This window comes from Arthrobacter pascens (genome assembly GCF_017052465.1).
Classification (GTDB): Bacteria; Actinomycetota; Actinomycetes; order Actinomycetales; family Micrococcaceae; genus Arthrobacter; species Arthrobacter pascens.
This window is the reverse complement of sequence record NZ_JAFHKT010000143.1, coordinates 112,932-170,602: the sequence shown is the minus strand read 5'-3', so window position 1 is coordinate 170,602 and position 57,671 is coordinate 112,932. Positions and strand designations below refer to the sequence as shown.

The window sequence follows — 57,671 nt, the reverse complement described above, 5'->3', positions numbered from 1 at the left end:
CCTCGGCGCCTCCGGGCGCCGCTGCAGCCACCGGGTGTCACTGACCACTCCGGCGTCCCGGACCAGCAGCGTGCCGGCGTCGCGGTCGGTCATCGCCTGGGCATAGGCCACGTCGTCATCCACGGCGCCGGAAGGCCCGAGCCCGATGTGGCAGTGCGCGTCCACGAAGCCGGGCAGCACCCAGCCGTCGAGGACCAGGTCCGGGCTCCGGCCCGGTCGGTGAAAGGTCAGCTTGCCGTCCACGGCCCACAGGCCGGTCCGTTCCTGGTCCGGGCCGGTGAGCACCGTCCCGGTGAATTCGATGATGCGCGCCATGGATCCAGCCTGTCACATCAGGCGTGGGCGGGCACCGGCAGGCCGCCCTGTGGTAGCTTCGTCTACGACCACACGGGTGCCCCTGCAGGGGCTGAGATCGGGCTAGCGCAGCCTGCGACCGTTGAACCTGTCCGGGTAATGCCGGCGAAGGAAGTGAGCAGTAAATGAGCACCCAGAAAAAACAGCTGATCCCTGCCCAAAACGAAACTGCCCGGAACGAGGCAGCCCAAGGCGGGACCGGCGAGGACACCACCCAATCGCTGAAGTCGCATTCACTGGCATACATCGAGGGAGACGGCCTCCGCGTTCCGGTCACGGAAATAGCCCTGGAACCGTCACCCAGCGGAGAACAGAACGAGCCGTTCCGGGTCTACCGGACCGCCGGCCCGGGCAGCGACCCCGTCGTGGGCCTCGCGCCGTTCCGCGCGGAATGGATTGCAGCCCGGGGCGACACCGAGCCCTACAGCGGCCGGGAAAGGAACCTGCTCGACGACGGCCGGTCGGCCGTGCGCCGCGGCGCAGCGTCCGCGGAGTGGAAGGGCGCGCAGCCGGTGCCCCGCCGCGCCGTCGGCGGTAAGACGGTAACCCAAATGCACTATGCCCGGCAGGGCGTCATCACCCCGGAGATGCGGTTCGTGGCGCTCCGGGAGAACTGCGACGTTGAACTGGTCCGCAGCGAAGTGGCGGCAGGGCGCGCCATTATCCCGAACAACATCAACCACCCCGAGTCCGAGCCCATGATCATCGGCAAGGCCTTCCTGGTGAAGATCAACGCCAACATCGGCAACTCGGCCGTAACGAGCTCCATTGCCGAAGAGGTGGACAAGCTGCAGTGGGCCACCCAGTGGGGCGCGGACACCGTGATGGACCTCTCCACCGGCGATGACATCCACACCACCCGCGAATGGCTGATCCGCAACTCGCCGGTCCCCATCGGCACCGTTCCCATCTACCAGGCGCTGGAAAAGGTCAACGGCGAAGCCAACGCGCTGACGTGGGAGATCTTCCGCGACACCGTGATCGAGCAGTGCGAGCAGGGCGTGGACTACATGACCATCCACGCCGGGGTCCTGCTGCGCTACGTCCCCCTGACGGCCAACCGGGTGACCGGCATCGTGTCCCGCGGCGGCTCGATCATGGCGGGCTGGTGCCTCGCACACCACCAGGAGAACTTCCTGTACACCCACTTCGACGAGCTGTGCGAGATCTTCGCGAAGTACGACGTCGCCTTCTCCCTCGGTGACGGCCTGCGGCCCGGGGCCACCGCGGACGCCAACGACGCCGCCCAGTTCGCCGAGCTGGACACCCTGGCCGAGCTGACCCAGCGGGCCTGGGAGTACGACGTGCAGGTCATGGTCGAAGGGCCCGGCCACGTCCCGTTCCACCTGGTGCGGGAGAACGTGGAGCGCCAGCAGGAACTGTGCAAGGGCGCCCCGTTCTACACCCTGGGCCCGCTCGTGACGGACATAGCACCCGGCTACGACCACATCACCTCCGCCATCGGCGCCACGGAAATCGCCCGCTACGGCACGGCGATGCTCTGCTACGTGACGCCCAAGGAACACCTGGGCCTGCCGAACAAGGACGACGTCAAGACCGGCGTGATCACATACAAGATCGCCGCCCACGCCGCGGACCTCGCCAAAGGCCACCCTGGAGCCAACGAGAGGGACGATGCCCTGTCCAAGGCGCGCTTCGAGTTCCGCTGGCGGGACCAGTTCGCCCTGTCCCTGGACCCGGTGACCGCCGAGGCATTCCACGACGAGACGCTGCCGGCCGAACCGGCCAAGACCGCGCACTTCTGCTCGATGTGCGGACCCAAGTTCTGCTCCATGCGCATCAGCCAGGACATCCGCAACGAGTACGGCTCCGCGGAAGCACAGGCTGCTCTGGCCGAGATGGCCGAAGGGATGCGGGAGAAGAGCCAGGAGTTCCTGGCCGCCGGCGGGAAAGTTTATCTGCCGGAGCTGAAGCTTCCCGAGACAGCCCGCCAGTAAGGGCCTTTTCGGGCCCCGTCCGGCAGGCATTGGGGGCCGGCCGGACGCGGGCCCGGGCGGGACGCTGCCCTGCGCGGGCGTGGGGGGTGAGGGTCAGGATGCCTGCGGCTGCTGCCGCCGGCTGACCTCTGCAATGAAGGACCGGATAAGACGGTCGCCCTCCGCGGAGTCCTGAGGCCGGTGCCCTCCCGCAGCAGTGCGGTGCAGGGCACCGGTCTCCCGCAGGTAACCGGCGATTTCCTCATAGAGGGGCTCCCAGCCCCCCGTGAGAACCAGAGTGGGAACGCCCGGAACAATCTGCAGCGGCGCCTGCCAGGGCGGTGCCTGCAGCCGCAGCCGCCTCGCCGCGCGCTGGGCCTCCGGGGTACTCGGAGCGTGGCCTTCCGCGGCAAAGGCACGGCGCAGAAACTCCCGCTCGTAGTCGTCGTCGCCGAGCTGGTGCCGGACCTCGAAGAGCGGCTCCATCAGCGCCCGGTGGGCCGCCGTGGCGGGCAGTTCGGCAGTCAGCGACAGGCAGGCCGGCTCCACGAGCGTCAGCGAGAACACGAGGTCGGGCCGTTCGACCGCAGCCATCATCGCGGCGATCGCGCCCTGGGCATGGGCCACGATGTGGCCGCCGGCCCCGCCCCGGCCATCGTCTGCCAGCGACCGCAGCACGATCCGGGCGTCCTCGGCGAAATCCGTTTCCAGCGGCTCTGCTTCGGCATCGAACCCGTGCCGCCGTAGGAAGAGCGCGTCGTACTGCAGGGCCATGCCGTGCTGGCGCGGCCAAGCGGCGGAGCCGAAGCTTCCGGCGCCGTGGACGAACACTACCCGCTGCTTAAACATGACCCAACCTTATGGCAGCGGTCCGACATCCGGGCAGACAGGCATGGCCGCGCCTACTTGCCGAGGAACTTGTCGAAGCCCTTGGGAAGGTTCATCTGGGACGGATCGAAGTCGCCGCCCTGCTGGCCGAAGGACGCGCCGGTGGGCAGCGCCTTGGCTGCGCTGGCGCGCCGGGCCTCCGCATCACGGAGTTCCTGGGCTGCCTTGGCGGGGTTGCCCGAACGGGCTTTCTTCTTCGGTGCGCTCTTGGCGCCCTTGCGTGCGCCACCGCCGCCGCCCATGCCCGGCATCCCGGGCATTCCCGGCATGCCGCCGCCCTGCGCCATCTTCTTCATCATCTTCTGGGCCTGGCCAAAGCGCTCGAGCAGGCCGTTGACCTCGGAGACGTGCACGCCGGAGCCCCTGGCGATGCGGGCGCGGCGTGAGCCGTTGATGATCTTGGGGGCGAGCCGCTCGTGCGGGGTCATGGAACGGACGATCGCCTCGACGCGGTCGATCTCGCGCTCGTCGAACTGCTCCAGCTGCTGGCGGATGTTCTGGGCGCCGGGCATCATCATGAGCATTTTCTTCATGGAGCCCATGTTGCGGATCTGCTGCATCTGGGCGAGGAAGTCATCCAGCGTGAAGTCTTCCTGGTCGGCGAATTTCTTCGCCATCCGGGCAGCTTCGTCCTTGTCCCAGGACTTCTCAGCCTGCTCGATCAGGGTGAGGACATCGCCCATGTCGAGGATCCGGGACGCCATGCGGTCCGGGTGGAACATTTCGAAGTCGTCCACGCCTTCGCCGGTGGACGCGAACATCACAGGCTTTCCGGTGACCGACGCAACGGACAGCGCGGCACCGCCACGCGCGTCGCCGTCGAGCTTTGACAGCACCACGCCGGTGAAGTTGACGCCTTCATCGAAGGCCATCGCCGTGTTCACGGCGTCCTGGCCGATCATGGCATCGATCACGAAGAGGACTTCGTTGGGGACGATGGCCCGGCGGATCTGCCGCGCCTGTTCCATCATGTCGGCGTCGACGCCGAGGCGTCCGGCCGTGTCAACGATGACGACGTCGTGCAGCTTCTGGCGGGCCTCTTCCACGCCGGCCCGGGCGACGGCGACCGGGTCGCCTGCCGGGTGCTCCAGCTCGGAGGTCGCGCCGGGGTGCGGGGCGAAGACGGGGACGCCGGCGCGCTGGCCGACGACCTGCAGCTGGGTCACGGCGTTGGGGCGCTGGAGGTCGCAGGCCACCAGGATGGGGCTGTGGCCCTGACCCTTCAGCCACTTGGCGAGCTTGCCCGCGAGGGTGGTCTTGCCCGCGCCCTGGAGGCCCGCGAGCATGATGATGGTGGGTCCGGTCTTGGCCTTGCGGATGCGGCGGGTCTCGCCGCCGAGGATCTCCACGAGCTCCTCGTTGACGATCTTCACAATCTGCTGGCTGGGGTTCAGCGCCCCGGACACCTCGGCGCCGAGGGCGCGTTCACGGACCTGGCCGGTGAATTCACGGACCACGGGCACGGCAACGTCGGCGTCCAGCAGGGCCCGCCGGATCTCACGGACTGTGGCGTCGACATCTGCCTCGGTGAGGCGGCCCTTGCCACGGAGATTCTTGAAGGTTGCTGTCAACCGGTCAGAGAGTGAATTGAACACGCGCCGTGCACTTCTTTCAGTGGATGTACGGATGGCGGCCCTGCGGCACACCAGCGTCTCGGCTGCTGTTGCCAGCTGCGTCGACGACGGGACTCGACTATCTAGGGTACCAAGACGGGCATGCAAGATGGCATGCTGGCACAGTGACGAGCCAAACTACTGTAAAAACCCTGCTCATCCTCGGTGCTTCCGGCGACCTGACAGGACGGCTCCTGCTTCCGGGATTGGCCCGCCTGGTGGCCACCGGCCGCGCGGGCGGGCTTCGGCTCGTAGGTGCAGGCTCCGATCCGTGGCCGCAGGAGCAGTGGCAGGACCGCGTCCATACGGCCTTCGCCGACGCAGCCGGTACGGCCGATGACGCCGGGAAGCAGGCCCTCGCGGCGCTCGAGGAAGCTACGGCCTACCGCCAGCTGGACGTCACCGCCGACGGCCCCCTGGCCTCCCTGCTGGCTGAACTCGAGGTCCCCGTGGCCGTCTACTTCGCGTTGCCGCCCCATGTGAGCCAGAAAGCCTGCGAAATCCTGCAGCCCGGCCAGGTCCCGGCCGGCACCCGCCTGGTCATGGAAAAGCCCTTCGGCTCGGGCGAAGAGTCGGCGCGCGAACTGAACCGCACGCTCCTGACCCTCGTCCCGGAAGACCACATCCACCGCGTGGACCATTTCCTGGGCAAAGCCACCGTCCTGAACATCCTCGGCCTCCGCTTTGCCAACAACTTCCTGGAGCCCGTCTGGAACCGTGGGCACATCGCAAAGGTGGAGATCATCTTCGACGAGGACCTGGCCCTCGAGGGCCGGGCCCGCTATTACGACGGCGCCGGAGCGCTGCGGGACATGATCCAAAGCCACCTCCTGCAGATCATGGCGCTCATGGCCATCGAACCTCCGGCCACGATCGGCGAGCGCGACCTCCGCGACGCCGTGGCCGCCGTGCTTCGCGCCAGCAGCATCAAGGCTCCGTACCAGGCCAGCACGCGGCGTGCCCGCTACACCGCCGGCAGCCTGGACGGCAGGACGGTCCCGGACTACGTCAAGGAACAGGGCGTGGATCCGGGCCGAAACACGGAAACGCTCGCTGAGGTCCGGGTGGACATCGACAATTGGCGCTGGAAGGACGTGCCCTTCATATTGCGTTCGGGCAAGGCGCTCGGGGAAAAGCGGAAGGAAGCCGTGGTGACGTTCCGGCCGGTCCCCCACCTGCCCGAGGGATTCACGGGCATCGACGCCCCGAACAAGCTCAGGATCGGTTTCGGGCCGGACACGCTGGAGCTCGACGTCGACGTCAACGGACCCGGGGACATCTTCCGCCTGGACCGCACCACGCTCCTCGCAGAGCTGAGCGCCTCCGAGCTGCTCCCCTACGGGGAAGTCCTGGAAGGTGTCCTGACCGGCGACCCCCTGCTGTCCGTCCGTGGCGACACTGCCGAGGAGTGCTGGCGGGTCATTGAGCCGGTGCTCGAGGCCTGGGCCAGGAACGCCGTCCCGCTCGAGGAGTACGACGCCGGCACGTCCGGTCCCGAGGGCCGGTTGGGTTCCGCGCGGACCGACTAGCTCCGGGCGCGCAAGAAGGGCCGGTCACCCAGAGGTGACCGGCCCTTTCGGCATTGCCTGCGGCTGCCGGGTTGCGGTGTCAGATGGCGGCTACGCCGCGTTCACCTGTCCGCACCCGCACTGCTTCAAAGACATCCATGGTCCAGACCTTGCCGTCGCCTGCGCGGCCGGTGTTGGAACTGGCGATGATGACGTCGAGGATGTCATCAGCCTGTTCGTCCGTGGCCAGAACCTCCACGCGGATCTTGGGCAGCAGGTCCACGTTGTACTCGGCACCCCGGTAAACCTCGGTGTACCCCCGCTGCCGGCCGTAGCCGCTGGCTGCACTGACCGTCAGGCCCTGGACCCCGTAGGCCTCCAGGCCTTCCCGGATGGATTCGAGCTTCTCCGGTCGGACGATTGCTGTGATCAGTTTCATGCCCCCACGCTTTCCTTGCCTGATGCTGTCTCGGTCTTCTGCTCTGCGGTTCCTTCAGCGGGCACGGAGTCCGTACCGCTGGTCGGGGCGTTGCCCTTGATCAGTTCATGCAGCGGCTGGAAGCTGCCGCCATGGCCGCCGACACCGAACTCGTAGGCGGTCTCGGCGTGCAGGCTGAGGTCCACGCCCACCGCTTCCTGTTCCTGGGAAACGCGGAAGCCCATGGTCTTGTGGATCGCCAGGGCGATGATCAGCGTCAGAATGGCCGAGTAGGCGATGGCGATGCCGGCCGCTGCCAGCTGTGCCCAGAGCTGGGCCAGGCCGCCGCCGTAGAACAGGCCGCCGCCGACGCCGTCCGCCGGAAGGGCGATGAAGCCCAGCGCCACGGTGCCGATGATGCCCGAGACCAGGTGGACACCGACAACATCGAGCGAGTCATCGAAGCCCCAGCGGAACTTCAGCCCGACGGCAAGGGCAGATGCGGCACCGGCCACGAGGCCGAGCCCCAGGGCACCGACGGGGCTGACGTTTGCACAGGCCGGGGTGATGGCGACCAGGCCGGCGACGACGCCGGATGCAGCGCCCAGGGAGGTGGGGTGCCCGTCACGGACACGTTCGGTGATGAGCCAGCCAATCATGGCTGCGGCAGGTGCCGCCAGGGTGTTGACCCAGATCAGGCCGCCCTGCTCAGCGCTAGAGGCCAAGCCGCCGTTGAAGCCGAACCAGCCGAACCAAAGAATAGCCGCGCCGAGCATAACGAACGGGATGTTGTGCGGGCGGTGGTTCGGGTCCTTGCCGAAGCCCTTGCGGTTGCCGATGATCAGAACGAGGATCAGAGCCGCCACACCGGCATTGATGTGGACCACGGTGCCGCCGGCGAAGTCGATGGCCGGGCCGAGTGCCTTGCCGATCGCGCCTTCCTCACCGAACAGGCCGCCACCCCAGACCATGTAGGCCAACGGGCAGTAGACCAGGGTTACCCAGACGGGCACGAACACGGTCCACGCGCCAAACTTGGCGCGGTCCGCGATGGCTCCACTGATCAGGGCCACGGTGATGATGGCGAAGGTTGCTCCATAGCCGACAAGAATGAGGCCGTCCGGTTCCGTAATGCCCTCAAGACCGAAGTTGGCGAGCGGGTTCCCGACCATCTGCAGGAAGCCGTCGCCGCCCGTCATGGAGTAACCCCAGAGTACCCACACAACGCTGACGATGCCGATGGAGATGAAGCTCATCATCATCATGTTCAGTGCTGCCTTGGCGCGCGTCATGCCGCCGTAAAAGAATGCCAGACCTGGTGTCATGAACAGCACGAGTGCCGCCGCCACCATGAGCCATACGTGACCTGCGGTAAGTTCCATGGTGCACGTCCTCCCTGTGATCGATGTTGCGGATGTTTCCGCTTGGCCAACGCCATTTGCGTCCTACATAAAGTTTTGCCCCGGTGTGTTTCGCTGGCGGAGGATTTAGATTGCCGCTCTGTTACAAGAACCTCCCGGAAGTAAATGGTGCATATCTGGCTTGTTACGGTTATGTTTCAGCGTTCGCAATCCCGCTTTTCCCGCCCGCATCCCAAGGATCACCGCGTCATGCCCCTCCTCCCCCGTCCCGCCTCCGGAAGACCGCGGTTCCCAGCCGTCAGGCGGACCGGAGATGCCCGGCTGCCCCGTGACATCAAGGTGATGCTGGTCGCGGCGTTCCTTATCGCCCTCGGTTTCGGGCTCGTGGCGCCGGTGCTTCCGCAGTTCGCCACCACTTTCGACGTCGGCGCTACCGCAGCGGCCGTGATCGTCAGCATCTTCGCGTTCATGCGACTCGTGTTCGCTCCCGCGGGCGGGGCGCTGATCGGGCGGCTGGGCGAGCGGCCTGTCTACGTCGCGGGGCTGCTGATTGTGGCGGCGTCAACCGCGGCCTGCGCCTTCGCACAGGACTACTGGCAGCTGCTGATCTTCCGGGGCCTCGGCGGCGCCGGGTCCGTCATGTTCACGGTGGCGTCCATGGCACTCGTGATCAGGCTGGCCCCTCCGGAAAGCCGGGGCAGGGTTTCGGGAGCCTATGCCTCCGCGTTCCTGATCGGCAACGTCTGCGGACCCATCGTGGGAGGCCTGCTGGCCGGCTTCGGGCTGCGGGTTCCGTTCCTCGCCTACGCCGCAGCCCTGGTCCTGGCAGCGCTCGTGGTGCAGACGCAGCTTAGCCATGTGCCGGGCGGCGGCGGCCGCGACGGATCAGCCGCGCCGGACATGAAGTTTGGCGAGGCCCTGGCGGACAGTGCCTACCGGGCGTCGCTGTTCTCGAGTTTCGCCAACGGCTGGGCCACGTTTGGCGTGCGGATGGCCACGGTGCCCCTGTTCGCCGTCGCCGCCCTCGGCGCCGGCCCGGAGGCGGCAGGCTGGGCGCTGGCAGTGTTTGCCGCCGGAAACGCCGTCGCCCTCACGTTTTCGGGGAGGCTTGCTGACAGTCTCGGCCGCAAGCCGCTGATGATCGCCGGGCTCGTGGTCACCGGCACGGCAACGGGCGGGATAGGACTCACGCAGGGCCTGGGCTGGTTCCTTGCCGCCTCGATGCTTGCCGGAGTGGGCGCCGGGCTGCTGGGCCCCGCCCAGCAGGCAGCTGTGGCCGACGTGATCGGCCGTGAACGGTCCGGCGGCCGGGTGCTCGCCGCTTACCAGATGACCGCCGACATCGGAGCCATCCTCGGGCCGGTGTTCGCCGGCCTCCTGGCGGATGCGTTCGGGTACGGCTGGGCGTTCGCGGCGACGGGTGGGGTGCTGCTGCTGGCGGCTGTCGCGTGGCTGTTGGCCCGCGAGACTGCGGTGCGGCACCCCTCGGAGGCGCCGCAACCGCATTAGGCAGTAACTCGCGGCGGAGCTAGTTCAACAGCGCGTCGACGAATCCCTCGGTGTCGAAGGGCGCCAGGTCGTCCGCGCCTTCGCCGAGCCCGATGAGCTTGACGGGCACTCCGAGGGTCTTCTGGATGGCGACGACGATGCCGCCCTTGGCCGTCCCGTCCAGCTTGGTGAGGACGATGCCGGTGATGTTGACGACTTCAGCGAAAACCTTGGCCTGGTTGAGCCCGTTCTGCCCGGTCGTGGCGTCGAGCACGAGGAGCACCTCGTCAACCTCTGCGAGCTTCTCGATGACGCGCTTGACCTTGCCGAGCTCGTCCATGAGGCCGACTTTGTTCTGCAGGCGCCCGGCGGTGTCGACCATGACGACGTCGACTTCCTGGTCGATGCCGGCCTTGACCGCCTCGTAGGCGACCGAAGCCGGGTCCGCGCCGTCGATGTCGGACTTGACGGTCGGCACGCCTACCCGCTGCCCCCACGTGGCCAGCTGCTCCGAGGCGGCCGCGCGGAAGGTGTCCGCGGCGCCCAGCAGGACGTCCTTGTTCTCTGCGACGAGGACGCGGGCCAGCTTGCCGACGGTGGTGGTCTTTCCGACGCCGTTGACGCCGACCACCATCATCACGGCTGGCGTGTCCGCGTGGCGTTCGACCCGGAGGCTCCGGTCCATGGTGGGGTCGACCAGTTTGATCAGCTCTTCGCGGAGGAGTGCTTTCACGTGCTCCGGCGAGCGAGTGCCCAGGACCTTCACGCGCTCGCGGAGGGCATCCACGAGCTCCATGGTGGGTTCGGTGCCGAGGTCGGCCAGGAGCAGGGTCTCCTCCACTTCATCCCAGACGTCCTCGTCGATCTTATCGCTGGAGAGGAGCGCCAGGAGGCCCTTGCCCAGGACGTTGTTCGACTTGACGAGGCGCTCCCGGAGGCGCGTGAGGCGTCCTTCAACAGGCAGCGGGGTCTCGACAGCGATGGTTTCCAAGCCGGCGACGTCGTCGGGAACCTCGGTGACAAGGCCGCCGTCGACGTCGACGCCGTCGGGCGCCTTCCGTCCTGGAGCCGCCACCGGGCGGTCCTCGAGGAGGGTCCCTCCACCTCCCGGCGGCAGCACGGGATCGTTGGCGTCGCGGGTTCCGGGGTACTGCTTCCCGGACTTGCGTGCCTTGAGCAGCACCGGGACCAGCCCGCCGATGACCACCAGGGCAGCGAGAATGGGCAGAAGAATTGGAAGGAGTTCGTTCACACTCCCTAGCTTCTCATAACAGCCCAGGGCGCTGCGGGCGGGGCCCGAACTATACGTTCGCGCTAGACGTCGGCTCCCAGGCGCTGGCTGATCACGGTGGAGACGCCGTCTCCCCGCATGGTGACCCCGTAGAGGGCGTCCGCCACCTCCATGGTGCGTTTCTGGTGGGTGATGACGATGAGCTGGCTGGATTCGCGGAGCTCTTCGAAGATCGTAATGAGGCGGCCCAGGTTGGTGTCGTCCAGCGCCGCCTCCACCTCGTCCATCACATAGAAGGGTGAAGGCCGGGCCTTGAAGATTGCCACGAGCAGCGCCACGGCCGTCAGGGAGCGTTCGCCGCCCGACAGCAGCGAGAGCCGCTTGATTTTCTTTCCTGCCGGCCGCGCCTCAACCTCGATGCCCGTTGTCAGCATGTCATCGGGGTCGGTAAGGACCAGCCGGCCCTCACCTCCCGGAAACAGCCGGGAGAAGACGTGGACGAACTGCGCCGAGGTTTCCGCGAACGCCTCCGCGAAGACTTTCTGCACGCGGTCATCGACTTCCTTGATGATGTCCAGCAGGTCCTTGCGGCTGGACTTGAGGTCTTCCAGCTGCGTGCTCAGGAACTGGTGCCTCTCTTCCAGCGCCGCGAATTCCTCCAGCGCCAGCGGATTGACCTTGCCCAGCGACGCGAGGTCCCGTTCTGCCTTGCGCAGCCGCTTTTCCTGCTCGTCGCGGACGAAGGGCTTCCCCGCCACGAGCGGTTTGCCCTCGTCATCGACGGGCGCCCGGAGCTCCGCCCATTTGTCGGCGGATCCGGCTGCCGGCAGCGGAACCGGCCTGTCCGGTCCGTAGTCCCCCACAAGCTGGTCGGCGGTCAGGCCCAGCTCTTCGATGGATCTGTTCTCCAGTGCCTCGATCCGGAGTTTCTGCTGCGTACGAGCCAGTTCGTCACGGTGCACCGAGTCCGTCAGATCGGCGAGCTCCCGGGCGAGGGAGTCGTTGGCAGTACGGACGTCCGCCAGTTCGCGGTCCCGCTGCTCGCGGTTTTGCTCGGCAATGTCGCGTTCCATGCCGGCCAGGTCGACGGACGCGTCGCTGAACCGGATGATGTGGTCCACAGCCTCTGCCACGGCGGCGGCCCGGCGGGCCTGGATTCTGCGGCGGCGCGCCCGCTCGGCGGCCTCTTCCCGGGCCCGGCGTTCGGACGCGGCAGCCCGTTCCAGGGAGGTCGCCCGGTTGCGGATGGCGGACAGCTGCTCCTCGGCGCTGCGCAGCGACAGCCGGGCGTCCATCTCGGCGGACCGCGCGAGGGCTGCGGCAGCGGCCAGCGCATCACGCTCGTCGGTGGACGGCTCGGCCTCGGCAGGTGCCTCCTGGGCGGCGGCGAGCCGCGCGGCAATCGCAGTGAGGGCTTCCTGTTCGGTCGCGATGCTGGCTTCGGCGCGTGCCAGCGACGCTGCCAGCCTGTCGCTCTCGCCCACTGCGCTGCGCAGCACTGAATTCAGGTGGCCGAGCCGTTCGGCCACGGCCGCGAGGCGTGCGTCGGAGTCATGGAGCCGTTCGAGGGCTGCGTCCGCCCGGTCCTGCGCCCCGGTCCGGCGCGATTCCGCTCCGGCCAAAGCGAAACGGTTTTGCTCCAGTCCGGCGGTGACGGCGGCGAGTCTTGACGCGGCGTCGTCGACGGCGGCCTGCACCTCGAGCAGCGACGGCGCCTTGGCGGAGCCGCCGGTGACGGTGAAGGCGGTGAAGACGTCGCCTGCCATCGTGACCGCGGTCAGCTCCGGCCGCTCGCCGATCAGGGCGGCGGCCGATTCAAGATCGTCGACGACGGCGGTGCGCGCGAGCAGCTGCTGCACGGCTGCCCCTGCGGGGCCGGCGGCAGTAATCAGGTCGGTTGCCCAGCGGGCACCCTCAGGCAGAGCCGCGTCCTGCGTCTCAGCCGCCGCCGGGGGGCCGCCCGGCTCCGGCTGGGCTTCGAGCAGCAGTGTTGCCCGGCCGGCGTCGTCGTCCTTCAGGAGCTGCAGTACATCAGCGGCGGCTCCACTGTCCCGCACCACCACGGCGTCTGAGGCGCTGCCGAGCGCGGCGGCGATTGCGGCCTCGCAGCCGGGCGTTACCGCCAGCTCCGAGGCCAGGGGCCCGACGATGCCCGGCAGGGCGGCGCCGAGGACGTGTTCGGAACCGTCCTTGCGGTTCAGGCCCAGGCTCAGGGCATCGTGCCGGGCCTTGAGCGCGTCGCGTTCCCGCAGGGCCTCGCGCTCGGCGCTGCGCAGGGAATCGATCTCCGCCAGGACGGCGTCCAGCGCCGCGCTGGCTTCCTCGTACTCCGCATCGAGGGACTCTTCGCCCTCCTCCACCCCGGCGACCTGGGATTCCAGCGCCGTGAATTCGGACTGGGCCTGCTTCCTGCGTTCCTCGCCGGCCGCCTTGGATTCGCGCAGCCGGCCCACTTCGGCCTGCGCTGATTCGACCCTCGACCTCGCCGCCGCAACCTGGCCGGCCAGCCTCGCCAGGCCTTCGCGCCGGTCGGCCGCTGCCCGCAGGGCGGCAGTGAGGCGCCTTTCCTCGGCGGCGGCGGCGCTTTCTGCCTCGCTCTTTGCGGCGGTGGCGGCTTCCAGGGCATTGCGTCTGCCGACGATGTGCTGTTCGAGTTCCGCCTGCTCGGTCCGGACGCGGGCCGCTTGCCGCTCCAGCTGGTCAGGGTCCCGGCCCGGCTCGGGGGCGGCGTCCGCTGAGCCCAGCAGCCGGCACCGTTCCCGCGCCAGTGAGCCGAGGGACCGCAGCCGCTCGCGCCCGGCCGAGAGCTGGTACCACGTGTCCCGCGCCGCATTCAGCCGGGGCGTGGCCGCAGCGGCAAGCTGTTCCAGCGTCGCCTGGCGACGGCGGCCGGCCTCAAGATCCCGTTCGACGACGGCCCGCCGCGCCTTCAGCGCGGTTTCATCGGCAACTTCCTGCGCCAGGTTGTTGCGGAGCTGGACCAGGTCGTCGGCCAGCAGCCGTGCCCGGGCGTCCCGGACCTCGAACTGCACCGTCTGGGCGCGCCGCGCAATCTCCGCTTGTTTGCCCAGCGGCGTGAGCTGCCGCCGGATTTCGCCGGTGAGGTCGCTGAGCCTCTGCAGGTTGGCCTGCATGGCCTCGAGCTTGCGCACGGTCTTTTCCTTGCGCCGCCGGTGCTTAAGAATGCCCGCGGCTTCCTCAATGAACCCCCGCCGGTCCTCGGGCGTGGCATGCAGCACCTTGTCGAGCTGGCCCTGGCCGACGATGACGTGCATCTCCCGTCCCAGGCCCGAATCGGAGAGCAGCTCCTGGATGTCCAGCAGGCGGCACGCGGCACCGTTGATGGCGTATTCGGAACCGCCGGTGCGGAAGAGCGTGCGGGAGATCGTCACTTCGCTGTATTCAATGGGCAGCGCACCATCGGCGTTGTCGATGGTGAGGGAGACGTGCGCCCGTCCCAACGGGGGCCGGCCGGCGGTGCCGGCGAAGATGACGTCTTCCATCTTGCCGCCGCGGAGGGTCTTGGCTCCCTGCTCGCCCATGACCCAGGACAAGGCATCGACCACGTTGGACTTGCCGGAGCCGTTGGGCCCCACCACCGCAGTGACGCCGGGCTCAAAGTCGAAGGTCGTCGCCGAGGCAAACGACTTGAAGCCCCTGACGGTCAGACTTTTGAGGTGCAAGGTGTTTCGGATCTCCTGAATGGCGGCAGCGGCTGCGTTTCTGCCCTAAATCTACTGCCACGAAGCCCGGATTCCGCGGATTTACGGCGTTCCGGCCACCGAGACAACGGTCACCAGCGGCCGTTGCGGGGCCGCGGCTGGCATACGGGACAGGTGTAGGAGGAACGGTTCATGAACATGTCTCGCCGCATCAGGGACACGATGCCGGACGCGGCGCAACGGCGGCACTGTTCTCCTTCGCGGCCGTAGGCGTCCAGGGAACGCTCGAAATAGCCCGAGGCGCCGTTGACGTTTACATAGAGGGAGTCGAAACTCGTCCCGCCGGCCTCCAGGGCATCAAGCATGACCTCCCGGGCCGCGGTGAGCACGCGCTCAGCCTCAGCCCGCCGCAGGGTATCGGTGGGGCGGGCGTAGTGGAGTTTCGCCCGCCACAGGGCCTCGTCCGCATAGATGTTCCCGATTCCGGACACCAGGCGCTGATCGAGGAGCGCCCTCTTCAGGCCGGTCTTGCGGCTCCGCAGCCGGCGGTAAAAGTCCCCGAACGAGAAGTGCGGGTCCAGGGGGTCGCGCGCGATGTGCGCCGCCTCCTCGGCGATCAGGGGCAGCGGCTTTTCGGCGAGCCCGCCCGGCCCGGCGTCGTCGGTCGGAACCAGAGACGTGACGAACAGTCCGCCGAAGATCCGTTGGTCGACGAACCGGAGCTGCCCGGGCATGCCGTCGCGCGGGCTCAGCCAAAGACGGACTTTGAGGTGCTTCTCATCCGGCTCGGCGCTGTCCTGCATGAGGAGTTGGCCGCTCATGCCGAGATGGGCCATCAGCGCCACCTTTGGGGGTTCAGCGTCTTCCCCGGGGACAGCGCCGGCCTCCTGCAGCGGCATCCACAGGAATTTCCCGCGGCGCACAATGTCCAGGACGGTGGCCCCTTCGAGGTTCCCGGCAAAGTCTTCCGGTCCCAGGGCGTGGCGCCGCACGGACCTCGGATCCACGACATCAACGCCGGTGATGGTCCGGCCGAGAACCCAGCTGACCAGGCCGCGGCGGACCACCTCCACCTCGGGAAGTTCAGGCACCGGTCACCTAGTTGCTTGCAGCGGATTCCGGAGACGCGTCCGCCGTGCCCGCGCCTGTGCCTGAAAGTTTCCGCCACGCGTCGGCTGCAGCTTCCTGCTCCGCTTCCTTCTTGGAGTGCCCGGATCCCCTGCCACAGGGTTTGCCGCCAATCTGCAGCTCCGCGATGAACGTCCGCGCGTGGTCCGGGCCGGAGCCTTCCACTGCGTAGTAGATGCTGCCGAGCTGCCTGCCGGCGGCCAGCTCCTGGATGCTGGTCTTCCAGTCGGTGCCGGCGCCGAGGGCGGCGGCGTCCTTCAGGAGCGGACCGATCAGGCGCATCACCAGCTGCCGGGCGGTCTCGATGTCGTTGGAGACGTAGGTGGCACCGATGAGCGCCTCCATGGTGTCAGCCAGGATCGAGGCTTTGTTCTTGCCTTCGGTGAGCTTCTCGCCCTGCCCAAGGTAGATGTAGTCACCAATGCCCAGGCTGCGTCCGATGCCCGCGAGGGCCCGGGTGCTGACCACGGCCGAACGCCGCTTCGCGAGGTCGCCCTCGGGAAGCGTCGGGTTATCGCGGTACAGCGCGTCCGTCACTGAGAAACCCAGAATGGAGTCGCCCAGGAACTCAAGCCGTTCGTTGGTGGGAATGCCGCCGTTTTCGTAGGCGTAGGAACGGTGTGTCAGAGCAAGACGAAGCGTCCCGGCGTCAATGAAGACACCGAGACGCTTCAGAAGCTCTTCAGTTGAAGACATCCTTTTCAGCCTGTGGGCCGATTAGACGTCCGCGACCTTGCGGCCCTTGTACTCAAGGAACAGCGCAGTGCCAGCCGAGTCGGTAACGACCTTTGCCTGGTGCGGCAGGCTGTAAGTAACCTGGCCGTTCTCGACGGTCTTCACCAGGTGGGGGGCAGTCGCCTTCCACTGGGAGCGGCGGGCGCGGGTATTCGAGCGAGACATTTTCCGCTTGGGAACAGCCACGGCTAACTCATTTCTCTCTAGAAAAACACTTACAAATCAATTTTGCCGGTCAGGCTTAGCCAGATCAGCTAGGGCAGCCCAGCGAGGATCTACGACCTCGTGGTGGTGCCCCGGCTCGTCTTCCAGGCGCGCTCCACATTCGGAACACAGGCCCTGGCAGTCTTCCCGGCACACCGGCTGGAACGGCAGCATGGTTACAACTGCGTCCCGCAACACCGGCTCAAGATCGATCAGATCGTGCTCGACTCGACGTTGCTCTTCATCGTCTTCTTCGTCGGAAGGCAAAGCGCCCTCGTAGAAGAAAAGTTCTTGCACATTGACTTCAAGGTCATACGCAAGGGGATCCAGGCATCGGCCGCACTCACCGGTTACTTCGGCGACTGCGGTTCCTGATACCAGAATTCCTTCGTGTACGGCCTCAAGCCTCAGGTCCAACTCGATGTCCGAGCCTTCCTGAACGCCAATGAGCGCCACGCCAAGATCACTTGGCGCGGGTACATGTTCCGTCAGTGTACGCATGCTCCCCGGACTGCGTCCGAGGTCCTTGACATCAAGCATCAAGGGCGAACTAGCATCTCGCTTAATGAGAACTCCTGTTGAACATATGACCGACGTATTATCTTAGCCCGAAGTCCGCGAAGGACTCAAACCGGATGCCGGCCACGGGCGCCGGAATGTACCGGTCAAGCTTACCCTCATGTTTTGCTAGCCGGACGCAGGCCCCGCCAGGAGGCGTTTCAAGACGGACCTCGGCACAAACTCCGACACGTTGCCGCCGAGCGTGAACACTTCCTTGATCAGAGTCGAGGACAGGTGCAGGTAGTGCGACTCGGCGGGCAAGAACACCGTTTCCACGCCGCTGAGCTGGCGGTTCATGGTGGCCATGGGCAGTTCGTAGTCGAAATCCGACGACGACCGCAGGCCCTTGACGATGGCCGAAACCCCCCGCTGGCGGCAGTACTCGGCAAGGAGGCCCTCGCCGACCGGTTCCACGACGATGCCGCGCAGGGAGGCAAGCGTCTCCTTGGCCATCTCGATCCGGTCCTCCAAGGGAAAGCGGTACTTCTTGGCGTAGTTGGTGGATACTGCCACGATCACTTCGTCGAAGAGGCTCGCGGCTCGGGCGATGACCTCGAGGTGTCCATTGTGGATGGGGTCGAAGGAGCCTGGGCATACGGCGCGTCTCATGCTCCGAACCTACCGCATCTGCCAGCCGGGATACCATGATTTGATGCATCGGCCGCGTGGGAAAGCGGGCTGAACGGACAGGCAGGACGGCAATGACAGAGACACTTCCGGCCCCGTGGCAGCGCGCTGCCACGGGGGCCAACCTCCTGGCTTCGGACGGCACCCTGGGCGTCACGATCTTCGAGGAAATGACCACCCTGGCCGTCCGGACCGGGGCCATCAACCTCGGCCAGGGCTTTCCGGATGAGGACGGCCCCGCGGAGATCAAAGCCGCGGCCCAGGCCGCCATCGCGCAGGGTTCAAACCAATACGCGCCGGGCAAGGGGATCCCCGAACTCCGGCAGGCCATCGCGGGACACCAGCAGCGTTTCTACGGGCTGGCTCCGGACCCCGACACCGAAATCATCGTCACCACGGGCGCCACCGAAGCAATCGCCGCCTCATTGATGGCGCTGGTGGGCCCGGGCGACGAAGTCCTGACCTTCGAACCGTTCTATGACTCCTACGGCGCGATCATCGGCCTGTCCGGAGCCACCCACGTCACGGCGCCGCTGCTGGCCCCGGACTTCATGCCCGATCTCACTGCGCTTGAAGATGCCTTCAGCAGCCGTACCAAGGCCGTGCTCATCAACAATCCGCACAATCCCACTGGAGCCGTCTTCCCGGCGGAAGTCCTCCAGCGCGTGGTCGACCTGGCGCGGCAGCACGGTGCCCTCATCATCACGGACGAGGTCTATGAGCACCTCACGTTCGGCGTGCGCCACATCCCGGTTGCCACCCTTCCCGGGGCTGCCGAGCGGACCGTCACCATCTCTTCGGCGGGGAAGACCTTCTCCTTCACGGGCTGGAAGGTCGGCTGGCTGAGCGTCCCGGAGCACCTGGTCTCGGCGATCCGGACCGTGAAGCAGTTCCTTACCTACAGTTCCGGCACGCCTTTCCAAAGCGCCATTGCCACCGGGCTGGGATTGCCCGACTCCTTTTACGAGGACATCGCGGTCACGCTGGGAAAGAAACGCGACATCCTGAGCGGCGGCCTCCGGGCGGCCGGCCTGGACGTGTTCACACCGAGGGGCACGTATTTCGTGAACGTCGACACCTCTCCCCTGGGGATCAGCGACTCTGTGGAGCTCGCCCGCCGGCTGCCGGCACTCGTGGGCGTGGCCGCCATCCCGGTTCCGGTGTTCTGCCACCCAGAAGGTGCCGAGCGGACCAGGAGCCTGCTGCGGTTTGCCTTCTGCAAGAAGACCGAAGTCCTTGAGGAAGCGGCCGCCCGGCTGGCGACGCTGCGGGACAGGCTCTGACAGCGGTGAATGGCCCGGCACCGGTGTCCCGCTACCTGCGCGGCGCCGGCCAGCACGCCGTCATCGAACCCGACACGTACACCGACGGCGGCTTCGTGCTCAGCATCGGCGGAGCGGAACAGTCGCATGTCGACCTGGCGGACCCGGAGGACATCTTCTACGAGTACCTGCGCAGGATCGGTCATCTGGTGGATCTGGCCGCCCCGTGGGGCGAGCCGGTCACGGCACTGCATCTTGGAGCCGGTGCGCTGACCCTGGCCCGGTACATCCAGGCAACCCGCCCCGGTTCACTGCAGTATGCGGTGGAACTGGAACGCGAACTGCTGGACTTCGTGCTGGAGCAGCTGCCGTTGCCCGAGGGAACCCGGCTGCACACGGTCATCGGCGACGCCCGCGCAGCACTGGCGGAGCTTCCGGCAGACGTGCGCTTCGACGTCGTGATCCTGGACATCTTCTCGGGCCCCGAGGCTCCGGAGCACTTGGCCTGCACGGAGTTCTACGAGGAAGCAGCGGCGCTGCTGTCCGAGCGGGGCGTGCTGATCGTGAATGTCGGCGACGAGCCGGGCCTTACCCTGGTCCGCAGCCAGGTCGCTGCACTGCGGCGGGCCATGACGGACGTGGCCGCCACCGCCGAGTCCGGCATGTTCACGGGCCGGTATCCCGGGAACATCATCCTGGCCGGCACGCAGAAGCCCTGGCCGGCCGAATGGACCGCTGCCCTGACTGCCCGGGGGCCGCATCCGGCCAAGGTGCTGGCCGGAGTGGAACTGGACCCGTTCTCAGGCTGACGCCTAGTCCTCCGCCGCCTGGCCCAGGTCCACTTCCTGGTCGCTGGCCGGCTCGGCAAACCACAGCCGCGTCTCGCCATACTTTTTGTCTGCGAACCGTTCCAGGGCTGCGGGCCAGGAGGGTTCCGGGGATCTGGAGGACCGTTCCACCACCACCACGGCGCCGGCCGCCAGGTGCCGGCCGAGTTTCGCCAGGACGGCGGCCAGTGCCGGTTCGTCCAGGGGGTACGGCGGGTCCAGGAAAGCCACGTCCCACTGGATGTCGTCGGCTGTCCGCTCCAGGAAAGACTCCACCCGCGAGCGGTGCACGGTGACTGCCTTCCGGCCCAGCACGGTGTTGATCAGGTCCGCGTTCCGCTGGCACACACCGCTGGCCCTGTCAGCCGATTCGACGAGGTCAACGGTCTGCGCTCCCCTGCTGGCGCTCTCCACGCCCAGTGATCCGGACCCGGCGTACAGGTCAACAACGCGCGCACCGGCCAAGACGTCGAAGGCGTCCAGCCGGGAAAAGAGGGCTTCCTTGACGCGGTCGGTGGTGGGCCGCGTCAGCGAACCCGGCACGCTGACCAGCGGCGTTCCCCCCGCAGCGCCTGCCACGATCCGGCTCATGCTGCCGGCCCCGGTTCCGTCCGGGGTGCGGTTGCGTCAGGTCCCAGCGCATGGGTGGTGCTAGCCGCGTTCAAGGAACGCCTCCTTTTCGGGGTTGAGGTAGTCGTTGATGGCCTCCGCCAAAACCGGGTGGTCCGCGAGTGACGGGTCGCGGCCCACAATCTCCTGGGCATCCTGCCGGGCGCGGGCGATGATGTCCTCGTGTTCCAGCACCCTCAAAAGTTTCAGCGTGGACCTGCCACCGGATTGGGACGCACCCAGGATGTCGCCCTCGCGCCGCAGCTTGAGGTCCTCCTGGGACAGCTCGAACCCGTCGGTGGTCGCCGCGACGGCGTCCAGCCTGCGGCGGCTGGGATGTCCCGGCTCCAGCGCGGTGACCAGCAGGCAGGTGCCCGGGAGCCCTCCGCGGCCCACCCGGCCCCGCAGCTGGTGGAGCTGCGATATCCCGAAGCGGTCAGCATCCAGGATGACCATCAGGGTGGCGTTGTGGACGTCCACCCCCACCTCGATCACCGTGGTGGACACCAGAAGCTTCGTTTCGTTGGCCGTGAACGACGCCATGGTCCCGGATTTCACGGTCGGATCCTGGCGCCCGTGCAGGGGCGCCAGGGGTATCCCGGCCAGCGCCGGTTCCTCCCGGAGATGTTCGACGACGGCGGTCACCGAGGCGAGCTCGCGCGCGGCTCCGTCATCCTCCAGGTCCCCGGGCCCCGGTTCCGCTTCACCGGGACTGAAGTCGCCGTCGTCGTCCGTTCCGATCTTCGGGCACACAACGTAGACCTGGTGCCCGGCGTCGATCTCTTCCCTGGACCGTGACCAGATCCGTGACGCCCAGCCGGGGTTCTCCGCCAGGCCCACGACATGCGTGGAGATCGGTGCCCTGCCGGCCGGGAGTTCGTCGAGCACGGACGTTTCGAGGTCCCCGAATACCGTCATGGCCACGGTACGGGGAATCGGTGTGGCCGTCATGACCAGAAGGTGCGGGGGTTTGCTCGCCTTGCCCCTGAGGGCATCGCGCTGCTCCACACCGAACCGGTGCTGCTCGTCCACCACGATGAGGCCGAGGTCGTAGAAGGAGACGTTGTCGCTGAGCAGGGCATGCGTGCCGATGACGATCCCGGCAGTTCCGGACGCGGCGTCGAGCAGTGCCTGCTTGCGGGCGGCGGTGGGCATGGAGCCGGTGAGCAGGCTGACCTGGACGGTGTGGTCGCCCAGGCCGCCCAGTAGTCCGTCGCTGGCGAGAGGACCGAGCGTCCGCCGGATGGAGTCAAAGTGCTGTGCGGCCAGGACTTCCGTGGGCGCCAGCAGTGCGGCCTGTCCTCCGGCATCCACCACCTGGAGCATGGCCCGGAGCGCCACGATGGTCTTGCCGGAGCCGACTTCGCCCTGCAGCAGCCTGTTCATGGGGCCGTCCTGGGACAGCTCGCCGGCGAGGGTCTTGCCCACGGCCGACTGGCCCGCGGTCAGGGTAAACGGAAGCTGGCGGTCAAAGGCGGCCAGTAGCCCGTCCGGCACCGGTCTCCGCGCCGTTGCTTCCTCGGCGGCCAGCTGGGCACGCCGGCGTGCCAGGGCCGACTGCAGGACCAGGGCCTCCTGGTAGCGGAACCGGTCACGTGCCCGGCGCCAGTCCTCGGGCGTCTGCGGGGCATGGATCAGGCGGTACGCCTCCGGCATGGGCAGGAACTTCTCACGGGCCGAAACGGCGGCCGGCAGCGGGTCCGCCAGAGCACCGAGGTCCACCGTGTCCAGCAGCGTGGAGATGACCTTCTGGATGGACCAGCTGGTGAGCTTGGCGGTGGCCGGATAGACGGGGATGGGCATTGCCGCAAGCTTTTCCGGATCCATGCCGGGAGTGTCGGGGTCTTCGTCGAGCAGCAGGAAATCCGGGTTGGTCAGTCCCAGCGACCCGCCATAACGGGTGACTTTGCCGGAGAACATTGCGCGGCGGCCGGGCTGCAGCTCGGCCCTGGCACGGTAGCCGTTGAAGAAGCTGACCTTCAAAGTTCCCGGAATCGCGGAGCCGGGGCGGCCCGGCCGGTGCGGGTTGCCGGCGTCGTCGGAAATCACGACGTCGGTCAGGGAGCCGCGCCGGGCGCGCATTTGCCGGGTGCTGTTGGAGATAACCCGTGCGATGAGCGTCACTTCTTCATCAAGCGGAACCTCGCTGATGGGCGTGAGCTCTCCCCGGCTCAGGTACCGGCGCGGAAAGTAGTTGAGCAGTCCGCCCACCGTGGTGATGCCCAGGTGTTTTTCGACGACGGCGGCGGAGCGTTTGCCGATCCGGCGCTCCAGGCCCAGTTCAAGCTCGGTGTTCATCATCCATCAAGGCTCCGGGCTTCAAGGCCCCGGGCGTCGAAGCTCTGGGCATCTGCCACCAGCGGGTCGGGGTCCCGCGGCATTGCAAGCTCGCTGACAGAGACGTCCGTGGGCTGCCCGAGGGTACGGATCATCTCGAGGGCGGGCCTGGATTCCAGGACATGGGCATGCACGCGCCAGCGGTACCGGCCCTCCGGATCCGGCGACCGGTCCACCTGGCTCAGGATCACCGAATCCCCGAGTTCATCGAGGCGCTGCCTGAGTGTGGCGGCGTCCAGCGGCGACAGGCTGACGGTGCACATGACCTCCACGCCGTCGTCGTCCGGCAGGTCGGCATGGATGTGGGGATCCTGCACATCGTAGCCGTGCAGACCGTCCAGCAGTTCGTTCTGGAGTTCCCCGCCGAGCACCGCCGACCGCAGGCAATCGAGGATCAGGAGCATTCCGACCCCGCCGGCGTCCACGACGTGGGCGGCCTGCAGGGCATCCAGCTGCGCCTCGGTGCGGATGACGGCGTCGAGGGCGGCCCCCACCGCGGCGTCCAGCACCATGCCCAGGGCCTGGTTGCTGTCATTTCCATTCTGGGCGGCGTCGACGGCGGCCGCCGCCCGCGCCGCTGCCTCCATGACGGAGAGCATGGTTCCGGGAACGGGATCGCTGAGAGCAGACCAGGCGCGGATTTGTGCCCGGTTCAGCGCTGCGGCCAGCAGCGTGGCAGTGAGCCGCGTGTGCCCGGACAGGGGCTCGGCGGCGGCGCACAGGAATACCGAGAACAGAGTGCCCGAGTTTCCCCTGGCCTGTTCCATCGCGGCCTGGCCTGCCGTGGCAAGGACTGCGCCGACGTCGTTCTGGACCGTGTCTTCCGGCCGGGATTCCTGCAGCGCACGGGTAGCCGCCCGAACGGTCAGGTAAAGGTTGGTGCCGGTGTCGCCGTCCGCCACCGGGAAGATGTTGATCGCATTAAGGCGGTCGCTGTGGTTCCCCAGGGCTGTCTCTGCCTTGCCCAACCAACGCTTCATCGCTAGCGCGTTGGCGGCAATCTTAGTCTGCAAAGTGATCCCATCCCACGGAGTCGGCGGGCCGTCCCGCGATCTTTACGCCCGCCGCTTCATGCGTGCCGCGGGCCTGTACTGAGCCTATCCCAGTGAAGCCGGGCGGCAGCTGAACGTCCGCGGGAAATGTGGCGAGCAGGCCGTGGTCCTCGCCGCCGCCCAGCACCCAGGCCAGCGGATCGGCGCCGAGCAGCGCGGCGGCAGGCTGCAGCGGCACGGTCAGCTTCCTCAGCATCCCGGGATCCAGGTCCAGAACCACGCCGCTCGCGATGGCCAGCCTGGTGCCGTCCCGCACCAGGCCGTCGGAGATGTCCATCATGGCGGTGGCCCCCGATATCCGGGCCAGCGGCCCGGCCTCCAGCGGCGGCTCCGGGCGGCACTGAAGGTCAAGGAGCTGCCTCAGATCCGGACTGAGCGACTCCACCGGGTGCTGCGACTCCAGGAGGGCCAGCCCCGCTGCGGCCCGGCCGGCATTCCCTGCGATGGCCAGGGTCTCGCCCGCGGCCGCCCCCGACCGGAGCACAGGCTGCCCTCCGCTGAGGGTGCCGAGGACCGCCACCGTGACAGATAGCTCGCCGCCGCGGCCCAGGTCCCCGCCCGCGACGGAGCATGATCCTGCACCGAGCTTACCGATGGCCGCGGAGAGTCCGTCCGCCAGGTCCTCGACCCAGTCCACCGGGGTGTCCGCCGGCATGGTCAGGCTTACGACCATTGAGGTTGCGGCAGCACCCATGGCATTGATGTCGCTGAGGTTCTGGGCGGCCGCCTTCCATCCCACGTCATAGCCGGTGGTCCGGTAGCCGTTGTTCCACCGGAGCCGGAAATCCTGGTCCTGCACCTGCGTATCGATGCTGACGACCGTCCGGCCGTCCGGCGCGGCGACCACGGCGGCATCGTCCCCGGGCCCGAGGAGAACCGCGGCGCTGTGCGACGCGCCAAGCTCCAGCCGCGGAAAGATCCGCGTGAGCAGCTCGGCTTCGGACAGTTCTGCGACAGTCAGTGGTGTTTGGGGCACGCCACTACGCTACCGCGACGGGCCGACATTGTTTCCTGCGGGACCCCGGCGCCCGGTTACGATTCAGGCAATTCCGGCGGCCGCTCCGGGATAGGGTTAACCCATGCACTGCCCCTCCGCCGCCCGTGAACCAGCTGGAAACAGATCAGCTCGAAGCCTTTGGCTCCGCGGACCGGCCGAACGACGGCGCACCGCGGCCGTCCTCGCCGTGACGGCGGCCGCCGCGCTTGCGCTGGCCGGCTGCGCCCCGGCCGTCGATGTTGCGCCCGCCGCGGATGCGGCGGATCCGGGCTGCGCGCCCATGATGGTGGCGCTCCCTGACGCCATCGGCGATCACCGCCTCCGCAAGACCAACAGCCAGGCGACGGCCGCGTGGGGCGATCCGTCCCGGGTCATCCTGCGCTGTGGCGTCAACGTTCCGGGGCCAACGACGGACCGCTGCGTCAGCGTCAACGACGTGGACTGGGTCATCAAGGAGGGCAATCCTGTGTGGACGCTGACCACCTTCGGGCGCGAGCCGGCCACCGAGATCCTGATGGACCCCGACAAGATCAGCTCGGCCACCGTGCTCGCCGATCTCTCCGCCGCGGCCGCGAAAATCAAGGCGAGCCGCAATTGCGTGGGCCAGGAGGATCTCCAGGACCTGCCCAGCAGCAAGTAGCGGGCCAGGTGCTGGGCCCACGCCGGCAGGGTTCCCTGGCCGAAGCGGAGCGAGGTTAGGGTGCCGGTGCTGGGCCCACGCCGGCAGGGTTCCCTGGCCGAAGCGGAGCGAGGTTAGGGTGCCGGTGCTGGGCCCACGCCGGCAGGGTTCCCTGGCCGAAGCGGAGCGAGGTTAGGGTGCCGGTGGGGACTAGCGGAGTCCGGTCTTGCGCGTGAGGGCCAGCTGGATCAGTTCGTCGATCAGGTCCGGATAGCTCAGGCCGGAAGCAGCCCACATCTGCGGATACATGCTCTTCGGCGTAAACCCGGGCATGGTGTTGATCTCGTTGATGATGACCGCACCGTCAGGGGTGTAGAAGAAATCCACCCGGCTCAGGCCTTCTGCTCCGACGGCGTCGAACGCCACGGCGGCGAGCTCGCGGACCCGTGCTATGGCTTCCTCGGGCATGACGGCGGGGCAGCTCAGGGCCGCGGCGTCATCGACGTACTTGGCGTTGAAGTCGTAGAACTCGTGGTCGCCGGCCGCCACCGTGATCTCGCCGGGCAGGGACGTCCGGGGCGCGTCGGAGCCGCGGCCTTCCAGCACCGCACATTCGATTTCCCTGCCGACGATGCCCGCCTCGATGACGAGCTTGGGGTCGTGTTCGCGGGCGGCTTCAATCGCGGCGTCAAGGTCATCGAGCGAATCCACCTTGGAGATGCCCATGGACGATCCGGCGCGCGCCGGCTTGACGAACACGGGGTAGCCGAGAAGGTCCACGCGCTTGCGCACAGATTCCGGGTCGATGCGCCACTGCCGGTCCGTCACGGCAATGTAGGGGCCCACCCGCAGGCCTGCGGCCTCGAAGACAACCTTCATGAAGTGCTTGTCCATGCCCACGGCCGACGCCAGCACTCCGGCGCCGACGTAGCGGGTGTCCGACAGCTCCAGGAGCCCCTGGATGGTGCCGTCCTCACCGAACGGGCCGTGCAGCAGGGGGAAGACGACGTCCACTGTTCCGAGTTCCTTGGGAACCTCGTTGGGCGACGCCACGATCAGCTGGTGCTCCCCGCCGATTTGGGCCAGTGTCACGGTCCGGTCCGACGGCGCCACCTCGGGCAGCGAGGATGACGCGAGCGACCATTGCCCGGTGTCCCCCGCGGCGAGGACCCACTGGCCGGACTTCGCGATCCCGATCGGAATGACTTCGTATTTGCTGCGGTCGATCGCTCCCAGCACGCCGGCTGCGGTGACGCAGCTGACGGCGTGTTCGCTGGAGCGGCCGCCGAAGAGCACCGCAACGCGGGGTTTGCGTGTGGTGGCGTTGTCCGCTGCGGTCAAGTTTTCTTCCGACACTGTCAGTAATCGCCTTCGGGTTTCAGATCCCGGGCCAGCAGGAGCGGCCCCAGTTGGTCAACGGACAATCTTCCGGCCAACACCGCGACCACGGCCGCGGTGATGGGCATTTCGACACCGAGTTTACCGGCAAGTTCATGGACTGCCTGGCCGGACTTGATGCCTTCGGCGGTTTGCGTCATCTTTTCCGCCACTTCGTCCAGGGTGAGGCCCTGGCCCAGCAGGCGGCCGGCGGTGTGGTTCCGCGAGAGCGGCGACGAGCACGTGGCCACAAGGTCCCCCAGACCGGCCAGGCCGGCCATGGTCTGGGCCTCCCCGCCCAGGGCCAGCGCCAGCCGGGAGGTCTCGGCGAGCCCGCGGGTGATCACCGAGGCCTTGGTGTTGTCCCCCATCTGCTTTCCTTCACAGATTCCCACGGCCAGCGCGATGACGTTCTTGACGATGCCGCCAATTTCGACGCCGACGACATCCGAGGTGGTGTAGGGGCGGAAGTACGGTGCGGTGCAGCTTCGCGCGATCCAGCCGGCCGCCGCGGAGTCCGAGCAGGCCACAACGGAGGCCGTGGGCTCTTCCCGGGCGATTTCCATGGCCAGGTTCGGTCCGGAGACGACGGCAATGCTGTCATCCGGGATATCCAGCTCCTCCCCGATGACCTCGCTCATGCGCGCGTCAGTGCTCAGCTCGAGGCCCTTCATGAGGGACACCACCAGGGCGCCCGGTTCCAGCAGGCCTTTCCACTCGCGCAGCTGCAGCCGCAGTGACTGCGCCGGCACGGCGAGCACCACCAGGTCGGCACCGGCGAGCACCTCTGCGACGTCGGTGGACGCCGAAATGCTCGGCGGCAGTTCGACGTCGGCCAGATACTGGGGATTGCGGTGCAGGCTGTTGATCTGCTCCACGACCTCCGGCCGCCGGCCCCATATCCGGATGCGGCGGTTGACGCCCGAGGCGGTGGCGGCATCGGCGAGGATCTTGGCGAACGTAGTGCCCCAGGATCCGGCGCCGAGGACCGCTACCGACACTGCGGAGCCATTCCGGTGCTGCCCAGGGGTCACTTGCCGCCCCGCTCAACGTCGCGGCCGTGCTTCGTCTGGTTGTGCGCGGCAGGATCCCAGCGCTTGGCAGGGGCCCGCTCCCCGCGGAGCTCGGCGAGCAGTCCGGTAACCGCGTCCATGATGACCTCGGTGGCCTCCATGAGGGTGGCCTTGTCCCTGGGCCGCCCCTCGAAGCGGGAGAGGTCCACGGGGTCCCCGACCAGGATTCTGGATGTTTTCCGCGGAAACAGGTGGAACCGCTTCGCATACCGGGGGAAGACCTCATGGGCACCCCAGTGGGCCATGGGCACCACGGGGATGCCGCCCTCGAGCGCCAGCCGCGCGGCACCGGTGTGGCCCTTCATCGGCCAGAGGTCGGGGTCGCGTGTCAGCGTGCCCTCCGGGTAGATCACAATCGCCCCGCCCTCGGCCACTATCTCTTTGGCGAGCTGCAGCGAGCGGTTCGCTCCCGCCGTCGAGCGTTCCACCGGAATCTGCTTGACGGCGTGGAGCACGCTGCCCAGCACCGGCACCTTGAACAGGCCGGCCTTCGCAAGGAAGTGCGGTGCCCGCTTTTGGTTGTACAGCATGTGCCCGATCACCACGGGATCGATCTCGGTGCAGTGGTTGGGTGCGGCAATGAAACCGCCGGCGGGAAGTTTTTCGGTGCCTTCCCACTTCTTGTTCATCATCAGGTTCAGCAGGGGCCGGGCAATCCCGGCAATGATCACAAAGGTGATGTGGCTTTTGGCCGATTCCTTCACCGGGCCACGCTACTTCGCAGCAGTGATGTCGAAGTCGGCCCCGAGGCCTGCCAGCTTTTCAGTGAAGCGCTCGTAGCCACGGTTGATGATGTCGATGCCCGTCACGCGGGACGTGCCGGTGGCCGCCAGGGCGGCAATGAGGTGGCTGAAACCGCCGCGCAGGTCCGGCACATCGATGTCCGTGCCCTTGAGCTGCATCGGACCGGAGATGACGGCTGAATGCCGGAAATTCCGCTGGCCGAAGCGGCACGGCACGCTGCCCAGGCATTCCCGGTGGACCTGGATGCTGGCACCCATGCGGATCAGGGCGTCGGTGAAACCGAAGCGGTTCTCGTAGACGGTCTCGTGCACAATTGACACGCCCTCGGCCTGGGTCAGTGCCACCACGAGCGGCTGCTGCCAGTCCGTCATGAAGCCGGGGTGGACATCGGTCTCAAGCACCAGCGGCGAGAGCTTGCCGCCGCGGTGGTAGAAGCGGATGCCGTCGTCGCCGATGTCCATGCCGCCGCCCACCTTGCGGAAGGTGTTCAGGAACGTCATCATGTCGCGCTGGGAAGCGCCTTCAACGAAGATGTCGCCGCGGGTCACCAGTGCAGCGGAAGCCCAGGAGGCCGATTCATTGCGGTCAGCGAGAGCCCGGTGGTTGTAGCCGCCAAGGTCACGGACCCCTTCAATGCGGATCGTGCGGTCCGTCTGGACGCTGATGATGGCGCCCATCTTCTGCAGCACCGCAATCAGGTCGACGATCTCAGGCTCGGTGGCCGCGCCGGAGAGTTCCGTGATGCCCTCGGCTCGCGTCGCGCTGAGCAGGACCTGCTCCGTGGCACCGACCGACGGGTACGGCAGGGATATCTTGGCTCCATGGAGTCCCTTGGGCGCGGAAATGTGAATGCCGCCCGGGCGCTTCTCCACGACGGCGCCGAACTGGCGCAGCACATCCAAATGGAAGTCGATGGGGCGGTCGCCGATCTTGCAGCCGCCGAGGTCCGGGATGAAGGCCTCGCCGATGGCGTGGATCAGGGGCCCGCACAGCAGGATCGGGATGCGGGAATCGCCGGCGTGGGCGTCGATGGCCGTGCTGGAGGCCGTCTTGGCGTCTGTCGGGTCCAGGGTGAGGTCGCCGCTGACGGGATCCTTCTCGACCGTGACGCCGTGGAGCTGAAGCAGGCTGGTGACAACCTCGACGTCCTTGATTTCCGGAACGTTCCGGAGCACTGACGGCTCGTTGCCGAGCAACGCCGCCACCATCGCCTTGGGTACAAGGTTCTTGGCACCGCGGACGTGGACACGGCCAGTAAGCGGGACGCCTCCGCGGATTGTCAGAACACTACTCATTTACCGGTTTCCTCACGACTACTCGCCCCCAAATCCTTACAAAGGCACCAGCTAAGCATATGAGCTTGCGTTACCGAACCGAAATACGCCCTCTTCCGCCGCAGGCACAATGACCTGCGGGGCACGGTAAAGGCCCGCCGCATGGCATGCGACGGGCCTCCCTCCGGGTCTTCCGGCCGCGGCCCTCGGGCCAGGGACCTTGGCCCCGAAGGCTGCCTAGGACAGCCTGGCCGGCAGGGTCTTCGGCTTGAAGGCCGGCCGCGTGGCCTCGTAGGCGGTGATGTCTTCCTCGTGCTTCAGGGTCAGGCCGATGTCATCCAGGCCTTCGAGCAGGCGCCACCGCGTGTAGTCATCGATCGCGAACGGGGCAACCAGGTTGCCGCAGATGACGGTCTTGGACACGAGATCCACCGTCACCTCGGTGCCCGGGGCATTTTCCAGTGTCTTCCAGATGAGCTCGATGTCATCCTGGGCGAGCTCGGCGGCCAGCAGGCCTTGCTTGCCGGAGTTGCCGCGGAAAATGTCAGCGAACCGGGACGACAGCACGGTCTTGAAGCCATAGTCCTTGAGCGCCCACACGGCGTGTTCACGGGAGGAGCCCGTGCCGAAATCCGGACCGGCCACCAGGACGGAGCCGGCGTTGAACGGTGCCTGGTTCAGGATGAACGAGGGGTCCTTTCGCCAGGCCGAAAACAGCGCGTCTTCGAAGCCGGTGCGGGTAATCCGCTTGAGGTAGACGGCCGGGATGATCTGGTCCGTGTCGACGTTGCTCTGGCGCAGCGGCACGCCGATGCCGGTGTGGGTGGTGAACTTTTCCATGAGGTCTTCCTAGGCTGCGTCGGTGTGGAGGGCTGCGGATTCCGGTGCCGGGTCAAGGTCCGACGGCGAACTCAGCGTTCCGCGCACGGCGGTGGCTGCTGCCACCACCGGCGACACGAGGTGGGTGCGTCCGCCCTTGCCCTGGCGCCCTTCGAAGTTCCGGTTGGACGTGGAGGCGCAGCGCTCCCCCGGTTCCAGCTGGTCCGGGTTCATGCCCAGGCACATGGAGCATCCGGCGAAACGCCATTCGGCGCCGAAGTCCTTGAAGACCCTGTCCAGGCCTTCGGCCTCCGCTTCAAGGCGGACCCGTGCCGAGCCCGGAACCACGAGCATGCGGACCTGGGGGTCCTTCTGGCGGCCGCGGATGACGTCTGCCGCGGCCCGCAGGTCCTCGATGCGTGAGTTCGTGCAGGAACCCAGGAAGACCGTGTCAACCCGGATGTCCTTCATGCGGGTTCCGGCCTCCAGTCCCATGTACTGCAGGGCGCGTTCTGCCGCCGCCTTGGCGTTCTCGTCGCCGAAGTCGTTGGGCGAGGGCACCTTGTCCGAGAGCGAGACACCTTGGCCGGGGTTGGTTCCCCAGGTCACGAACGGCTCGAGCGTGTCGGCGTCGAGGTCAACCTGGGCGTCGAAGACGGCGTCGTCGTCGCTGCGGAGCGTGTTCCAGTACTCGACGGCGGCGTCCCAGTCCGCGCCTTCGGGCGCGTGCGGGCGGCCCTTCATGTAGGCGTAGGTGGTTTCGTCCGGGGCCACCAGGCCGGCGCGGGCACCTGCTTCGATGGACATGTTGCAGATGGTCATCCGCGCTTCCATGGACAGCGCCCGGATCGCCGAGCCACGGTACTCCAGAACGTAGCCCTGGCCGCCGCCGGTGCCGATCTTGGCGATCACCGCGAGGATGATGTCCTTGGCCGTGACGCCGGGCTTCAGCGTGCCCTCGACGTTGATGGCCATGGTCTTGAACGGCTTGAGGGACAGCGTCTGGGTGGCCATGACGTGCTCCACCTCGGACGTGCCGATGCCCATGGCGAGCGCACCGAATGCGCCGTGCGTGGACGTGTGTGAGTCGCCGCAGACCACGGTCATGCCCGGCTGGGTCAGGCCCAGCTGCGGGCCAACCACGTGCACGATGCCCTGCTCGGCGTCGCCGAGCGAGTGGAGGCGGACACCGAACTCCTGGCAGTTGTTGCGCAGGGTCTGGATCTGCGTGCGGCTGGTGAGGTCGGCAATTGGCTTGTCGATGTCCAGCGTGGGAGTGTTGTGGTCCTCGGTCGCGATGGTGAGGTCCGGGCGGCGCAGCTTGCGGCCGGCCAGGCGCAGTCCCTCGAAGGCCTGCGGCGAGGTCACCTCATGGACGAGGTGAAGGTCGATGTAGAGAAGGTCCGGCTGAGCGTTGGCGCCATCGCCGTCGCCTTTGCGCACCACGTGCGCGTCCCAGACTTTCTCGGCCAATGTGTTCGCCATGGCCTTCTCCCTTCACAGCTGTTGATTGTTGGTTCCACTGAAACAGCAGAGCCGTGTAATACGCCAGTCAAAAGATTTGCATCTCAGATAATGAGACGGCAATATCATTACATGGACAATTCTAGTGGAGTCGGTGTCATTGATAAAGCGGCCCAAGTGCTTGATGCACTCGAGGCCGGACCCACGACTCTGGCGCAGCTCGTCGCCGCCACGGGGCTGGCGAGGCCCACCGTGCACCGGCTCGCGCTGGCGCTCGTTCACCACCGCCTGGTGAGCCGGGACATTCAGGGCCGCTTCGTCCTCGGCAGCCGCCTGGTGGAACTTGCCTCGGCGGCCGGCGAGGACCGCCTCATCGCGTCGGCCGGCCCGGTGCTGATGCAGTTGCGCGACGCCACGGGCGAGAGTGCCCAGATCTTCCGCCGCCAGGGCGACTGGCGCGTCTGCGTCGCCTCCGCCGAGCGGCCGATTGGCCTCCGCGACACCATCCCCGTCGGCACGCAGCTGTCCATGAAGGCAGGCTCCGCCGCCCAGGTCCTGCTCGCGTGGGAAGACCATGACCGCCTGCTGGAAGGCCTGCAGTCAGCCCGTTTTACGCCCACTGTTTTGGCAGGAGTACGACGGCGGGGTTGGGGCCAGAGCCTCGGCGAACGTGAGCCGGGGGTCGCCTCGGTGTCAGCGCCGGTCCGCGGACCCTCCGGACGGGTGATCGCCGCGGTCTCCATCTCCGGCCCCATTGAGAGGCTCACCCGCCAGCCCGGCCGGCTTCACGCGGAAGTCGTCTGCAACGCAGCCCGGGTCCTGACCGAGGCGCTCCGCAAGAACAACGACTGAGGCTTGCCGGCTCCCGCCGCCTATGGCGTTGCCCGGGAGCCGCGGCCGCTGGCAGTATTCTGGGCCGATGACCAGCTATGCAGTCTTCCTTCGCGGCATCAACGTTGGCGGCATCACTATCAAGATGGCGGATCTCAAGGAAGCCCTCAAGTCCCGCCCCTTCGACGGCGTGAAAACGCTCCTGGCCAGCGGCAACGTGGTACTGACCAGCGACCTGGAACCGGCAGCCGTCAAGAAGGAATTTGAGGCCTGCCTGCGGGAAGCCTTCGGCTACGACGCCTGGGTGGTGGTGCTCACGGCCTCGCGTGTGGCGGAGCTCGTCGAAGCGTGCCACTACCCGGCCGACGATAAGGCCACACACACCTACATCACGCTGGCCTCGGACACTGCCGCGCTTGACGAGCTGTTCAGCGCCGGGGAGTCGCTCGGCGGGGTGGAACAGACCCGGCTGGGTCCGGAGGCGTCGGCCTGGCTCGCCCCGGCAGGCGGGACCCTGGACAGCCCCTTCAGCAAGCTGTCGGCCAAGCCGAAGTACAAGGCTTCTACCACCACACGGAATCTCCGGACCATGGTCAAGGTGCGGGATGCTGCGGCGGCAACCGAGCGCGGCGACTAAGTGCAGTCAGCCGGTTCGCCCTAAGCCGCTGCTGCAGCCTTCACCGCGGAGTTGAAGGATTTCAGGCGGCTGATTTCCACTTCCACGGGCTCCACCACAAGTGTCCCGGCGACCTCGGCCACGGCTGACGTGAGCCGTTTCCTCGCCGCCGCGGCCCGCATGCGTGCAGCGGCTGCCGTGATGAACTTCGCGGTGACCGCGAGGAGGATGCCCAGTACGACTCCCCCGGCAATCATGAGGGTGGGAACAGGCCAGCCCTCCACGCGGGGCACCTCCGGGACCGGAAGCTGGAGGTAGCCGAGGACGGCCAGCACACCCAGCCACCCCAGCCCGCCCACGACGGTCAGCAGGGCCAGCCACTGGACCACGTTGAAGACACCCCACCACCAGGATTTCTTCCCGGCTCTCAGGTCGGCACCCGCAATGGCCTGGTCCAGGGCGTCCGGCAATTGCTCCCTGCCTTCGCGGGCTGCGTTCCGGATGGACGCCCGCCAGGGGCCGGGTGCGCCCTCGCTCGCGGCATCGGCGAATTCACGGACCGCGGCGTCTGTCCGGGCCCGCTCCGGTGCGCTGGCCGGAGGCAGGGAGGTCCTGTTCACTTCGGGGTTGGCGGCGCGTCGGAGGTTCAGGCGCCGCAGCGGATCAGGCCTGAACCGGATGAGCCACCGCGTTACCGGCCAGCCCGTGCTGCGGGTGGACTCCAGCCTGTAGGAGCGGCCTACGGCATCGACCACGAGCGGAACGTTGGCCGCGATGGCGAGCTCCTCCGCCAGCCGCGCCTTCGAACCGCCCTTCACCCCGGCTGCCTCACCTGCCCCTGACGCCTCCAACAGCCGGGCAGACGCCCTGGAGACATCGGCCGAGAGCCGCTGTGACAGGGCTGCCTTTCGGGCAACAACCTGGCGGATGGCTGCGCGGACCTTGTCCACTCCGGCACCGGTCAGGGCGGACGCGCCCATGACCTGGACTGTGCCGAGGCCGTCCCGGGCGAGGATTCCTTTGAGCGATTCCAGCACCGGCGGCACGTCGGCTTCGGGCAGCCTGTCGATCTGGTTCAGCACCACGAGCGTGACGGCGGCGTGCGAGGCCAGCGGGGCCAGGAAATCGTTGTGGACGGCGGCGTCGGCGTACTTCTGCGGATCCAGCACCCAGACGAGGACGTCCACCATGCCCACGAGGCGCTGCACCGTCTCGCGGTTTGCGGTCCTGGTCGAATCGAAGTCCGGCAGGTCAAGGAGGATGAGCCCGCTGGATTCGTCCGCGAAGTCCGTGACGGGCGCGGCATGATGGCGCTGCCGCACGTCCAGCCAGTCCAGCAGCGCTTCGCTGCCGTCCACTCCCCAGACACTCGCCAGCGGTTCCGACGTGGTGGGCCGGCGGGCTGCCGCCGTCGCAATCTCAGCCCCGTTGACGGCATTGAACAGGGTTGACTTGCCGCTTCCAGTGGCGCCGAAGAAGCCCACCACGGTGTGGTCCGCCGAAAGGGACCTCCGCGAGCTTGCCCGCTCCAGAACGTGGAGGACTTCACCGAGCGCGTCGTCCGGAAGGACGCCCTCCGCCAGTTCACGGGCATCGTTCAGGGCCTCAAGGCGGGCCTGCAGCCGGGTCGCTTCCTTGGCCAGGCTGTGGCGGCTCACGCGGCGTCCGCCAGCCGGGCAAGCAGCCGGGCATGGCCGGCGAGCACGTCGGCTGATGCGCCCTGATCAAACGCCAGCCGTTCCAGGAAGCGTTCCTGTTCAGCCTGCAGCAGCCGCTGGCAGCGGGCATGAAGGTCTTCACGGGCGGTCCTTGCGAGGCGGCGTACGGCATCCTCGCCGAAGAAGGCCTCGAGCAGTCTCTGGCCGACGACGGCCGTGCCGCCTGCGATTCCGACTTCCAGTCCCGTCAGGCCCGCAGTCATGGAGAAGACCACCACCATCAGGGCGGCCCCAAGGCCGTTGACGCCAAAGGACAGCCATCTCGCCTGCGTTCGCTTGTCCTGGCCCTCGGTGCGGATCAGTTCCATCAGGCTCCCCTGCCAGGCCCGGATCTCCGCGGCAACGTCCTCTGCGAACCCCGGAGTGGTTCCCGAGAGGTCGTCCGTGCCGAGCAGCTGGCGGCCGGCCGGGTCCGAGCGCCAGCGCCGGTCCGTGTCCTCGGCAGCATTGGCTGCTTCATCGACGATGACCGCCTGCAGCCCGGTTTCGATCGCGGTTTCCACCTTGACCGCGGGGGCGGGTTCGCCGCGGAAGAACGCGCCCATGCGGTCCCGGAAGCGGCCGATGTTCTGTTCCACGCTCCGGAAGAATTCACCCGTACCCACGAAATCCTGCCAGCGCGCCAGTACCTCACCCCGCAGCAGGGCTCCGTCCTTGGTGGCGTTCAGGATCCGGACCAGCGCGTCCTGGTAGGCGCCGCGGGCATCGTCGCCCAGCACCCCGGCCGCCCGCGCTTGTTCGCCGGCGGCCTCCGCCACCAGCTGGACGCGCTGGCCCAGTGCCTTCACCGTGCCGTTGAGCGTGCGGCGGGCAATGTCCGCCCGCCCGGCGGCGTCGGCGGCCAGGTTTCCCAGCCAGGCCCTGAGGGGCTCGACGGCGGCGGCCGGTAGCATGCCGAGCTGGTTGAGGGAGACTTCCGGAACGACGAACAGTGCAGCTTCCCCGAGGCCCTCGCGGACCAGCATCGCACCCAAGTCCTCGCTGACTTCGGCTTCGGCCGCCGGCGGGACCCGGTCGAGTACGACCGCAACCATGATGTCCCGGGACGCAGCGTTCAGCAGCAGCTTCCAGGGGACGGCGTCGGCGTAGCGGTTGGCGGTGGTCACGAAGACCCACAGGTCGGCGGCCGCCAGCAGCTGGCCCGCTAGCTTGCGGTTGTCATCGGATATGGAATCGACGTCGGGGGCATCAAGGAGTGCCACTCCCTGCGGTACGGCGGTGTCCGCCACCAGGACCAGCGACGAGACGGCAGCGGCGTCCGGCGCGGGGCCGGCGTGACTGGCCGGGACCTCGGCAGGGACGACGACACCCCGGATGCGGCTGAGGCCCGGCAGGACGCGGAGGTCCTCAAACCATGCTCCGTCCGCCGGATGGTGCAGGAGTATGGGCTGCCTGGTGGTGGGACGGATTGCCCCTGCCCGTGTCACCGGGTGGCCCACCAGGGCGTTGACGAGCGTCGATTTGCCGGCTCCGGTGGAACCGCCGACGACGGCCAGCAGCGGGGCATCGAGGCTCCGGTAGCGCGGGAGGATGTAGTCATCGAGCTGGGCCACCGCATTGCGGATCTCGAGCCTGGTTTGTTCCGCGCCAGGCAGGGCCAGCGGCAGCGACACGGACGCCAGGTCGCGGTGCACGGCCTCAAGCAGCGCCACAGCCCCGGCCGACTGCTCGGCGGGTGACTTTGGCCGTCGGCTGGGCGGCTCTGGCACGTGGGATGGGGTCACAGCTTCATCATGCCAGTTCGTGGACCCTTCGCGATGCGTTCTTGGACCGGCGCCAGCGCCGGGCCGGACCCTCAACATAGCGGCAGGACACCCAGGCCAGGGGTGCCACGATGAGCAATGCGGCTCCCGCGAAAATGAGCGGCGGTACTGCGTCATGAATTCCGAGGGAGGCAAGGACCTGCTGCACGGGCCAGCCGTAGATATAGACGCCGTAGGAAATGTCGTAGCGGGACCCCACCGCGGAAAGCGGCAGCTGCAAGGAACCGGCCAGCAGGAGAACACACAAGGGCAGGTGTATCAACGACGGGGCAAATCCCAGACCGGCAATGACAGCAACCAGGACAGCGCAGACACCGAGAGCACTGCGACCCGCAGGAATCCGGTCCCGGAAGAGGTATGCCAAGGAGCCCGCCAAGAACGACAAGACGGGCACCAACGGCCAGTCATAAGGAGTGGGCGAGGCAAGCCATCCGGCATCGACAGCAAAAACAGTTGCGGAACCGAGCAGGAAGAGACTCAATACCGCAACGCGGGCAAGTTCCGGGCGGAAGAGCCCGAATACCACGCCAACCAGGACGTAGCAGACGATCTCCCAAAACAGGGTCCAGAGCGGGCCATTCCATGACATAGGATCCGGCAGACCGTCCAGCGTTCCCGGGATGCCTGCAAGTGCTACCTGCGGCATCCCCGCACTCAGGTTCGTGGCGAAGTACATCAGCAGGTCCGGCCATGCGAACCGCCTGCCCGTGACGGCAGCCGTCAGCGGGGCTATCGCGAAGGCCACCACGGCGACGCACACGAAGAGTCCCGGATAGATCCGCAGAAATCTCGCCCGGGCGTAGCTCCCGGCGGTCCTCGCCTGCATCCTGCTCTGGGTAATCAGGTATCCGGAGATTCCGAAAAATCCTATGACGGCCCAGGTCCCCAGCTTCACACCACCGGGCTGCGGTTCGGGCCCGTATCCGCCCAACCACCACGAGTGGGACACGATGACCATTGCGGCGAGTACCAGCCTGATGGCGTTGAGCGAATTCTTGCCCTCCGCGAACCTGTGCCCCAGCATGGTTTCCCCCAATGAGTTTTGACTGGGTTCAGGGTATGGCAGTGGTCACATGTTGGCCATAGCGCCGCCAGGACAGGCACGCAGCGTGACAACAAAAAATCCCCCGGAGCCTAAGCTCCGGGGGATGTTGGTGACCCCAGCGGGATTCGAACCCGCGTTACCGCCGTGAGAGGGCGGCGTACTAGGCCGCTATACGATGGGGCCGTGTACTTTTCCGATCAGCATCTCTGCCATTCGGGCTAAGTGATTGTTTCACACACTTAGCAGCTGTTTCAAATCGGTAATTCGCTTTGAAACTTCCGAAAAACCAGCGGAATTCCGCGGATATTTCAGCGCTGGGATACCAGGACTCGAACCTAGAATGACGGTACCAGAAACCGTAGTGTTGCCAATTACACCATATCCCAATGGCACTTTCGGGCCGGTTCCGCAGGATCAATCCTGCGCTCCGAGCGCCTCAGCACGAGTAATTACTTTACCCGAGAGATTTGCCCTGCACAAATCGGCCCCCGAACCCCGCAGACGATGGCGCGGGCCGACCACTTTCCGCACGGCACGGGCCTGCCCTAGCGTCAAAACCCCCGGAATTACGCGGAAGTTGCCGTGCGCGCCCGGGGGGCGACGGCCCGTCGACGCGCCGCCGAGGCTCCCCGCGGAGGCCTGCATGCCGCGACCCTTTGCCTGTTAGCTGCATCACGTCCACGGCGGTGCCGGGCTGTGTGCAAGAAGCAGCGTGCAGGAAAAGGTGCGTTAGGCGGCCTGGTCCCCGGCCAGCAGCTCCAGCAGGGTGGCCACCTCGTGACCCCTGAAATCCGGGGCTGACTCCCCGACGCGGTTCAGCCAGACACCCAGCAGGCCGGCCGCCGTCGAGCCTTCAGCGTCGAGCAGCCGGTTGTCCCCGACGTACAGCGTGCTGTCCGCGGTGCTGCCCAGGAGGCGCACACCTTCCAGGTAGATGGCCGGATCGGGCTTGGGCACGCCCACGGTGTCCGTGCCCACGAGAACACGGATCCGATCCAGCCCGGCACTGTCCAGCTTGACGCGCTGGTAGTCATGCACGTTGTTGCTCACGGCACCGTAAGGCACGCCGGCAGCGTCCAGCGCATCCAGGAGCGGCGTCACATCTTCGAACGCCCTGACGTAGCTGGGCTGCAGCCGGGCATAGGAGCTGAGCCAGTTATGCGATTCTTCGCCTTCGCCCAGCTCGACGCCGAAGTGTCCCAGCGCCGCACGTCCCCGCAGCAGCCGCTGCTCGTTGAAGGTCAGCTCGCCAGCGAGGTAGCGGTCGTAGTAGTGCGTGGTTTCGTGCGTGAAGATCCTGCCGAATTTCTCCCACCCGGCCTGGTCTAGGCCGGGCAGGAGGTGTTCGCTGACATCGCGCAGGGCCGTGGTCATGGCGAATCCCAGGTCAACCAGGGTGTCGTCGATGTCGAAAAGGACGCCGCCCACCGCGCCGAACCGGCGGTCCAGGACTGCTCCGGCCTCCACGGCCGCCTGTCCGGACATCAGCCGCGGAAGGCGCGCAGCCGCGCCAGTGACGATTCCCTGCCCAGGATGACCATGGATTCGAACAGCGGCGGCGAGATCCGGCGGCCGGAGATGGCAGTGCGGACCGGGCCGAACGCCAGCCTCGGCTTGATGCCAAGGTCCTCCACCAGCGCCTGCTTCAGGGCGGTTTGGATGTTTTCCGCGCTCCACTCCCCAACGGGCTCGAGGGCGGCGAGCGCCGCGTCGAGGACCTCGACCAGGTTCTGGGGAAGGCCCTTGCGGGCGTCATCGGCGACGTCGATGGCGTCGTCGGCCTTGAACAGGAAGGCAAGCATTTCGGGGGCTTCGCCCAGCAGGGAGATGCGCTCCTGGATCAGCGGAGCGGCCTCGGCAAGGATCTCCTCCTCGCGGACGGTCAGCGAGTCCCCGACGAGTCCCGCGGCACGGAGGTAGGGGACCAGGCGTCCGCGGAAATCCTCCGGTTCAAGCATGCGGATGTGGGTGCCGTTGATGGCTTCGGCCTTCTTGATGTCGAAGCGTGCCGGGTTGGCCAGGACGTCGTTGACGTCGAAGTGCTCGATCAGCTGGTCCACCGTGAAAATGTCCTCGTCGGCAGACAGGCTCCAGCCGAGCAGCGAGAGGTAGTTCAGCAGGCCTTCGGGGATGAATCCGCGGTCCCGGAGCAGGAACAGGTTGGACTGCGGATCCCGCTTGGAGAGCTTCTTGTTGCCCTCCCCCATGACGTAGGGAAGATGCCCGAAGACGGGCATGTAGCTGGCCACGCCGATGTCCATCAGCGCCCGGATCAGGACCACCTGGCGGGGCGTGGAAGAAAGCAGGTCCTCGCCGCGGAGGACATGCGTGATGCCCATCAGGGCGTCATCGACGGGGTTGACCAGGGTGTACAGCGGGGAGCCGTCGGCGCGGACAATGACGTAGTCCGGGATGCTGCCGGCCTTGAAGGTGATTTCGCCGCGCACCATGTCCGTGAAGGTGACGTCCTCGTCCGGCATGCGGACACGCAGCACCGGCTGGCGGCCCTCGGCCTTAAAGGCAGCCAGCTGCTCATCGGAAAGATTGCGGTCGAAGTTGTCATAGCCCAACTTGGGGTCGCGGCCGGCGGCCCGGTGCCGCGCCTCAACCTCCTCCGGTGAGGAGTAGCACTCGTACGCGTAGCCGGCCTCCATGAGCTTGGCCACCACGTCCTTGTAGAGGTCGAGGCGCTGCGACTGGCGGTACGGCTCGTGCGGTCCGCCGACTTCGACGCCTTCCTCCCAGGTGATGCCCAGCCATTTCAGTGCTTCAAGCAGCTGCTGGTAGCTCTCCTCCGAATCGCGCGCGGCGTCCGTGTCCTCGATGCGGAACACGAACGTGCCATCGGTGTGCCGGGCATGGGCCCAGTTGAAGAGGGCCGTGCGGATCAGGCCGACGTGCGGGGTGCCGGTGGGCGAAGGGCAGAACCGGACCCGGACGGGGGTGTCGGCGGTGACTTCACGGAGGGCGGAGCTGGAGACGGCATGGGGCGCAGAAGGAGTAGTCATAGTGACTCCAACTTTACCGCCTGCCTCCCAGGGGAATTCGTCGCAACTGCCCGGTTGGCTGCAGCCCCGCAACAGAACAGCCGCCACGCGGATCCACGTGGCGGCTGCCGGCGATGCTGACGAAATGGGGCTAGCGGCGGACGATGGGGTTCGAGAGCCTGCCGATGCCCTCGATTTCGACTTCGAAGCGGTCGCCGGCCTGCACGAGATCCACGCCCGCCGGGGTACCTGTCATGATGACGTCGCCGGGAAGCAGGGTGAAAGCGCTGGAGACGATGGAGACGAGTTCCCGGACACCGCGGATCATCTGGTTGGTGCTGCCGTCCTGGCGGAGCTCGCCATTGAGCCTGCCCTTGATGGACAGGTCCTCGGGGTCAAGCTCGGTCTCGATCCAGGGGCCGAGCGGCGCGGAGGTGTCGAAGCCTTTGGCACGGGCCCACTGCAGATCGGTTTTCTGGACGTCCCGGGCGGTGAGGTCGTTGCCGCAGGTGTATCCGAAGATCACGTCGTCCGCGCGCTCTTCCGGAACGTCTTTGCAGATCCGCCCGATCACCACGCAGAGTTCGGCCTCGTAGGAGACTTCATCGGAGAACTCCGGAAGCACGACGGGGTCGTTCGGACCGACGACGGAGGTGTTGGGCTTCAGGAACAGCAGGGGGTGCTGGGGCACTTCGTTGCCGAGTTCGCGGGCATGTTCCGCGAAATTGCGCCCCACGCCGATCACCTTGCTGCGCGGGATGATGGGCGCAAGCAGGCGGACGTCCTCCAGCTTGTGGCGGACGTGGGTGCGTTCCACACCGTTAAAGAAAGGGTCGCCGTTGATGACAGTGATCTCCTCACTGCCTGGCTCGCCTTCAACGACGCCGTAGAGGGGATCAGAATCAGCTACAAACCGGGCAATACGCATGGCCCCAAGCCTACCGTCTCGCCCGGGACCGGCCACCGCATCCGCGCTTCCCGCTGCGCGCCCGCGTCAGATCCGCTCGCGCAGCGTGCGCAGGTACTCCAGCTGGGCCGCCACCGAGTTCTCGGCCGCCCGCCGCACAGACGGGTCGACGTCGGCATAGACGACGTCGGTGACGTCCCGGACTCCGGCGCCCCCGCCCAGGCCGGCCAGGGCCGTCCGGATCTGGGCGAGGCGGTCCAGCCGGTGGCTGCGGTAGGCCCGCACCACAGCATCCAGGGCCGGCAGGACAGGCCCGTGGGCGGGCAGCACCGTGGCCGGTCCCAGCAGTTCCAGCCGGTCGAGGGAGGACAGGTAATCGTCCAGCCGGCCGTCCGGGTGGTCCAGCACTGTGGTGCCGCGGCCAAGAATGGTGTCGCCGGTGAGCACGGAACCGGCGGGGCCGTCGAGGGGCAGCTGGAAGCAGACCGAATCGGAGGTGTGTCCCGGAGTGGCCAGGACCCGGACCTCGGTTCCAGCCACGGAGATAACCTCGCCCGGCTGGAGCGGCGCCCCACCCGTGCAGTGCGCCGGGTCGGCGGCGCGGACGGGGGCACCCGTGAGTTCGTGGAGGCGTACAGCGCCTGCGGTGTGATCAGCGTGGCGGTGCGTGATGAGGATGAGTTCGACGGAACCGGCACCGGCCAGCTCCTGCAGGTGGGGTTCATCGAGCGGTCCGGGGTCGACGACGGCGACGCCCGGGTGGCCGGCCGCGGCAACAATGTACGAATTGGTGCCGTCCAGGCTCATGGGCCCGGGATTGGGGGCCAGGCGGTACCTGGTCAGGGTGCTGCTGACGGCGAAGGCTGGTGGCGTGTCCGGATTCACAGACCCATTCTTGCATTTGAGCGGAAACGCCGACGGCGGGTGGCCGGCCAGGTGCCTCGACAGCACCCGCCGGCCAACCGCCGTCGTACGTGGGAAAAAGCGTCAGGCGAGCCTGGTGAGCCAGCCGTGCGTGTCCGCAACCGTTCCGGTCTGGATACCCAAAAGGTGCTCGCGGATGGCCATGGTGGTCTCGCCCGCTTTGGCATCCTCGGAACCGATGAATTCCGTCTCGTCCTTGAGCACGCCGATGGGAGTGATCACCGCCGCCGTACCGCAGGCGAAGACCTCGGTGATATCGCCGGAGGCCACGCCGTCCCGCCATTCATCCAGCGTGATCTTGCGCTCGCTCACGTCCCGGCCCATGTCCTTGGCCACCTGGATGACGGACATCCGCGTGACGCCTTCGAGGATGGTGCCGGTCAGTGCCGGGGTGACGAGCGAACCGTCCTTCATCACGAAGAACACGTTCATGCCGCCGAGTTCCTCAACCGCATTGTCATTGAACTGGTCCAGGAACAGCACCTGCTTGCAGCCGTTCGCCTCTGCCTCCTGCTGCGCGATCAGCGACGCCGCGTAGTTGCCGCCGCACTTGGCCGCCCCGGTGCCGCCGCGGCCCGCCCGGGCGTACTGGCGGGAAATCCAGATGGAGACCGGCTTGAGCTCGCCGCCGAAGTAGTTGCCCGCCGGCGAGGCGATGACCCTGAAGGACACTTCCCTCGCGGCCCGGACCCCCAGGAACGCCTCGGTGGCAATCATGAACGGACGAAGGTAGAGCGCTTCGCCGTCGCCCGAGGGGACCCATTCCTTGTCCGCTGCCACGAGTTCGCGGATGGCGCCGAGGAAGTATTCTGCGGGAAGCTCCGGCAGGGCAAGGCGGCGGGCGGACTGATTCAGGCGCGCGGCGTTGGCCTCTGGGCGGAAGGTCCAAATGGTGCCGTCGGCATGCCGGTACGCCTTCAGTCCCTCGAAGATCTCCTGGCCATAGTGGAGCACGGCGGCCGAGGGGTCCAGCGCGATGGGTCCGTAGGCTTCAATCCGGGCATCGTGCCAGCCGCCGTTTCCTTGTTCGTCGACCTTGTAGTCAACGATCGCAGTGTGGTCGGTGAAGTAGTTGCCGAATCCCGGGTTCGCCAGGATGGCTGCACGCTCTTCAGCAGACTTCGGGGTGGCCGAGGGATGCTGGGTGAATTCGACGCCATGGGCAGTCTGAGTCATGGTTCCTCCACGGTCGGCTGCCTGGCATGTGAACGTGGTTCAGCATCGGACCACGGCAGCATATTGGTAATTCAGGTCAAGCTTACGCCTGCTGGACTGGCCTAAACGGCCGCCGCGATGGCGTCCCCGATGGCGCTGGTGCTGCGCACTTCACCGTTGCGGCTTTCGACGTCGGCCACCACGGCGGCTTCGATCCTTTGTGCCGCGGCGGAATAGCCAAGATGCTCCAGCAGGAGCGCCGCCGACAGGATGGCAGCCGTGGGGTCCGCCTTCTGCTGCCCGGCGATGTCCGGCGCAGACCCGTGGACAGGCTCGAACATGGACGGCGCCGTACGGTCCATGTTGATGTTGCCGGAGGCGGCGAGACCGATGCCGCCGGTAATGGCTGCCGCAAGGTCCGTGATGATGTCGCCGAACAGGTTGTCCGTGACAATCACATCGAAGCGTGCGGGGTCCGTGACCATGAAAATGGTGGCGGCGTCGATGTGCAGGTAGTCGTGGCTGACTTCGGGGAATTCCTGGGCCACGGCCTCGACCGTGCGCTTCCACAGATGGCCTGCGTACACCAGGACGTTGTGCTTGTGGACCAGCGTCAGTTTCTTGCGCGGGCGCTCGTTGGCGCGCCGGAAGGCGTCGCGAACCACCCGCTCCACGCCGTGGGCAGTGTTCAGGGAAACTTCCGTGGCCACTTCATGGCGGGTTCCGCCCCGCAGCGTGCCGCCGTTGCCCACATAGGGCCCCTCTGTGCCTTCGCGGACCACGATGAAGTCGATGTTCCCCGGGTTGGACAACGGGCTGCCCACGCCGCCGTACAGCTTGGAGGGCCGCAGGTTCACGTAGTGGTCCAGGCTGAAGCGCAGCTTGAGCAGCATCTCGCGCTCAATGATGCCGGACGGAATCCGGGTGTCCCCGGGGGCCGCGCCAACGGCGCCGAACAGGATGGCGTCCCGGGTCCGCAGATCCTCCAGAACCGCGTCCGGAAGCGTCTCGCCCGTCTCGAGCCAGTGCTGCGCACCCAGCTTGTAGTGGGTCTGTTCGAGGGTGACGCCCTCGGCGGCGACCACCTTTTCGAGGACCTTGAGGGCTTCGGCGGTGACCTCGGGGCCGATGCCGTCGCCGGGGATGACAGCGAGATTGATCGTTGATGCGCTCATGTTTTTCAGAGTAGCCAAGCGATCCACATTCTGGTCAAACCGTCTCATTATTCAGACAGCAGGGACCGGTCGGGTCATTTGGCTGGCACCGGCGAGGCCACAACGGCCACATTCTTGCCCCAGAGGTCCTGGGTGTAGCAACTGACCAGCACGAGGCGGTTCGGAACAACAGACCAGATGGGGCTGTCCTTCAAGGTGGACTTCGTATAGGTCGTGACGGAGTCAACCCGGTAGGCAAGTTTTGCCTTGGCAGTAACGACGGTAAAGATGTCCCCTGGGACTGCCGCTGAACTGAGGTGGTTGAAGGGCGCGTCCTGGCCCTCCCAGCTATGCCCGATGACGTAGGTGGTGTTCACGGAGCCGACCCCGGGCTGGCCGTACGGTGTGAGCCAGTATCCGTCCATGGTCTCCGGTGGCACGATGGACCGACTGTCGACATCGCCGCCGCCCGGCTTCAGCGGGTGCACCACGACGTCCATGCCGGCAGCAGGATAGATGATTCGCTCCGGCGGTGCGGCGGTAATGGCCAGCGGCTTCGGGGCCGCAGCTTTTGCGGGAGCGGCAGCCTTGCCTGCAGCGGGAGCCGTCGCTGTGGCGGCGGGAGTCGGGCTCGTCCCTGCTTGCGGGCCCGCTGGAAACTGGGTCACCGGCCCGCCAGGTGAATACCGGACAACGGGCGCGTCCACGGCGGAGGCATTTGACAGGCCGGTACCGGCGGCGCCATAGATGAGCCAGGCAGTCAGAATCCCCAGACAGCAGAATGACAACACAAGCAGGTCCACGTAGCTGAGCAGCAGCCTTCGGCTGCCCCCACGCTCCGCCTCCCTGTTATGTCGATGGCTGCCCATGGCTCCTCCTTTTGGCGGGAATCGGATAGGAGGGTGCCACGTCCCAGCCACGTGGCACCCTCAAGCCGCTACCGTTTAGCTGCCAAGCTTCCTGGCCCGGGCACCACCCCGCGCCAGAACTACGGCGGACAGGCCCGTAAAGAGGGCTGTCAGGGCGGCCAGCCAAGCAGGAATCCCGCTCTCGGGTCCCGCTCCGGCAGCCGTCTGCACGTTGTAGCCCGCATTGGTCGCAGGAGCTGCAACAGGCACCGCCGCAACCGGCGCCGCAGCTGCAGGAGCAGCTGCTGCCGGCTTCGCCACAGGCTTTGCCGCAGGCTTGACCACCGGCTTTACCACGGGCTTGACCACTGGAGCCTCGGGTACCACAACCGCCGGCGGTGCTACCACCGGGGGTGCCACAACCGGGGGTGCCACAACAGGAGGCTGCTCCTCGGCCGGCGGTTCCTCCTCCGCTGGCGGCTCGTACGGCGGTTCCTCCTCGTTGTCGTCCGGTTCGGTGTAGCACGCATTGTCATCGTGCCCGCCGTTGCCGTTGTTCCCGCCGTTCCCGCCGTTCCCGCCGTTGCCGTTGTTCCCGCCGTTCCCGCCGTTCCCGCCGTTGCCGTTGTTCCCGCCGTTGCCGCCGTTGCCGTTGTTCTCGCCGTTGCCGCCGTTGCCGTTGTTGCCACTGTTCCCATTTTCGTGGCCGTTGACAGCGCTTTCGTTGACGTCGATTTCCACAATCGGGTTCGTCTCGGAGCCAGTTTCGTGGCAGACGGTGACCTTTCCGTCGCCCGGCGTGGCGATCGCCGGGAGTGTGGTGCCTAAGAGTCCGAGACCCACAAGCCCCACCGCCGCGATAGTTCGTCTCATTTCGTGTCCCTCCATACCGCTGGATCAAACTGACCGGACCGTTCGCGGCATTTCCGTCTCACACGAGCCACCTGTCTGAAGCTCAAACGGTGGACTAGAAGTTGATGGATACTCCCAAAGCGTCGTCAGTCTGCTTGCAATCTCAGGGTAGGATGCGGTTCCACGGCAGTCCCGAGTAGTCACTACGCCTTATTCGGGGGCCTTCTACTTGGTGCCGTCCGCTGTGGGACCCGTTTGTACCTGTCACCACTTGGATACAGGCGGCGCGGGTATGGGTACAACGAAAAGAACCCCCGCGCCCTGGTCGTAACAGGGGCACGGGGGTCCGCCGGCAGCGGCCGCCGCCGGGAGAGAATCAGGCTCAGGCCTCAGCCGGTTCCTCGTACTTCGGGAAGACCGGAACCGGTGCGGGGAGGCTGGTTCCGGGCACAATCGGCACCGGGATCGCAGTGAACTGCCGTGCGTCGCCTTCCGGCTGACCCAATGCGCCGAGCAGCGTGGCCATGGCGCCCGGCATGACCGGCTGCGCCAGGATTGCCACGACGCGCAGCACCTCGAGCGTTACGTAGAGTACCGTCTGCATGCGTTCGACGTCGGTCTTCCGCAGCACCCACGGGGCCTGCTCGGCGAAGTAAGCATTGGTGTCGCCCAGGACGCCCCAGATGGCTTCGAGGGCGCGGCTGAATTCCTGCTTGTCGAAGGCGGCACGACTCTGGTCCAGCAGGGCGTTGGCCTGGGCAAGGATGGCCTGGTCCCCAGCGGTAAATGCGCCGGGCACCGGAACCTGCCCCTCGCAGTTCTTCGCCACCATGGACAGCGACCGCTGCGCGAGGTTGCCGAAGTTGTTCGCCAGATCGGAGTTCATCCTCCCCACGATCGCCTCGTGGTTGTAGCTGCCGTCAGCGCCGAAGGGGACCTCGCGGAGGAAGAAGAAGCGGACCTGGTCCAGGCCGTACTGGGCCACGAAGTCCTCGGGGGCCACAACGTTGCCCAGGGACTTGGACATCTTGACGCCGTTGTTGTTGAGGAAGCCGTGGATCATGATGCGCTTCGGCAGCTCCAGGCCGGCGCTCATCAGGAAGGCGGGCCAGTAGATGGCATGGAAGCGCGAGATGTCCTTGCCGATGACGTGGACGTCCGCGGGCCAGTACTTCCTGAAGGGCTCCGATTCAACGTCCGGGTAGCCGGCGCCCGTCAGGTAGTTCGTCAGGGCGTCGACCCAGACGTACATGACGTGCTTGTCGTTGCCCGGCACGGGAACGCCCCAGTCGAAGGTGGTGCGGCTGATGGACAGGTCCTCCAGACCGCGCTTCACAAAGCTGATGACCTCGTTGAAACGGTATTGCGGGGCACCGAATTCCGGCTGCGCCTCGTACAGCGCCAGCAGCTTGTCCTGGTAGTTGGACAGGCGGAAGAAGTAGCTTTCCTCGGCCGTCCAGGTCACCGGGGTGTCGGTCTCCTTGGTGTACCGGGCGCCGTCCTCCTTGACCACGGTGTCGTCCTCACCGTAGTAGGCCTCGTCGCGCACGGAGTACCAGCCCTCGTACTTGGACAGGTAGATGTCCCCGTTGGCTTCCATCTTCTTCCAGATGGCCTGTGAGGCCGCATAGTGGTCGGCGTCCGTCGTGCGGATGAACCGGTCATAGGAGATGCCCAGGGCCGCGTGCGCAGCCTTGTAGATTTCCGCGTTCCGGTCCACGAGCTCCTTGGGCGCGAGGCCTTCCTTCTCCGCGGCCTGGGCGATCTTCAGCCCGTGCTCGTCAGTGCCGGTCAGGAACATCACGTCGTAGCCGTCGAGCCGCTTGAAGCGGGCCATTGCGTCGGTGGCAATGTATTCGTAGGCATGGCCGATGTGCGGCACACCGTTGGGGTACGTGATGGCCGTCGTGATGTAGAACGGGCTCTTGTCTGGGGAAGTCACGGGCGGAGGGTTACCTTTGGTGCGGAGGGATGGATCTAGATCAGTTCGGTCAGCGTATCGCTGAGCCGGACCAGTTCGTGATCATGTGAAGCAACAAGGACGGCAATGCCGTCGGATGTCGTGTCCTTCAGGATGCTGATGATGCGGTTGGCGGAGGCCCGGTCCAGGCTGGCCGTGGGCTCATCGACCACGAGCACGCGCGTTCCCAGAATGAGGGCGCGGGCAATGGCGACGCGCTGGCGCTCACCGCCGGACAGCTGGGCCGGGCGGTGCCGCATCCTGCGGCCCAGTCCCACCAGGTCCAGCAGGTCCTTGGCCATGTCCCGGCGCTGGTCCACTTCGCCGTCGGGAACAGCAGGCAGCAGGACGTTCTCGAGGGCGCTCATGCCGTCAATCAGCGCTCCGCCCTGGTCAACGTAGCCGATGAGGGCGCGGCGGCGGTCGGCGATCTCGTCGTCGCCCATGCTTTCGAGCGACTCACCCTCCCACAGCACCCGGCCCGACGTCGGCAGCGTGAGGCCCGCTCCCACTGTCAGGATGCTGGTCTTGCCGGAGCCGCTGCGGCCGGCGACGCAGTGCATCTCACCGGCGTGCAGCGTCAGGTCGAATCCCTCCACCACGCTGACGGCGTCGGCTCCGCCCTTGCCGCCGCCGTAGCGGATGGTGATGTTGTTCAGCTCAAGCGGTGTACCGTGATCGGCGGCCTTGACGAGGGTGTTGGCGCGCGTCTGGAGCGAGCCTTCGCCGTCGTCGTTCCCGCGCGCCCGGCGAAGGTTAAGGTCGTTGGTCATTGGACTACTTTCGTTGCAATCGGAATCCAGCAAAGTACGGCCACGAGCCCGGCCACGGCGGCCCAGAGCGCGGCATAGGGAGCGAGGAGCAGTCCGACGCCGAGGGCGCCCAGGACGCCGAGCGGCACAGCCACGGCACCCACCAGGACGTTCTCGAAGAACCGGACCTGTCCAAGCATGTCGGGGTTCCAGCCCATCGCCTCAAGCGTGCCGAGGTACTGGCGTTTGGCCTGCAGCTCGAAACGCCCGGTGACGAGGGTCAACAGCAGTCCGACCGCAACGCCGGCGAGCCCCAGGATGATGCTCGGCAGGGCGACGCTGGCAGCGGCCATGCCGCTCAGTGCGCTGGCGCCCGCGGCGCGCGGGATGTCAATCAGCAGGGCAATCAGGCCGCCGACTGCCGCGCCGAACACGCCGACCGCCACCGCGAGCGAGATGGCATTGAAGCGGTTGGTGGTCAGCTGCCGGTTGGCGAACGTGAGGGGCGAGTCAACGGCGATGAGCCGCTCGTCGTGCTGCGGTTCCTGGTCGATCTCCTCGCGGTGCCGCAACTGCTGCGCGGCGAAGAACGCCGCTGCGGCGTACAGCACCAGTACGGATGCCGAAACAATCACCGTGGCGAGGTTCCAGCTCAGCAGGCTCAGGATGATGCCCGCCAATGCCAGCAGCCCGGCGCCCACGGCGAATTCCTCCAGGACCCACGAGCGGATCCTCCGCTGGGTCCAGCCCATGGCGCGCAGCGTGCCGGCCTCGCGGCGCCGCTGGCGGACGTAGCTCACGGTGGATGCCCCGGTCAGCAGCGCTGCGCCGCAGAGAGTCAGGAAGAGCAGCGTGATGTTGGTGGCCGTCAGCGAGCCGCTCACGGCGTCGGCCGCGTCCTGCCTGACCCATGACTGCTGGACGGTGCCCAGTGCCGATTCCTTGCCTGCGCCGTCCTTTGAGTAGCCGGGGACGAAGATGTTGGCGTCCTCGCGGGCGGAGCCTGCCACGATGGTGGCTTCCAGGCCCATGTCGCGGATCTCGTTGGCCAGCTTCTCAACGTCCGGCTGGACCTGCTTCCAGCTTCCGGGCGTGGCGGCGCGCACACGCACTGCGTCGATGACCGAGGCGTTCTTCTCGTAGCCGCGGGCGGCCGCGAGGCCGTAGTAGTCCGTGATGGCGCCGGCCGACTGGCTGGCCAGCCCGGTGGCACTGAGGGAAGGCTTCAGTGTCGTGTCCTGGACGTCCTTGCCCTGGGCATCCTTGGTGAGGGTCAGCGGGGTGGGGTCGTAGCCTCCCAGCGGCAGCCTGTTGACATCCCCGGCGGCTTCCTGGACGGCGGCGGGGTCGAACGTTCCGTAGACCATGGCAAGCGGAGAGGCGAGCTTCTCCCCCGTGTCGAGGTTTTCCCGGTAGGAGCGCTCATCGACGGGATTGCGCTGGGTCTGGTCTACAGGCTCGCCGGCGGCCGTCTTTTCCGGAAGGCGGTTGACGGTCACCCACTCGCCTGCCGTGGCGGTCTTGTCCACGGCGCCGTTGGCCGCCGTGGAGCCGTCTGCGTACTTGGGCGCGGAGGCGAAGTTGGTGCTCCACGTGGCAGGGGTGTAAAGGCCGCGCCCGAAGCTTGCCGGGTTGCCCAGCAGCTTGGAGTGGTCCGTGGATCCGGGCCAGGAGAGGGCGAAGGGCGACTTCGAGACGAACGGCAGGTAATCCTTGCCCAGGGAGCGGTCAACGGTTCCGACGTCCTTGACCACATTTCCGGCGTCGTCGATTTCCTCGATCTTCACGGAGTACTTCAGGTCAAGGGATGTGCCCGAACGGACGATCAGCGGAATCGCCTGCGAATCCTCGGTCAGTTGGCCGCTGATCTTTGCCTGCTGGTACTGGGTCATGAGCGGGGCCCAGTATTTGAGCTTGACGCCGAGGAAGTCCGGCCCCTCCTCCAGTTCCTTCATGCTGATGCCGCTGGTGAAGAGGCTCTCAAAGTGCTGTCCCACTGCAGCGGCGTTTCGGGCGTCGGCGGGCGGCGCCTTCTCCAGGGGGGCCAGGAAGTCTCCTGCGGTTCCGAGCAGCGCGCGCTCGGCAACGGGGTCGACGGCGACCACGGATTCTGTCACTTCCGGCGCCATGGGCAGCGCAACGGTGAGGTTAAAAAGGTTGTGCTCCGAGCCGCCGGCAGGTGCCGGGAACTTGATGCCCGTCTCCCCCGCAGGTCCAGCGATCCGGACGCTCGTGCCGCCGTCCGTCTGTTCTTCAACGAGGCGGCCCTTGCCGAGGGTTCCCTCGGCCGAGGACTTGAAGAGCGTCTGCTCGGACGAGCCGTCCGAACTCGTGGCGCTGGCCGTCAGGCGGTACTTCTTGGGGGTCTCGTCCAGCACCGACTCTGCCGCAGGCCATTTGCCGGGATCGGTTGCGCTCGGGTCTCCGGCCGTGGCCGTGCCAACAAGTCCGGAGTTGAAGCCCAGGTAGTCCATCGCCTCAAGCCGCGGGGCCTCGAGGTTCTGAGTGACGCGGGAAACCAGGCTGATCGGTGCCGCAACGGAGGTACCCTGAAGGTCCCGGATGCCCTGCAGCTGGTCGAAGCTGATGCCGCCCTGGCCCGTGGCGATCTCCGGCTGCATCAGTGCCCCACCGGAACCAGCCTTGGCCTGGACCAGGATGTCGTAGAGCCCCCGCGAGTTTTCGTCCACGGTCCGGTTCAGCGCTGCCTGCGACTGGGTTTGAACCAGGACGGACAGACACATGGCGGCGATCAAAATGGCAGCGGTCAGCAGCAGCACTTTGCTTCTGATGAACCTCTGGACGGCATTCATTGGGCTCCCTGAAAAACCTGGATGGCGTGCGCACGCCTCATCACCGCTGGAGGTGAAGGTTTGTCCCTTGCGGGCGTACAAAAAGTATTGGCCGGCCTGCCGGCAAGATCCTTAATTCGGACCTAGCCATTGTACGCAGACCGGCCAATCATACTCGGCAGGGTGAACTGCGCGGCGTGGAGTTCACCCTGTGTTCATCTTCCTAGTCTTCGAGATCCACTTCACGCACCATCTCGGCACCGATGCCGGCCTTGATGGCATCCAGCACCTGCTGCGGGACGGAGCTGTCGATGGTCAGCAGCGCCAGGACCTGGCCGCCTTCTGCGTTCCGGGCCACCTGCATGCCGCCGATGTTGATGTTGTTCATGCCCAGGATGTGGCCGATGGTGCCGATGACACCGGGCCGGTCCGCATAGGAAACCACCACGAGGTGTTCGCTGATGGGGATTTCGACGTCGTAGCCGTTGACGCCGACGAGCTTCTGCACCTGCTTGGGGCCGGTCAGGGTTCCGGCGACGGAGATCTGGCTGCCGTCGCTCAGGGCGCCGCGGAGGGTCAGGACGTTGCGGTAGTCCTCGGCATCCGGGGTGGTGATGAGGCGGGTGTTGATGCCGCGCTGTTCGGCGATGACGGGGGCGTTGACGTAGGACACCTGCTCGGTGACGACGTCGGCGAAAATGCCCTTCAGCGCCGCGAGTTCCAGGACCTTGACGTCCAGGGAAGCGATCTCACCGGCAACCTCGACGTCGATCTGGGTCAGCGAGTCGTGCGTCAGCGCCGTGAAGATGCGGCCCAGCTTCTCGATCAGCGGGATGCCCGGGCGGACGTCGGGGGCGATTACGCCGCCGGCGACGTTCACGGCGTCCGGCACGAGCTCACCGGCGAGTGCCAGGCGGACGGACTTCGCCACGGAAACACCGGCTTTTTCCTGGGCTTCGTCGGTGGAGGCGCCCAGGTGCGGGGTGACCACCACGTTGTCCAGCTTGAAGAACGGCAGGTCGGTGCTGGGCTCCTGGACGAAGACGTCCACAGCCGCACCGGCGATCTGACCGTCCTGCAGTGCCGTGTAGAGGGCTTCCTCGTCCACCAGCCCGCCGCGGGCGACGTTGATGACATAGGCGGTGGACTTCATCTTGGTGAAGGCATCCGCGCCGAGCATGCCGACCGTCTCAGGGGTCTTGGGCATGTGAATGGTAACGAAGTCCGACTGTGCAAGCAGCTCGTCGAGGGTCACCAGCTTCACGCCGAGCTGGGCGGCGCGGGCGGAGGTGATGTAGGGGTCGTAGGCGAGGATTTCCGTGTCAAAGCCCTGGAGGCGGGCCGCGACCAGGGCGCCGATGCGGCCCAGGCCGATGATGCCGATCTTCTTTTCAAAGAGTTCGATGCCGGTGTACTTGGAGCGCTTCCATTCGCCGTCCTTCAGGGCGGCACTGGCCTGCGGAATGTGACGGGCAAGGCTCAGGATGTGGCCGACTGTGAGCTCGGCGGCGGAGACGATGTTGGACGTCGGGGCGTTCACCACCATGACGCCGGCCTGCGTGGCGGCCTTGATGTCGACGTTGTCGAGGCCGACGCCGGCACGGGCGATGACCTTCAGGTTCTTGGCGGCGGCAATGGCCTCAGCGTCCACCTTGGTGGCGGAACGGACCAGAATGGCGTCAACGTCCTCGATGGCAGAGAGCAACTGGGAACGATCGGCGCCGTCGGTCTGGCGGATCTCAAAGTCCGGGCCAAGGGCCTCGATGGTGGCGGGCGAAAGTTCTTCGGCGAGCAGTACTACGGGTTTTGACACGGCTGATCCTCTGCATAGCAGTCCTGGGGATAAATCAAGTCTAGGCTGACGGAAAGGCCGGGCTCACATTGTTAAGTGTGAACCCGGCCTCACTGTTGCGCTCTGTATGGCGCCAGGCGTGCAGCTTTAGCGGGCTGCGGAGCCTTCTACGTAGTCCTGGTCCTGCTGCTGCCAGGAGAACAGAGAACGCAGTTCGCGGCCGACACCCTCGATGGGGTGCTGCTCTGCCTTGGCGCGCAGCTCCTTGAACTCGACGCCGCCGTTGTCCTGGTCTTCGATGAAGCGCTTGGCGAACGCGCCGCTCTGGATGTCGGCGAGGACAGCCTTCATGTTTTCCTTCACCTCGGGGGTGATGACGCGCGGGCCGGAGACGTAGTCGCCGTACTCTGCGGTGTCGGAAACGCTCCAGCGCTGCTTGGCAATGCCGCCTTCCCACATGAGGTCAACGATGAGCTTGAGCTCGTGAAGCACCTCGAAGTAGGCGATCTGCGGCTGGTAACCGGCCTCGGTCAGGGTCTCGAAACCGTACTGGACCAGCTGGGATACGCCGCCGCACAGGACGGACTGCTCGCCGAAGAGGTCCGTTTCGGTCTCTTCGGTGAAGGTGGTCTTGATGACGCCGGCGCGGGTGCCGCCGATGGCCTTGGCGTAGGACTTGGCCAGTTCCCAGGCGGAACCGGAAGCGTCCTGCTCCACGGCGATGATGTCCGGGATGCCGCGCCCGGCCTCGAATTCGCGGCGGACCGTGTGGCCCGGAGCCTTCGGGGCGATCAGGATGACGTCAACGCCCTCCGGGGCCTGGATGTAGCCGAAGCGGATGTTGAAGCCGTGCGCGAAGGCCAGGGCCTTGCCTGCGGTCAGCTTGTCCTTGATGGAGTCGTTGTAGATCGCGCGCTGGTGCTGGTCCGGTGCCAGGATCATGATGACGTCGGCCCATTCGGCGGCGTCGGCAACGTTCTTGACCTTGAAGCCGGCTTCCTCCGCCTTGGCGATTGACTTCGAGCCCTCCTTGAGGGCGATCACAACGTCGACGCCGGAATCGCGCAGGTTCAGCGCGTGGGCGTGACCCTGGGAGCCGTAGCCGACAATGGCCACCTTGCGGCCCTGGATGATCGACAGGTCTGCGTCGTCGTCGTAGAACATTTCAGTCACTTGCGTAACTCCTCTTGAGTGGATTTGTTGTAGATAGGTGGGGTGGTGCGGTTACAGGCGAAGCGTGCCGCTTGGGCATTGCCTAAGCGGAGCGCAGCGCCCGGTCACTCATGGAGCGGGATCCCCGTCCAACGGCCAGGGTGCCGGACTGCACAATTTCGCGGATACCGAAAGGCTCCAGCACCGACAGCAGTGCCGTGAGCTTTTCGGGGTGGCCGGTTGCTTCAATGACCACGGAGTCTGTGGAGACGTCAACCACTGAAGCGCGGAACAGGTCTGCAGCCTGGGTCACCTGCAGACGAGTTGCGGCATCCGCACGTACCTTGACCAGGATGTGGTCGCGCTGTACGGAAGATTCGGAAGTCAGTTCAACAATCTTAATCACGTTGACCAGTTTGTTGAGCTGCTTGGTGACCTGTTCGATCAGGTCACCGTCTGCATCGACGACGACGGTCATCCGGGACATGCCCGGAACTTCCGTGGGGCCGACGGCCAGTGAATTGATGTTGAAGGCGCGGCGGGCGAAAAGGCTGGCCACGCGGGTCAGCACACCGGGCTTGTCTTCGACCAGAACGGACAGTGTGTGGCGGCTCATGATCAGTCCTCCTCTTCCCATTCCGGGGTCATGTTGCGGGCTACCTGGATCTGGTCGTTGCTGACCCCGGCGGGCACCATCGGCCACACCATCGAGTCAGGGCTGACCACGAAGTCGATCACCACGGGCCGGTCATTGATTTCCAGTGCCTTCTGGATGGTGGCGTCGATGTCCTCGTCACGGTCGCACCGGAAAGACGCGCATCCGTAGGCTTCACCGAGTTTGACGAAGTCCGGGATCCGGATGGTCTCGTGGCCGGTGTTCAGGTCCGTGTTGGAGTAGCGGCCCTCGTAGAAGAGCGTCTGCCACTGCCGCACCATGCCCAGCGAGGAGTTGTTGATGACAGCAACCTTGATAGGAATCTTGTTGATGGCGCACGTGGCCAGTTCCTGGTTGGTCATCTGGAAGCAGCCGTCGCCGTCGATGGCCCAGACCACCCGGTCCGGCTCCCCCACCTTGGCGCCCATGGCGGCGGGAACCGCGTAGCCCATGGTGCCGGCGCCGCCGGAGTTCAGCCAGGCGTGCGGGCGCTCGTACTTGATGAACTGCGCGGCCCACATCTGGTGCTGGCCGACGCCCGCGACGTAGATGCCCTCGGGCCCCGTCAGCGCACCGATGCGCTCAATGACGCGCTGGGGTGCGCTGAGGCCGTCCTCGGGCTCGGTCCATCCCAGCGGATAGGTTTCCTTTAGGTTGTTCAGGAACGCCCACCAGCTGGCCAGGTCCGGGGTGCCCGATGTGCCGAACTGGGTCCGGACAGCTTCCGTCAGTTCCGGAATGATTTCCTTCACCGAGCCGACGATCGGGACATCGGCGGTGCGGTTCTTGGAAATCTCGGCAGGGTCGATGTCCGCGTGGATCACCTTGGCGTTCGGCGCAAACGTCTTCAGCACGCCGGTGACCCGGTCGTCGAAGCGCGCGCCCAGGGTGATCAGGAGGTCCGACTGCTGCAGGGCAGTCACGGCCGAGACCGTGCCGTGCATACCCGGCATGCCGACGTGCTGGGGGTGCGAATCCGGGAAGACGCCGCGGGCCATCAGCGTGGTCACCACGGGGGCGCCGGTCAGTTCCGCCAGTTCACGCAGTTCAGCGGCAGCGTGGGCCTTGACGACACCTCCGCCGACGTACAGCACAGGCTTGCTGGCTGCCGCGATCAGCTTGGCGGCTTCACGCACCTGCTTGTTGTGGCCGCGGACCACCGGACGGTAGCCCGGCAGGTCGATTTTCGGCGGCCAGGAGAACGTCATCTGGCCCTGCTGGGCGTCTTTGGCGACATCGACAAGGACCGGCCCCGGACGCCCTGTCGAGGCGAGGTGGAAGGCCTCGGCCATGACATGGGGAATGTCGTTGGGGTCCGTCACCAGGAACGAGTGCTTGGTGATGGGCATGGTGATGCCCACAATGTCGGCTTCCTGGAACGCGTCGGTGCCGATTACTCCGCTGGAGACCTGGCCGGTGATGGCCACGAGCGGAACGGAATCCATGTGCGCATCCATGATGGCGGTGACGAGGTTGGTGGCACCGGGGCCTGAGGTGGCGATGCAGACGCCCACCCGCCCGGTGACCATGGCGTAGCCTTGCGCGGCGTGGCCGGCTCCCTGTTCGTGACGGACCAGAACGTGGTTCATTTTGGAGGCC

Annotated in this window: 48 protein-coding genes, 2 tRNA genes and 1 riboswitch (2 of these 51 cut by a window edge); of the genes, 8 read left to right on the top strand and 42 right to left on the bottom strand. The window is 66.7% G+C overall.

Going from position 1 to position 57,671, the window contains the following annotated elements; translation table 11 throughout:
- Positions 1 to 315 carry the beginning of an amidohydrolase family protein gene (locus tag JYA52_RS13840; RefSeq protein WP_205653745.1) on the bottom strand. The gene continues 774 nt to the left of window position 1, outside the view, so only the first 315 of its 1,089 coding nucleotides appear in the window; its start codon is at positions 313 to 315; its stop codon lies beyond the left edge, outside the window.
- 62 nt (positions 316 to 377) lie between these two features.
- Positions 378 to 485, top strand: a riboswitch (TPP riboswitch).
- Here JYA52_RS13840 and thiC point away from each other — a divergent pair.
- Complete coding sequence (gene thiC / locus JYA52_RS13835; protein WP_205653744.1) at positions 480 to 2,312, top strand: phosphomethylpyrimidine synthase ThiC; 1,833 nt, start codon at positions 480 to 482, stop codon at positions 2,310 to 2,312. (Overlaps the previous riboswitch by 6 nt.)
- Positions 2,313 to 2,405: 93 nt before the next feature.
- Here the strand turns inward: thiC and JYA52_RS13830 are convergent, their stop codons facing one another.
- Together JYA52_RS13830 and ffh are read right to left on the bottom strand one after the other, a co-directional pair.
- A complete protein-coding gene (locus tag JYA52_RS13830) occupies positions 2,406 to 3,140 on the bottom strand; it encodes an alpha/beta fold hydrolase (protein ID WP_205653743.1) in 735 nt (244 codons plus the stop codon).
- Between the two features lie 53 nt (positions 3,141 to 3,193).
- Positions 3,194 to 4,774 carry a signal recognition particle protein gene (gene ffh / locus JYA52_RS13825; protein ID WP_205653742.1) on the bottom strand — a complete coding sequence of 527 codons (1,581 nt, stop codon included), beginning with the start codon at positions 4,772 to 4,774 and terminating at the stop codon, positions 3,194 to 3,196.
- Positions 4,775 to 4,917: 143 nt separating this feature from the next.
- On the opposite strand from ffh, the gene JYA52_RS13820 reads away from it, so the two are divergent.
- On the top strand, positions 4,918 to 6,321 hold the full coding sequence (locus JYA52_RS13820) for a glucose-6-phosphate dehydrogenase (RefSeq protein WP_307869370.1): 1,404 nt from the start codon (positions 4,918 to 4,920) through the stop codon (positions 6,319 to 6,321).
- 79 nt (positions 6,322 to 6,400) lie between these two features.
- On the opposite strand, the gene JYA52_RS13815 is transcribed toward JYA52_RS13820, so the two are convergent.
- Together JYA52_RS13815 and JYA52_RS13810 are read right to left on the bottom strand one after the other, a co-directional pair.
- The gene (locus JYA52_RS13815; protein ID WP_131131786.1) at positions 6,401 to 6,739 is read right to left on the bottom strand and encodes a P-II family nitrogen regulator; all 339 of its coding nucleotides are present in this window, start codon (positions 6,737 to 6,739) and stop codon (positions 6,401 to 6,403) included.
- Entirely contained in the window at positions 6,736 to 8,100 is a 1,365-nt protein-coding gene (locus JYA52_RS13810) for an ammonium transporter (protein ID WP_205653741.1), read from the bottom strand. The genes JYA52_RS13815 and JYA52_RS13810 overlap by 4 nt, the downstream gene beginning before the upstream one ends.
- Positions 8,101 to 8,328: 228 nt before the next feature.
- On the opposite strand from JYA52_RS13810, the gene JYA52_RS13805 reads away from it, so the two are divergent.
- The gene (locus JYA52_RS13805; RefSeq protein ID WP_205653740.1) at positions 8,329 to 9,588 is read left to right on the top strand and encodes an MFS transporter; all 1,260 of its coding nucleotides are present in this window, start codon (positions 8,329 to 8,331) and stop codon (positions 9,586 to 9,588) included.
- A gap of 19 nt (positions 9,589 to 9,607) precedes the next feature.
- Here the strand turns inward: JYA52_RS13805 and ftsY are convergent, their stop codons facing one another.
- From ftsY to coaD, 7 genes are all read right to left on the bottom strand, one after another.
- Positions 9,608 to 10,819 carry a signal recognition particle-docking protein FtsY gene (gene ftsY / locus JYA52_RS13800; protein WP_205653739.1) on the bottom strand — a complete coding sequence of 404 codons (1,212 nt, stop codon included), beginning with the start codon at positions 10,817 to 10,819 and terminating at the stop codon, positions 9,608 to 9,610.
- 62 nt (positions 10,820 to 10,881) lie between these two features.
- Positions 10,882 to 14,481: a chromosome segregation protein SMC gene (gene smc, locus JYA52_RS13795; RefSeq protein ID WP_205653738.1), complete on the bottom strand. Its 3,600-nt coding sequence runs from the start codon at positions 14,479 to 14,481 to the stop codon at positions 10,882 to 10,884.
- 110 nt (positions 14,482 to 14,591) lie between these two features.
- Positions 14,592 to 15,551: a bifunctional DNA-formamidopyrimidine glycosylase/DNA-(apurinic or apyrimidinic site) lyase gene (gene mutM, locus JYA52_RS13790; RefSeq protein ID WP_205653737.1), complete on the bottom strand. Its 960-nt coding sequence runs from the start codon at positions 15,549 to 15,551 to the stop codon at positions 14,592 to 14,594.
- A 7-nt stretch (positions 15,552 to 15,558) separates the two neighbouring features.
- Positions 15,559 to 16,284, bottom strand: coding sequence for a ribonuclease III (gene rnc / locus JYA52_RS13785; RefSeq protein WP_205653736.1), 726 nt, complete (start codon positions 16,282 to 16,284; stop codon positions 15,559 to 15,561).
- Between the two features lie 21 nt (positions 16,285 to 16,305).
- Positions 16,306 to 16,509 (bottom strand): 50S ribosomal protein L32, encoded by a 204-nt coding sequence (gene rpmF / locus JYA52_RS13780; RefSeq protein ID WP_009356569.1) that lies wholly within the window; start codon positions 16,507 to 16,509, stop codon positions 16,306 to 16,308.
- Between the two features lie 36 nt (positions 16,510 to 16,545).
- A complete protein-coding gene (locus JYA52_RS13775; protein ID WP_205653735.1) occupies positions 16,546 to 17,070 on the bottom strand; it encodes a YceD family protein in 525 nt (174 codons plus the stop codon).
- Between the two features lie 144 nt (positions 17,071 to 17,214).
- On the bottom strand, positions 17,215 to 17,697 hold the full coding sequence (gene coaD, locus JYA52_RS13770; RefSeq protein WP_205653734.1) for a pantetheine-phosphate adenylyltransferase: 483 nt from the start codon (positions 17,695 to 17,697) through the stop codon (positions 17,215 to 17,217).
- 92 nt (positions 17,698 to 17,789) lie between these two features.
- On the opposite strand from coaD, the gene JYA52_RS13765 reads away from it, so the two are divergent.
- Positions 17,790 to 18,998 carry an aminotransferase class I/II-fold pyridoxal phosphate-dependent enzyme gene (locus tag JYA52_RS13765; protein ID WP_205653733.1) on the top strand — a complete coding sequence of 403 codons (1,209 nt, stop codon included), beginning with the start codon at positions 17,790 to 17,792 and terminating at the stop codon, positions 18,996 to 18,998.
- A gap of 5 nt (positions 18,999 to 19,003) precedes the next feature.
- Positions 19,004 to 19,786: a spermidine synthase gene (locus JYA52_RS13760; RefSeq protein WP_205653732.1), complete on the top strand. Its 783-nt coding sequence runs from the start codon at positions 19,004 to 19,006 to the stop codon at positions 19,784 to 19,786.
- 3 nt (positions 19,787 to 19,789) lie between these two features.
- Here JYA52_RS13760 and rsmD read toward each other — a convergent pair whose 3' ends face one another.
- Genes rsmD through JYA52_RS13740 form a run of 4 tightly spaced genes read right to left on the bottom strand, consistent with a single transcriptional unit; the run spans position 19,790 to position 24,778 of the window.
- Positions 19,790 to 20,395 carry a 16S rRNA (guanine(966)-N(2))-methyltransferase RsmD gene (rsmD, locus tag JYA52_RS13755; protein WP_205653731.1) on the bottom strand — a complete coding sequence of 202 codons (606 nt, stop codon included), beginning with the start codon at positions 20,393 to 20,395 and terminating at the stop codon, positions 19,790 to 19,792.
- A gap of 60 nt (positions 20,396 to 20,455) precedes the next feature.
- Entirely contained in the window at positions 20,456 to 22,711 is a 2,256-nt protein-coding gene (locus JYA52_RS13750) for an ATP-dependent DNA helicase RecG (RefSeq protein WP_205653785.1), read from the bottom strand.
- Positions 22,711 to 23,730 (bottom strand): DAK2 domain-containing protein, encoded by a 1,020-nt coding sequence (locus JYA52_RS13745; protein ID WP_205653730.1) that lies wholly within the window; start codon positions 23,728 to 23,730, stop codon positions 22,711 to 22,713. The genes JYA52_RS13750 and JYA52_RS13745 overlap by 1 nt, the downstream gene beginning before the upstream one ends.
- 22 nt (positions 23,731 to 23,752) lie before the next feature.
- Positions 23,753 to 24,778 (bottom strand): thiamine-phosphate kinase, encoded by a 1,026-nt coding sequence (locus JYA52_RS13740; RefSeq protein WP_205653729.1) that lies wholly within the window; start codon positions 24,776 to 24,778, stop codon positions 23,753 to 23,755.
- Between the two features lie 103 nt (positions 24,779 to 24,881).
- Here JYA52_RS13740 and JYA52_RS13735 point away from each other — a divergent pair, with 103 nt between their 5' ends.
- Complete coding sequence (locus tag JYA52_RS13735) at positions 24,882 to 25,439, top strand: DUF3515 family protein (protein ID WP_205653728.1); 558 nt, start codon at positions 24,882 to 24,884, stop codon at positions 25,437 to 25,439.
- A gap of 189 nt (positions 25,440 to 25,628) precedes the next feature.
- On the opposite strand, the gene JYA52_RS13730 is transcribed toward JYA52_RS13735, so the two are convergent.
- The 6 genes from JYA52_RS13730 to leuC all read right to left on the bottom strand — a co-directional run bounded on the left by JYA52_RS13730 (position 25,629) and on the right by leuC (position 32,190).
- Positions 25,629 to 26,774: a D-alanine--D-alanine ligase family protein gene (locus JYA52_RS13730; protein ID WP_205653727.1), complete on the bottom strand. Its 1,146-nt coding sequence runs from the start codon at positions 26,772 to 26,774 to the stop codon at positions 25,629 to 25,631.
- Between the two features lie 2 nt (positions 26,775 to 26,776).
- Positions 26,777 to 27,829 (bottom strand): NAD(P)H-dependent glycerol-3-phosphate dehydrogenase, encoded by a 1,053-nt coding sequence (locus JYA52_RS13725; protein ID WP_205653726.1) that lies wholly within the window; start codon positions 27,827 to 27,829, stop codon positions 26,777 to 26,779.
- Positions 27,826 to 28,572 (bottom strand): lysophospholipid acyltransferase family protein, encoded by a 747-nt coding sequence (locus JYA52_RS13720; RefSeq protein WP_205653725.1) that lies wholly within the window; start codon positions 28,570 to 28,572, stop codon positions 27,826 to 27,828. Before JYA52_RS13720 ends, JYA52_RS13725 begins: the two co-directional genes overlap by 4 nt.
- A 9-nt stretch (positions 28,573 to 28,581) precedes the next feature.
- Positions 28,582 to 29,907 carry a UDP-N-acetylglucosamine 1-carboxyvinyltransferase gene (gene murA / locus JYA52_RS13715; RefSeq protein ID WP_205653724.1) on the bottom strand — a complete coding sequence of 442 codons (1,326 nt, stop codon included), beginning with the start codon at positions 29,905 to 29,907 and terminating at the stop codon, positions 28,582 to 28,584.
- 216 nt (positions 29,908 to 30,123) lie between these two features.
- Entirely contained in the window at positions 30,124 to 30,726 is a 603-nt protein-coding gene (leuD, locus tag JYA52_RS13710) for a 3-isopropylmalate dehydratase small subunit (protein WP_205653723.1), read from the bottom strand.
- A gap of 9 nt (positions 30,727 to 30,735) precedes the next feature.
- Positions 30,736 to 32,190, bottom strand: coding sequence for a 3-isopropylmalate dehydratase large subunit (gene leuC, locus JYA52_RS13705; protein ID WP_205653722.1), 1,455 nt, complete (start codon positions 32,188 to 32,190; stop codon positions 30,736 to 30,738).
- Between the two features lie 111 nt (positions 32,191 to 32,301).
- On the opposite strand from leuC, the gene JYA52_RS13700 reads away from it, so the two are divergent.
- On the top strand, positions 32,302 to 33,021 hold the full coding sequence (locus tag JYA52_RS13700; RefSeq protein WP_043420062.1) for an IclR family transcriptional regulator: 720 nt from the start codon (positions 32,302 to 32,304) through the stop codon (positions 33,019 to 33,021).
- A gap of 67 nt (positions 33,022 to 33,088) precedes the next feature.
- On the top strand, positions 33,089 to 33,637 hold the full coding sequence (locus JYA52_RS13695) for a DUF1697 domain-containing protein (RefSeq protein WP_205653721.1): 549 nt from the start codon (positions 33,089 to 33,091) through the stop codon (positions 33,635 to 33,637).
- A 20-nt stretch (positions 33,638 to 33,657) separates the two neighbouring features.
- Here the strand turns inward: JYA52_RS13695 and JYA52_RS13690 are convergent, their stop codons facing one another.
- The 20 genes from JYA52_RS13690 to JYA52_RS13595 form a co-directional block, all read right to left on the bottom strand.
- Positions 33,658 to 35,274: a GTPase gene (locus JYA52_RS13690; RefSeq protein WP_205653720.1), complete on the bottom strand. Its 1,617-nt coding sequence runs from the start codon at positions 35,272 to 35,274 to the stop codon at positions 33,658 to 33,660.
- Positions 35,271 to 37,043, bottom strand: a complete 1,773-nt coding sequence (locus JYA52_RS13685) for a dynamin family protein (RefSeq protein WP_372433852.1) — start codon at positions 37,041 to 37,043, stop codon at positions 35,271 to 35,273. The genes JYA52_RS13690 and JYA52_RS13685 overlap by 4 nt, the downstream gene beginning before the upstream one ends.
- A 22-nt stretch (positions 37,044 to 37,065) precedes the next feature.
- The gene (locus JYA52_RS13680) at positions 37,066 to 38,121 is read right to left on the bottom strand and encodes an acyltransferase family protein (RefSeq protein ID WP_205653718.1); all 1,056 of its coding nucleotides are present in this window, start codon (positions 38,119 to 38,121) and stop codon (positions 37,066 to 37,068) included.
- Positions 38,122 to 38,249: 128 nt separating this feature from the next.
- Positions 38,250 to 38,325, bottom strand: a tRNA-Glu gene (locus tag JYA52_RS13675).
- Between the two features lie 131 nt (positions 38,326 to 38,456).
- Positions 38,457 to 38,528: transfer RNA gene (locus tag JYA52_RS13670), tRNA-Gln, on the bottom strand.
- 343 nt (positions 38,529 to 38,871) lie between these two features.
- Positions 38,872 to 39,627: an HAD family hydrolase gene (locus tag JYA52_RS13665; RefSeq protein WP_205653717.1), complete on the bottom strand. Its 756-nt coding sequence runs from the start codon at positions 39,625 to 39,627 to the stop codon at positions 38,872 to 38,874.
- Entirely contained in the window at positions 39,627 to 41,150 is a 1,524-nt protein-coding gene (gene gltX, locus JYA52_RS13660) for a glutamate--tRNA ligase (RefSeq protein ID WP_205653716.1), read from the bottom strand. The genes JYA52_RS13665 and gltX overlap by 1 nt, the downstream gene beginning before the upstream one ends.
- A gap of 130 nt (positions 41,151 to 41,280) precedes the next feature.
- Positions 41,281 to 42,057 (bottom strand): fumarylacetoacetate hydrolase family protein, encoded by a 777-nt coding sequence (locus JYA52_RS13655; RefSeq protein WP_205653715.1) that lies wholly within the window; start codon positions 42,055 to 42,057, stop codon positions 41,281 to 41,283.
- Between the two features lie 66 nt (positions 42,058 to 42,123).
- Entirely contained in the window at positions 42,124 to 42,921 is a 798-nt protein-coding gene (locus tag JYA52_RS13650) for an MBL fold metallo-hydrolase (protein WP_307869369.1), read from the bottom strand.
- Between the two features lie 102 nt (positions 42,922 to 43,023).
- Positions 43,024 to 44,136, bottom strand: coding sequence for a branched-chain amino acid aminotransferase (locus tag JYA52_RS13645; protein WP_205653714.1), 1,113 nt, complete (start codon positions 44,134 to 44,136; stop codon positions 43,024 to 43,026).
- A 101-nt stretch (positions 44,137 to 44,237) separates the two neighbouring features.
- The gene (locus JYA52_RS13640; protein ID WP_205653713.1) at positions 44,238 to 45,290 is read right to left on the bottom strand and encodes a 3-isopropylmalate dehydrogenase; all 1,053 of its coding nucleotides are present in this window, start codon (positions 45,288 to 45,290) and stop codon (positions 44,238 to 44,240) included.
- A gap of 74 nt (positions 45,291 to 45,364) precedes the next feature.
- Complete coding sequence (locus JYA52_RS13635; protein ID WP_205653712.1) at positions 45,365 to 46,138, bottom strand: class F sortase; 774 nt, start codon at positions 46,136 to 46,138, stop codon at positions 45,365 to 45,367.
- A 75-nt stretch (positions 46,139 to 46,213) separates the two neighbouring features.
- On the bottom strand, positions 46,214 to 46,990 hold the full coding sequence (locus tag JYA52_RS13630; protein ID WP_205653711.1) for a hypothetical protein: 777 nt from the start codon (positions 46,988 to 46,990) through the stop codon (positions 46,214 to 46,216).
- 361 nt (positions 46,991 to 47,351) lie between these two features.
- Positions 47,352 to 48,911 (bottom strand): methionine--tRNA ligase, encoded by a 1,560-nt coding sequence (gene metG, locus JYA52_RS13625; protein ID WP_205653710.1) that lies wholly within the window; start codon positions 48,909 to 48,911, stop codon positions 47,352 to 47,354.
- 35 nt (positions 48,912 to 48,946) lie between these two features.
- Positions 48,947 to 49,702 carry an ABC transporter ATP-binding protein gene (locus JYA52_RS13620; protein WP_205653709.1) on the bottom strand — a complete coding sequence of 252 codons (756 nt, stop codon included), beginning with the start codon at positions 49,700 to 49,702 and terminating at the stop codon, positions 48,947 to 48,949.
- Positions 49,699 to 52,494, bottom strand: a complete 2,796-nt coding sequence (locus JYA52_RS13615; protein WP_205653708.1) for an ABC transporter permease — start codon at positions 52,492 to 52,494, stop codon at positions 49,699 to 49,701. The genes JYA52_RS13620 and JYA52_RS13615 overlap by 4 nt, the downstream gene beginning before the upstream one ends.
- Positions 52,495 to 52,696: 202 nt before the next feature.
- The gene (gene serA / locus JYA52_RS13610) at positions 52,697 to 54,286 is read right to left on the bottom strand and encodes a phosphoglycerate dehydrogenase (protein ID WP_205653707.1); all 1,590 of its coding nucleotides are present in this window, start codon (positions 54,284 to 54,286) and stop codon (positions 52,697 to 52,699) included.
- A gap of 126 nt (positions 54,287 to 54,412) precedes the next feature.
- A complete protein-coding gene (gene ilvC / locus JYA52_RS13605; RefSeq protein ID WP_205653706.1) occupies positions 54,413 to 55,438 on the bottom strand; it encodes a ketol-acid reductoisomerase in 1,026 nt (341 codons plus the stop codon).
- 82 nt (positions 55,439 to 55,520) lie between these two features.
- Positions 55,521 to 56,033 (bottom strand): acetolactate synthase small subunit, encoded by a 513-nt coding sequence (gene ilvN / locus JYA52_RS13600; protein ID WP_055796055.1) that lies wholly within the window; start codon positions 56,031 to 56,033, stop codon positions 55,521 to 55,523.
- A gap of 2 nt (positions 56,034 to 56,035) precedes the next feature.
- Positions 56,036 to 57,671, bottom strand: partial view of an acetolactate synthase large subunit gene (locus JYA52_RS13595; RefSeq protein WP_205653705.1) — the 3' portion only. Its footprint extends 272 nt past the window's final position; 1,636 of the gene's 1,908 nt are visible here — the last part of the coding sequence; its start codon lies beyond the right edge, outside the window; it ends in the stop codon at positions 56,036 to 56,038.

Bases quoted from the DNA above. Each gene is read 5' to 3' on its own strand.
- thiC (WP_205653744.1), top strand. From the start codon at position 480: ATGAGCACCCAGAAAAAACAGCTGATCCCTGCCCAAAACGAAACTGCC.
- JYA52_RS13830 (WP_205653743.1), bottom strand. From the start codon at position 3,140: ATGTTTAAGCAGCGGGTAGTGTTCGTCCACGGCGCCGGAAGCTTCGGC.
- JYA52_RS13815 (WP_131131786.1), bottom strand. From the start codon at position 6,739: ATGAAACTGATCACAGCAATCGTCCGACCGGAGAAGCTCGAATCCATC.
- JYA52_RS13810 (WP_205653741.1), bottom strand. From the start codon at position 8,100: ATGGAACTTACCGCAGGTCACGTATGGCTCATGGTGGCGGCGGCACTC.
- JYA52_RS13805 (WP_205653740.1), top strand. From the start codon at position 8,329: ATGCCCCTCCTCCCCCGTCCCGCCTCCGGAAGACCGCGGTTCCCAGCC.
- rnc (WP_205653736.1), bottom strand. From the start codon at position 16,284: ATGTCTTCAACTGAAGAGCTTCTGAAGCGTCTCGGTGTCTTCATTGAC.
- coaD (WP_205653734.1), bottom strand. From the start codon at position 17,697: ATGAGACGCGCCGTATGCCCAGGCTCCTTCGACCCCATCCACAATGGA.
- JYA52_RS13765 (WP_205653733.1), top strand. From the start codon at position 17,790: ATGACAGAGACACTTCCGGCCCCGTGGCAGCGCGCTGCCACGGGGGCC.
- rsmD (WP_205653731.1), bottom strand. From the start codon at position 20,395: ATGAGCCGGATCGTGGCAGGCGCTGCGGGGGGAACGCCGCTGGTCAGC.
- JYA52_RS13750 (WP_205653785.1), bottom strand. From the start codon at position 22,711: ATGAACACCGAGCTTGAACTGGGCCTGGAGCGCCGGATCGGCAAACGC.
- JYA52_RS13745 (WP_205653730.1), bottom strand. From the start codon at position 23,730: ATGAAGCGTTGGTTGGGCAAGGCAGAGACAGCCCTGGGGAACCACAGC.
- JYA52_RS13735 (WP_205653728.1), top strand. From the start codon at position 24,882: ATGCACTGCCCCTCCGCCGCCCGTGAACCAGCTGGAAACAGATCAGCT.
- murA (WP_205653724.1), bottom strand. From the start codon at position 29,907: ATGAGTAGTGTTCTGACAATCCGCGGAGGCGTCCCGCTTACTGGCCGT.
- leuD (WP_205653723.1), bottom strand. From the start codon at position 30,726: ATGGAAAAGTTCACCACCCACACCGGCATCGGCGTGCCGCTGCGCCAG.
- leuC (WP_205653722.1), bottom strand. From the start codon at position 32,190: ATGGCGAACACATTGGCCGAGAAAGTCTGGGACGCGCACGTGGTGCGC.
- JYA52_RS13700 (WP_043420062.1), top strand. From the start codon at position 32,302: ATGGACAATTCTAGTGGAGTCGGTGTCATTGATAAAGCGGCCCAAGTG.
- JYA52_RS13695 (WP_205653721.1), top strand. From the start codon at position 33,089: ATGACCAGCTATGCAGTCTTCCTTCGCGGCATCAACGTTGGCGGCATC.
- JYA52_RS13680 (WP_205653718.1), bottom strand. From the start codon at position 38,121: ATGCTGGGGCACAGGTTCGCGGAGGGCAAGAATTCGCTCAACGCCATC.
- JYA52_RS13665 (WP_205653717.1), bottom strand. From the start codon at position 39,627: ATGTCCGGACAGGCGGCCGTGGAGGCCGGAGCAGTCCTGGACCGCCGG.
- gltX (WP_205653716.1), bottom strand. From the start codon at position 41,150: ATGACTACTCCTTCTGCGCCCCATGCCGTCTCCAGCTCCGCCCTCCGT.
- JYA52_RS13655 (WP_205653715.1), bottom strand. From the start codon at position 42,057: ATGCGTATTGCCCGGTTTGTAGCTGATTCTGATCCCCTCTACGGCGTC.
- JYA52_RS13645 (WP_205653714.1), bottom strand. From the start codon at position 44,136: ATGACTCAGACTGCCCATGGCGTCGAATTCACCCAGCATCCCTCGGCC.
- JYA52_RS13640 (WP_205653713.1), bottom strand. From the start codon at position 45,290: ATGAGCGCATCAACGATCAATCTCGCTGTCATCCCCGGCGACGGCATC.
- JYA52_RS13635 (WP_205653712.1), bottom strand. From the start codon at position 46,138: ATGGGCAGCCATCGACATAACAGGGAGGCGGAGCGTGGGGGCAGCCGA.
- JYA52_RS13630 (WP_205653711.1), bottom strand. From the start codon at position 46,990: ATGAGACGAACTATCGCGGCGGTGGGGCTTGTGGGTCTCGGACTCTTA.
- JYA52_RS13620 (WP_205653709.1), bottom strand. From the start codon at position 49,702: ATGACCAACGACCTTAACCTTCGCCGGGCGCGCGGGAACGACGACGGC.
- JYA52_RS13615 (WP_205653708.1), bottom strand. From the start codon at position 52,494: ATGAATGCCGTCCAGAGGTTCATCAGAAGCAAAGTGCTGCTGCTGACC.
- ilvN (WP_055796055.1), bottom strand. From the start codon at position 56,033: ATGAGCCGCCACACACTGTCCGTTCTGGTCGAAGACAAGCCCGGTGTG.